The sequence below is a fragment of the Rhodoblastus acidophilus genome, from assembly GCF_025961575.1.
Lineage (GTDB): Bacteria > Pseudomonadota > Alphaproteobacteria > Rhizobiales > Beijerinckiaceae > Rhodoblastus > Rhodoblastus acidophilus_C.
Map to the genome: position 1 here is coordinate 1 of NZ_JAOQNX010000025.1, position 56,745 is coordinate 56,745.

The following is a 56,745-nucleotide window of genomic DNA, read 5'->3' on the forward strand; positions in this document are numbered from 1 at the left end:
TCACACCCAACACCCCGGCGCCCTCTGACGAAAGAACCCGGCAGAAAAGCACTTATCGGTCGCGGGAAACTGTTCAGACAACCGGGACCAGCTCTTTCCCGCAACTTAAGCTTAAAGGTAGCGGAGGTCATCCAAGCCGTAGATGTCCCCTCGTGGAGAACTCGCGCGGTCGCGCCATGGAGGGATCAAAGAAGCCGGCTCGGAGTTCTGTATGCTGCAATGCAACCAAGCCGTGGGGGCCGAAATCATGCGTCAAGAATTGATGCAATCGGTCGAAGCCATCTCGCTCCTTCAAAAGCACATCGCCCGGCAGCAAGAATTCATCGAAATCCTTGAGTCGACGGGCCACGTAAAGGCGGTCGAGGAGGCGCGTGCGCTGTTGGCGGCGATATGGGCTTCGCATGATTTTCATGTCGTCTGTCGAGATCGAATATGCGCCACCTTGGCTCGGCTCGACGGCGCCGGTGGATGCGCTGAAACTGGAACTCGGGAGATGGCTGGGGGTTAATCAGCCAAGGTCGGGGAGAAATTGCGCCCGGACGATCGGCTGAACGTCCGGGTTTTTCTTCGCACGCCTTCGGGCATTGTGATCAACGGACCGCGCGTGGTCCGTCATGCGATCCCGAAATCCACGCAAGAAAACGATCGGAGCCTCGGCATGCGGAACTCGGCCAGCGGCGCCGGCGAACGCGCGATTCAGGCGGTTGAAGGACGGTATCGCGATCGGCTTCACGCCGTCCCGGCACATATTGCGGTGATCGATAGAGAGGGCTGGATAAAACTCGGCAATTCAAAGTGGCAAGCCTTCGCGAAGGAAAACGGCGGCCAAGCTGACGCCTATGTGGGACGCAATTACCTTGACGTTTGTCGAGTTTCAGCCCCGAGCGACTCTTATGCCCGGACCGCTCTCGAAGGAATTTCCGCCGTTCTCGACGGCAGTTCCCCACTTTTCACATTGGAATACCCGTGCCACAGCCCATCCGTGCAGCGGTGGTTCCGGATGGAAGTCGACCCACTGGATTTCAAGCGTGCAGTCGGCGGGATCGTTGCGCATCTCGATATTACCGAAAGCAAAATGAATGAATTGGCCTTACGGGATGCGGTCGAGAGCATTCAATCCGACCTTACCGCCACGCGCGACGAGCAAAGGAAAGGTCTCGGTGTAGGCAGCGTTGCGCCAGATGTGAATCATCAACGCACTGATGAGAATATATTAGAGGATTTGATAATAGATGCTCATTTCCTTGCGACCAGAATGATATTGTTTGCGAGACGCAGTGGGTTTCCAGAAGGAATTGACACAGAATTCATCGCAAGCCTCCTAAATGAATGGGCATGGAATATTGGATCGGACCTGTTCAAGAGAAAGAACGGTTAAATCGGCCCGAGAAATCGGTCATCTAAGCACAAAACAAGCTGTGTGCCCGCTGCCCAACCAATCAGTTCGGAGCGGCAATGCTCCCCTCATTCAGCCGGGGGAATCCTCGCTATCGTAGCTTTGGAAACGCCCAATAGCCGACCGAGATGGCGGACGCCTTCGCCCTTGGCCCGCTCGGACGCGACATATGCGCGCTGATCGGGGGTCAGTTTCGGCTTTCTGCCAAGCCGACCGCCGCGCTCCACATATCTCTTTCGGCCTTGAGTGGTTCTCGAAACGATGAGGCTTCTCTCGAATTCCGCCAGCCCGCCCAACACGGTGATCATCAGGCGCCCGTGGGCGGTGGTCGTATCGCACCAAGCGTCGTGGATTGAGCGGAACTCGGCGCCGGACTTGCCGATCGCGTCCAATATGTTCAACAGGTCGCGCGTTGAACGGGCCAGCCTGTCGAGCCGGCAGCATGTCAGGCTCGACCCCGGATTAGCCGCGAGGGCCTTCAACGCTTTCGTCAGTTCCTTGCGGTCAGAACGGGCTCCGCTGACCTTCTCCTGAAAAATCTTCTCGCACCCGGCGGCGCGCAGTTCGTCGACTTGAGATTCAAGCGATTGGCCATCGGTTGAGACGCGCGCGTATCCGTATTTCATGCTGCAATTATGAGACTATATTATGAGACAGTCAAGCCGCTGATTTTCAAGGCCAGAAGAACTGTCCCAGAATTGTTGAATTTTGAGACGCTACCCGCGTGTGGTGGGGTCACTTGATGCGCTGGGATGCCGTCGCGCGATTTGAAACTCTTCGACGAGATGGCTTGCGCCGAACCGCGCCGATCGCGGCTACGGGTCGAGACCTGCCCGACGAGGCGGGCGCGAAAGGACATTTAGGCCCGCCTCAGTTCACTGCGAGTTGTGGCCAGTCGCCAGCATTGACGTTGCTCTGCGACAGGCGAAAGACCCCCGGCCACCCACGACAAGGGATGAAATCCACGCTGCGCGGGTTTGAAAAGACAATACCCATCGGTCCCTCAAACCAAGGCGAATAGGATTTCGCGACGACCGCCTCCACTTTCACCGTGCCAATGATGCCGCCCAGCAACAATTTGTCTAAGTCGGGCGGTCGTCGCGCTTTGATGCTGCGCATGAATGCGAGGGATGCATCGTAATCCGGCTTCGTCAGGTTTGACGATGCATGAATAGCAATGCGCTGGCCGATTAGCTTACGAAGCTGTCCTGCCACCGATGATGAGCGGTTCTCGACGTTCTTCTGGCCGAAGATCACGGCCCAAGCCCATGGCTGCCGTATAGAAATCGCGCAGACTTCCAACGGGTTGGCTCCTTCTTACAGTTCGGATCAGCACGCGGCGGCGCCATAGCCGTTGTCGCCAATGTCCCGCTATTTGCGCCCGGCAATGCCTTTCCCATAGCCGCCGACAGGCTTCGGTTTGCCAGAGCCGACGGCAGGTCGCGATGGTTTAAATCGGCTTTCCGGCTTTGCCACCAATGCGATGCGTTCTTGAATCATGGCCCAAGGCACGGCGCGGCGAAAGGCGCCGCATTGCGACGCAGACCTCGCGCCAGCGGTTTTCACATCTTCACAGGCGGAAACCAAAATTGCCCTTGGAACTCCCAAGGCTTCGGCGAGCCAAACCAGTCCCGGCGCACATTGGAAATGGTTATAGATAAACTCGGCGGACCGATTGGACCAGTTGGCGCGGCCATAAACGCCCGGCCCGTCGTATTCCTTCAACCAACCGTCCAAATGCTCTTTCTGCGAGGAATACCACGGCGCCTTGGCTCCGGGTTTCCGAAGGTCTGCTTCAAGTTTCAAATGGATAGGGCCGCTTTCATCAAGCCGCCGCACGACGTCGCGAAGTTCCGATGGTCGCATGGGGTCAAACCGTATGCTGAAATATTATCAGCGTAAGCTTCCCTCGGCTGCGTGAAAAGCGAATTTGCAGCTTCAGCCTCGACCCATGGCTTGCGACATGCGCCACTATGTGGCGCAGCCCGGACGTTGATCCACGGAACGCTGGCCCGGTCAGAAATGGCTCACCGATATTCGAATATCGCGTTTTCGAAGGGATCAGTCATTTCAATTTTGTGTCGAACTTTCCTGCGAAATCAGGTTGCGAAATCTCCGTCGAACTCGTGCGCGCCCATGTGCTCGCCGCATCGAGTTCTCATTTCCGTCACGGGCTCCAAAAGGTTTTTCGCTTCAAAGCGGCATTATTTTCATCTGGCGGCATACGAATCGGCGAATTGATCCGATTAATTTAGCCATCAACCGCGCATTTGGGTGAATTCATTTAGGGTTGCCTTGCTTCGGCACATGGCGCGTCGCGCGCCATGCGCTCGCGTCGGCAAACCCTAATTTCCTTCGCACGCTCAACGGTTTTCTCGCGTTGCTCGAAAACCATTTCGCTTGCTCGGAAATTTATTCCGTTCAATTCCGTCGTAATAATTATTTGCATTTTGATTTCTCATCTGATTTCGGAGCGATGTCTTTTCTCCCCCCTTCCAAAACCAAATATAATGGAAATGGAAAGGGGGAGAGTTCATAATGGACTTGGGTTCTGACCCCATCGCATAATGCCGACTTGGCCACTTAGGGATTTTAAACCCGGCTGGCGGTTTCCCGAATACCAGCATGTAGCGGCCCTCTCCGGTCCTCGCCTCACGTAGACTCAAGTTCGGAGTTTTTTCGGATTTTCAATGTGGCGTAACACCCTTTTTCATTGCCGACTCCTGCCTTGGCGTAGACTTCATCAGACCAAACGGTTATCAATTTCTTTGGAAATTGAAGCGCGATCCAACGGGCCAGTCTTGACGACCGGTTGGATCGGGACGAGCGTCAAATTCATCAAGACGGACTCGTCCTCTTTATCATATTGCCTTTCCGGGTCATTCTCCCGATGGGGCCGTTTAGAGAGACACCCGCGCTTGGAGTTTGTCTCAATTCCGCCATGTCGGCCCGTCTGCCTTATTGCTCCCGGTCGGGCGACGCGCCGCAGCTACGTCTAAATGTCCCGGTGCTCATTCGGGGTGGAATAAACCCCCGTAATTCCTGAACGGATATGTGATATAAACTATTTATAACACGCAATAAACCCGATAGTCAATATATTTAATCAAGCGCAATCGTTATTTTTTGGATACGGTCTTAGAAAGAAGCATCAAAGACTGAACGGTTCGTGCATCGAGCCGATCCTCGCCCTTAATTCATCGGACGTTCTTCAAGAAATTGGCGCGATTTGCTTTGGATATGTGATCTCGCCTCGTGCTTGCTGGGACGGAGCTTACCCGACCACTGGGGCCGAAGCTTGCGGCGAAGCCTTGGCTGTGTTTAGATTCGTATGAAATTCAATACGATTCTGGACACGCTCATTGCTTGGAAAAATGTTCCGCGCCCATCGGGAGGCCCATGGGCTGTCTCGCCAGAAGGTTAGTGAACTTTCCGGCCTATCTCCTGCTCAACTTTACCGCCTTGAAGCGCGCAACGAGGCGACCCTCAAGACTTTTGAACTCGGCGCCGCCGCGATCGGCCTTGATTTCAAGCATTTGGTCGCCGCCCCGACACTGGGCGGCCAGATTAAAGCGGAGCGCACCAAGCAAGGGCTCAGCTTGAGGACACTGTCGGCGATGACAGGCGTCAGCGTCGGCACCATCAGACGCATAGAGCGTGACGAGGCACACATCGCGAGTGCGGCCAAGATTATGTTTTCGCTTTCGCCTCAAGCCGCGCCGAAGACGGTTCGACGTGGACCAATAGTTCGAAACCGCGACGTCCAGTTGACGCCTCCTGACCTTCTCGATCAGCTACGCGAACTTTTCGGACCAGTGTGTCTAGACCCTTGCGGCAACAATAAAAGCTTTGTGGACGCGAAAACAACGTATTATGAATACCAAGACGGCCTGAGCCTTCCATGGAAGGGGCATTTTTGCTTCGCAAATCCTCCTTTTAGTGCCATGGCGCCGTGGTTGCTCCGCGCGCATCAGGCATGGAAGTCTGGTGACGTGAAGCGGGTCGTCTTGCTGCTGCCGATCCGGGCGATCGGCAGCCGCGCGTTTATGAGCGTGGCGCATGACGCGCTTGTCTTTGTGCTGCCGAAGCGTCTGCGGTTCTGGTCAGCCCAGACCCGTCAGCCGATGCGCGTGACCGCGCCCATGCCTTCGATCGTGGTTCTGTTCGGCGACGAACTTGCGCGGCAAGCGGCCCGCTCGTTGTGGGGGAATTTCCAATTCACCGCGACCGATCCCGCGAATGTGGACCATCCTGCCGAGACGGGGAGTCGCCCTGTTTCGGTTTCGCAGAATTCACTATTGTCATAATCCGTCTGTCGGCAAATCGACGCAAATCAGTCCGTCAAGAAAATTTTCGATCCGGGGCGCATGGACGTCTTATGGGGGAGATGCGCTGTGATGCGCAGGAAATAATGCTTGACGTTGCTTTTGCTCCCGCATTACAACATCTTTAACATTACATACAACATTGACATTGCCGTCGATAGATGTAATAATGGTTGCATAGTTTGCTGAGGCGATTTCTCCTATCATTCTCGAAGAGTGCATGACGGCTCGGGCGTGAGTTCGATGCATACCCGTTTTGCAGAAAAGATTCATGCAGTGGATAGATTGTCGCGAGGCTCGTGCAATGTCGTTTTCATACCATACAAAAAGACCTTCAGGCGAGTATGATCGTTTCGATGAAATTCCGAAATACATACCGACAAATATCGCAAGCATTGAATGGAATGGCGTGCATATAAAGCGTGCAATAGATGCTATATTTCCTGCTCGCATAGCAGTGGATTGTAATTTTGCGTGGCCAAAGCTAATTGAGACATTTGAGTGTCCGCTTGTGATGCAATGGCCCCCTTATTCAATCGGTGAGAGACGTTTGCTGATGGCCAACGTGAAAAAATCATACAGTCATTATGGCCCAATCGACAAACAGAAATCCGTGACGTGGGGCGTCATGGACGTTTCCGAGGCTTTTGAAAAGAAATCAGACGCGGATGCATACAGAAAGCAAGAATGGCCAGAAGCGAAGTTAAGCAGAACTAGCAAAAGCGGACTAATATATTTTAGGAATTTCACAGACGGCATTCCGAGCGACCACTGCGAGTCGCGTGGTGAAACCATATGGACAATTAAGGCGAGATATCTTTGTTTTCGGAGTGACGCTGATGCTGTGATTGCCAAAATGCTCTTATGAGCCGCCTCTAATACCGCGCTAAGTTCAAAGGCACTCGACCGGCAAGAACGGGTAGAATTAGTTGTTTCTTGCCCAAGTGGATAGGTGCCCGCCGGTCATCGGCGAGGAGCAGTTGCGGAAGCGGCTGCGTCGGCGGCAAGGAAGGGCGTGACGAACTCAGCCGAACGGTCTCCACCAGTAAGCCACTCCGCCAAAAAGTTCGCGTAACGATCCGGGCTTCACGGGCTTCTCAATCTCGACCAGCACCATCGCCGCGATTCCGCGCTGCAAGCATGTCGCCGCCATCCTCTTCCGCGCAGCCGAAGCCGGCGGTGATCGCCTTTATCATCGCCTTTTCGGCCTTGATGATCACGACACGCTCTTTCACGGCGAGTGTATAGCCTCTGTGGAGGTTGAGCTTACCTTTCAGCGACATGGCTTCACAGCGAACGCTCATGCATGAGTCCTGCGCCCCAAGCCGGGCTGGCGCGCCGAATGGGCCGATCGCTTCCGCAAACGTTGACTCTTTCTTCGATCAGTGCGCGCGCGACATAGAAATCGCGGCTGGATCGGCCCGGCGGTCCGTCGTCAGCTTCGCAACAACGTCGCCAATTTGCGCGCCAACTCGTGGGGATTGACGGGCTTGTGCAACATCTCAAATCCACTGGTATAAACTTGGCTAATCCGCTCGGGTGCGGTGTCGCCAGTAACGATCAACGTCGGGATCGTGCGTCCAGCGCGCGCGGCGATCTCGATGGCGGTTTCGGTGCCGGACAACCCGGCGCCCAAGCGGTGATCGGCAATCACGAGGTCAAATCGCCAACCTTCCCGTTCTCCGACCTCGATTGCCTCCTCCCCGGACTCGACACCGATAACTTCGCAATTCCAGCTTCCAAGGAGCAATTCGAGCCCGGCACGGACCTTGGGATCATCCTCAATCACCATTATGCGCCGCCCGGTGACGGTCTCTGCGGCGGCTGATGGAGCGGAAACTACAAAGAGCGGATCAGCGATGGGCACTGTAAGCGTGAACCATGTTCCCCGCCCTTCACGAGACCGCACCTGCAAATCGGCCCCAATCAGGCGAACGAGCCGGCTGACGATGGCAAGGCCCAGTCCAAGCCCTTGCCTCTGATCTCGCCCCGGATTGGCGACCTGATAGAACTCCTCAAAGATGTGCGTAAGCTTGTCCGCCGGGACGCCGACGCCGCTGTCCACGATGTCGATTCGAATTCGGTCTCCGCGCTGACGGGCGCCGATGAGCAGGCCGCCGCGATCCGTGTAGCGGATGGCGTTTTCGATTAAATTTCGCAGGATGCGCTCAAGTAGCGCGGCGTCCGTTCGGGCATGCAGGTCAGGTTGGAAACGACAACGAAGCCTCAGATTCTTCTGCTCACATTCGAGCGTATAGCCGTCGCACAGGCGACGGAGCATCCCGTCCACCGCAACGCTCTCCAACTGTGGCGCCACGACGCCCGCATCAACGCGTGAGATGTCGAGGATGCTGGTGAGCAGCGATTGCAGCCCGACCAGCGCGGACTCCATCATACCGACGGCCTTTTCAACCGTCTCCGCTCCGGCTTTCGGGTTTTTTATGACTGCAAGCAAAAGGACGAGTGCTTGCACAGGTTGGCGCAGGTCATGGCTGGCGGTGGCCAAGAACTTGGAGCGGGCGAGCAAGGCTCGGTCCCCCTCGGCCTTAGCGATCTTTAGGGCATTCTCCGCTCTTTTCTGTTCGGTGATCTCACTGACCGTAGCGTTAACTCCGGTGATATTCCCCGCATGATCTTCGAATGGGTAAAGGCTCAATAGCCAATGGCGCGAGAAAAAATCATCCTCTTGGCTCTCAGTGCTAAACTCTCGCTCAAAGATGGGTTCTCCGGTATCAAGGACCTGTTTGTATAAAGCTTCAAGTCGTCGCCCAAAATCACCCAGAACCTCACTTAATGTGCGCCCAATATGAGCCTCAACAGATATTCCATTAACTGACGCAAGATATTTGTTAATCATTACGAATCGCAAATCGCGATCAATGAAGCAAAGGCCGACGGGAGCCGTATCATATACCCTTGCAAGCTTTTGGTTGGCTGCTTTAATGCTTGTGATATCGGCTGATACGCACACAATGCCGATAACCGACCCATTACCGACGCAAAGCGGCGCCTTGGTTGACCGAAACGTCCGCGTGCCCTGATCGGGTGTATCCCATATTTCCTCGATCACCTCGGGAATGCGGGTCTGCATGATGCGCCGGTCGTTCGCCATGACGGTAGCGGCCTGCTCCGGATCGGAGTGTAAATCGGCGTCGGTATGGCCGAGCACATCATCCGCGCTCTTTCCGATCACCCTGAGAACCGTCGGATTCGCGTAAATAAAGCGACCATTCAAGTCTTTAGCGTAGATCGCGTCTGACGAAAGATCACCAATAGCCTTGAGGAGCGCGGTTGTCGGATGATCCTCAGTCCCGAGAACGGTAATCTTCCCGACCAATGACTCAGCCTCCAGAAAAATTTCGCCATGCCCTCGCCCACACGGCAACGCTCATGTTAGCGCATGGAATTCAACAACGGGAGACGCATTTCTCGGCTGTGGCGATGTGCGCTCGATCAAGTTCGATGTGACCGGCTGCCGCGACACTCCCGCCCGCGCGCCCGGCGAGTTCGTTGCTTCTGAATCCGTGTTTGCACCGGCCCCGACGGGCGCACGGCGAGAAGCGATCCCGCCCACGCCCTCGCGGGCAAACCGTTTTGTCGCGGGTCCATCAGGTCAGTGTCCAGCTTTCATAAATACGATCATGAAAAACCAAACCAAAAACGGGGCACACGCGCAGAGAATGCGCTGCATCGAATTGTTAAAAAGGATCGCTGCGGCCAGAATCGCGGCGCAAGCCGCTCAAAAAGTCGTCATAAATAACCCTCAACAAATCCTCTGCGACGGCGCGCTGGCGCAAGACATCAAGCAAGAACTCGTCTGGCGGGGTAAGCCGTTCAAGATCGTCGGACAAATTGGGCCGGATGATCCTCACGGCTTCCCACTCGGCGACTATGTGCTCGAAATCGAGCTTGCGGACGCTGCGTTTTTCAAAATGCACGGCGATCGGGTGAGGCTGATCCAGTGAGATACCGGGAAGTGTTCGAGCACATCACGCAGGGCGTGCGATATTACGATCCCGACCCGGATCGGGTTAATGGCAGCCAACCCGCTGGACCCAGCGACCGCGAGTTTGTCCTCTGGTTTCCCGGATCATTGGACCGCGCTTTACACATTCTCGCCCAATGCGGCGACACGACCAGTCGAGCATGTCAGTTTTGGCTGGCCCGCTTCGATGACAGGCTGACCAGAGCCGGCTTTCTTCAAATCTGGTCCGACGCTCGCCGCGTGGATGGGGCGTGGCTCGTGCCCGACGTTCTTGCTCTCGAATGGCTGCGCGATTCTGCCGGCGTTCGATTGTCCCAATGCGTCGAGATCAGATTTTCGTCGCAAAAGCAGCGGGATGCGTTCATCGCCAAAGCGGGAAATGCTTCAGCCGCGCCTTCGCCTATGCCGTTGATTTTCTGAACCCAATTTCGTGGGAGATTGTTTTGTGCCGTATAGCCCAAACGATATAACAATCATGAATTACTCGCTGTCGATCGCGTTCGCCGAGATGGTCCTTGCGCAGATTGATGATAGCGATAGTCGCGCCGGTTCCTTCCAGACGGTCAGGTTTCTAAATGACGGCGACGCTTGCCTCTACCGGCTCAAATTTCCGCGAATCCTCAGATTGAACGAGCGAGAATGGACGATGTCCGCTGACGACGACGCGCGCGAGTGGATTGCCGAAAATGCCCGTGGAGCCGAAATACGAGACTGGGTCTGGGTCCTATTTCTATCAGCGGAACATCAAGAGCGGTTCGAGAAAGCTATAAAGCTCTCCGCGCCGCACGCAGAGGTCTGGACAGGGACCGGCGACGCCGCGTCGCTAATGCCAAGCAGACTTTGTGCTCCGCCGCGTTCAAGCGATGATCCCCTCACCGCTCTTGCAGTTCAGTGAACGAGATGCGCCCCCGGCTCCAAGATGTCCAGCGCAGGCAGATTCCGCACGATCCGCATGGTTTCGAGGCTGACCGTGATCACCCGGCAGAACAGCATGAGCGGATAGGCCGGGTCGCCGACCGTCTCGATGGCATAGCGGTTGGCGTCGTTGACGATGCCGCTGGCTGGGTCGGTTTTGACGCACTGCCGCTCCATGACCCATTCCAGCGCGGGCTTGCCGTTCACGACGTAATCATAGGCTTCCAGCGGGATGTCCGTCATGGTGATCCGGGGATTGTAAACGACCGTCGTCTTGTCGATCGCGCCGCGCTTGCCGGCGAACTTCATTTTCTCGACGCGGTAATACGCCACCGGGTCGGGGATGTGGGCAAGGCGTAGGTCGCCTTCCTTGATCGTCACTGGGTAAGGCTCGACGCTCTCGAAATCGACGTGGAGATCGCCGAGCCGGCGGCCCGCCTCAACAAAGGCGCGAAAATCCTCTACGCGCTTCATCAACGGGATGCGAGGCAATTGTTTCGACAGGTTGTCGGCGTAGCGTTCGCGATATTCCTCCGAATGCAGCAGGCCGTAAACGTAGTAGAAGACATCGTCCTTCGTGATCGCCGCGTCGGGATAGGCGTCGGTGAAAACTTTGAGGCCAACGTCGGTGATTGCGTCGCGTCGAACTGCTGCGCGACTATTCAGGTGTTCGAGCAAGTGTCCTTGATTTGAGCGGTCGCTCGGCGGGCCGTCGTAAATATATCTGGGAAAACATTGATATCCGCCCATTCCGGGGGCGAGATTAAGGTCAGGTATTGCATTCACCAAAAGGGCAGAAAAGCCCTTATCTCCACCTGTGCCCGGCACGCAAATAAGAAGATTGTCCGTTGTTATCTCGTCGATAGCGAACAAGCGCGGCATCTGATAGACCATATCATTAAATGCACGGTTGTAGTAAAGCCACTGACGCATGAATGGGCGATAAAGGCTTGGCACCAAACATTTCTCAGAGAAATCGAAACGCCTTTCTTTTGCGAAATCCGCCTTTAAGCTTCTGTTCCAACTAATTTTGCTCGTGTCGGTATCAACAAAATCGTCGACGACGGCAGTCCGGTTTTTTCCGGTCGCATCAGTGAACGTGGCTTTGAACCGGTGAAGCTCTGAGTTGTAAAAAGCAATCATTGACCTCATGTTCTCGGTCAACGCTTTGCGGCTGTAGTTGTAAGCCCACGCATCTCGCGCCGTCGCAACGCCTCTTGAGAAGTTTTCAAAGATACATTGAGAATTGTCGTTTTCTTTGTTCCCAAGGACCAGAAACGCATTGAAGTTTTCATCACGTTTGCTGAGCCAGTCCCCGTGCTCGTCGGGAATGACAATGCTCCAACCGTTGGCTCTCGTTATTCCGCCGATGCTGGCGAGCTTAGCCGTAGCTGCAAGCTTCTGCTCACGCGACAGATAGTCTCCCACGTCGTGCCAGCAGACTTTGCCTCGTTCGTCCGAGGCCGGATTGATGACCATCACCATCACAACCACAGGCTGGCGACTTCCTTGGCCAAAGATTTTGCCACCTTCTTTACGGGATCGTTCGCCGGAGGTGCGCTGGTTGCCGCGCAGATGGAACACGTGAAGGCTTGTTGCTTCTTTTCTCAAACACTTGCGCAATCCGTCCATTGTGCTGCCGTCGAACCATCCTCCATCAGTCACGAACGCCATAACGCCACCGGTTTCGCTCAAGCGGTCGCTGGCCCAGCGGATTGCTCTGATGTAGCTATTGTAAAGAGCGTTTTTGTTGGTCGCGTTTGATTGTGCGGCATAAGATTCACGGATTCGCTGATCCAAATGATCGTATCGGACGTTGGCCGCGTTATCGTTCGCGCTCTTCTGGCCGGCAGAATACGGGGGATTGCCAATGATAACCTTGATGGGAAGCTTTTTCTGTCGCGTTCGCCGAGTCGAGTTGTCCGCCATTATTCCAGTGATCAGGTCATCTTTCTCCCAAAGCTGGAATGTATCCGTCAGACAGATGCCGGGGAATGGCTCGTAAGCTCCTCCCATCTGCTCGTGATAGGCCGCCTCAATGTTGATGGCCGCAATGTAATAGGCCAGCAGCACGATCTCGTTGGCGTGGATTTCGTGGCGGTATTTGCGCGCCATCTGCTCCGGCGTGATAAGGCCCGATTGCAACAGCCGCGTGATGAATGTGCCCGTGCCAACAAACGGATCGATGATGTGGACGCCCTCGCTGCCGAGGGTTTGGCCAAACTCCGATTGTAGGACCTCATCCACGGACTTGATGATGAAGTCCACCACCTCGACCGGTGTGTAAACGATGCCCAGTCGCGCGGTCAGTTTGGGGAACGCCGCCTTGAAGAACTTGTCGTAAAGCTCGACCACGATCTTCTGTTTCGCGGTGGCGTCCTCGATCCCCTGCGCGCGCATTTTCACCGACGCATAGAACTTGTCGAGCTTCGTCGCCTCCTTGTCGAGGTTTTGCCGGTCCAGCACGTCCAGAACGCTTTGCAGGGCCTTCGAGACGGGATTGTGCTGGGCGAAGCTGTAGCCCTCGAACAGAGCGTCGAACACCGGGCGCGTGATGAGATGTTGAGCCAACATCTCAATGGCTTCATCCTCGGTGATGCTGTCGTTTAGATCGTCGCGAATTTCGGCGAGGAAGGTCTCGAACGCGCGTTTCTCCTCCGAACCCGCCGCCCTTACCGCCGCCCGAATTCTGGTCACGTGAATCTCGGCAATCCGCGCCACGTCGGTCGCCCAGTCCTCCCAATATGTGCGCGTCCCGCATTTCTTGACGATCCGCGCCATGATGGCTTTGGAGAACTCGTCAAAGCCGAAGGTCAATTGGGTTTGGGGGATGATCCCGCTCGAAATGGAATCTCCCGGCTCGACATCGACCGCGCTGCCACGTCCGAGGTCCAAGCCAGCGTCACAAGCTGCGGCGCGCTTCGGCAACGTGTTGGTGACGGCGACAATCTCGATGCGCTCGCCGGGGTCGACGCCGAGATCGATCTTGTTGATGGTGGCGTCGAACCGGTCGTCATGGGCGCGCAACGCGTTCAGTATTTGCCAGACCACCTTGTATTTCTCATTATCGTCGAGAGCCTTTTCGGGCTCGACGCCAGCGGGAACGCCAACGGGCAAAATGACGTAGCCCATCTTCTTACCTTCGGCGCGACGCATGACGCGCCCGACGGATTGGACCACGTCGATCTGCGACTTACGCGGATGCAGGAACATGATGGCGTCGAGCGCGGGCACATCCACGCCTTCAGACAAACAGCGCGCGTTGGTCAGAATCCGGCAAGGGCCGCTTTCCCCGGTGTCCTCCTTCAGCCATGACAGCAGGTGATTGCGGGCGTGCGCGCTGAAACTGCCGTCCACGTGTTCGACTTCACAATCCAGCAGCGGTATGACCTCGGCAATCTTCGGATCGAGCGCGTCGCGCCATTCTTCGGCGACCCGTTCGAACTCTTGCTGCACCAGCTTCGACCGCTTGATGTCGCGCGTGAACGCCAGCGCGCGGCGCATGGGACCGGTATCGCCCGCGACATCGGGTTTGAGGTCGGCCTTGGTGAGAGCCTTGTAACAGCCGACGATCTTGGTCGCGTCGTCGAGGATCAGTTCACTGTTTTCGTCAGCGAGACGCTTTTGCAGGGTTGCGCTGATCGCCTCTTCGTCGACCGCCAGCACGATGACCTTGTAATCGGTCAGCAGGCCATTCTGGACCGCCCACGAGAAATTGCGCGTGAACAGCGTCTCACCGAAATAGGCGGGGTTGTCCATCGAGCACAGGACGGCGTTGGCGTCGCTCGCGGTTCGCTTCACCGCGTCACCAAAGATGCGCGGCGTGGCCGTCATATAGAGACGCTTGGCGCCCTTGATGTAGTCGGCGTTGTGGACGCGCACGAAATTGCTCTCATCCTCGCCCTCAAGGGTCACGCCGGTCGTGCGGTGGGCCTCGTCGCAGACGATGAGGTCGAACTCTGGCAAACCGAAGTTGGCCTGCGCTTCGTGAATCGCTTGAATCGACTGGTAGGTGGAAAAGACCACCGTCATGCGATCGGGATCGGCGGCGTTGGCTTTGGCCGCCAGTTTCGCGCCGTGCGTGGTGGCGGGGATTTCGAGGTCGTGGACATCAATGTCGGCGAGATCGCCATCCTTGGCCTTGCGGACGCCGACCTGAACATCAGAGCAAACGGCGAAGGATCGGAGCGGCACGACGCAATCAATCGACCACTCGCGGATGGTCTGGGACATCAGGGACAGCGAGGGCACCAGAAACAGAACTCGGGCGCCTTTGCCCGCCATGGCCTCCGCGATCTTCAATGCCGTATAGGTCTTGCCGGTGCCGCAAGCCATGATCAGCTTGCCGCGATCCGCCGTCTTCAAGCCTTCCTGAACTGCCGCCAGAGCTTCGGTCTGGTGAGGACGGGGCTGTTTCTTTTCAACGAGCCGCACGACCTTTTCACGCGCGAAGGTCGCCCAATCGATGCCGCTGTCTTCCAGATCGCTTAGGCCGACGCGCGTGGTGTCGATGGTTTGGTTGTCCAAAGCGGCGTTGGCGTGTTCACTCCATTGGGCGTCGGTTGTGTCGACGATCATTCGGCGGACTAACGGACGGCGTCCGGACGCGGTGAAAAAGCTATCGATGTCCGACTTCTGGATTCGATAGCCTTCCCGGTAGAATTTGCATTGGACGGCGCACCAGTCGTCAGGGCTGTCGGAAAGCTGGGCGACGAGATCGATGCCGGTGTCGCGCTGATCAAGCCGATTTTCCCTTGCCCATTCCGCGTAGGTCAGCACGCGCGAGAACTGCGCCTTTTGAGTCGGAGCGTTCTCCAGCCAGACCTTCGTCAGTTGCTCGAAATAGGCGCCCTTTTCTCGCTCGGACGCTGCGTTTTTTCTATATATTTCAAGTAACTGGCGGAGATTTGTCGGCATTCCGGCACCGTCGGCAAATTGTCTGAGTCGAAAATTTGGTCGACAGGCTATAACGTTGGGGCAAACACGGCCATGGCTATTTGGCGATTTGCACGGGGATATTGTGCTGTAGTCCGCGTCTACGCAGATTGAGGCGTTCACCGGCCTCGATGACGTCAGAGTATGGCTCACTGATCACGGCAGTGGCCGGTGAAATCTCCATTTAGATAAATAGATTCATGAAGTTGGACGAATTCCAGCGACCGCCCTGTGGGTCATTGCTATCGGGCAAAGTCCGCCATTTTTGCAGACAAGCTTCGTGCATGAACTGCACGCGTTACGCGGTGAGGCGCCGTTCGACGTTGTTTGCAGGGCGGTGCGCGCCATGGGCACCCGAGCTTTGGGTATCATTCGTCACGCCGCTGAACGGAATCCCATTCTGGTTGCTCCGACGGCGGCTTCATGACGCTGTCGATCACCGCCGCGAGAAACATTCGATCTGGAAAAGCTTCGGCCTGATCGCTCGCTGGGACGGGCGGGACAAAGTTCGCGGCGTCGCGTGTCTCGCGCGGCTTGGCTCCAATGACATCATCGAACTGATCGGATGCGATGATGTGCGCGCCTTGGAGCAGAATGACGCCAAAACCGTCGCCCAGACGCTTTTGGCTGGGCCAATCGCGCCAATATGCGGATCGTTGAAAGGCGTTTTTCTCACGGTGAACCCCAGAACCGGGGCTCGGAATGTGCCCAGCGCGCCCCAGCCCCGCTACTACGAACCCATGCCATTTCTCTTTTAGAATCAATACATTGAAGGATAACTCATATGAACAAATCCACCATTCTTGTCACCTGCGGAGGAATCGCGGGTGATATCCGTCAGGAACTTGGCCCTGCGCGCTCGCAAGTGAAAAAAGTTCACCATGGTGATCCGGTCGGTTCCTACGGCGACTTCATTTTTCGGGTTTCTGAAAACGATGCTGTGCGGATGATGCTGAAATACCCGCACGCGGTCGAAATCATTCCGTGATGCAATGACCGATTCAACCCGACCATTTGGCGTGTATCCGCTTGAAATCTCTGCTGTTGAAGCCCTCTTTGTCGAGACAGGAGATCGGAAGTTCGCAGAAGCGTTCCAGACCGCTCGGTTCGTGCGATGTCGACGCCTGCCTTCATCGTCTCGCCTCTAAAACATGCCGGCTGACCGCGAAAGAATGGACGATTCAGAACGGCGAAGACGCCGTCAGTTGGATCGGAGAACACGCAAGCGATAGCCCCACCGTGAACGACTGGTGCTACATCATATTTTGCTCGGCTGAAGCCAAAGCCTTGCTTGACGATGCTATTCGACGACAGCATCCAGAATGTGGGGACGTCTGGACCGGGCAATCGATCCGGGCCAAGTTGCCTCGATCACGGGAGTAGGCGGCGACGAATCGCCCGCACTGGCGTCGAGATGTGGCCAGTCGTCAGCGTCGAACTCGCTCTGCGGCAGATTTCGCGGCGATCGCCTCGACCTTCACAGTGCAAATGACGCCGCCTAGCATGTCCAAATCCATGCCGCCGGTCGTCGAACCTTTATGCTGCGCATGAACACGATGGTTGCACCTCACTCGGATTTCGTCAGGTTCGCAGAGATGGTCAATTGCTGGTCGATCAGTTCCGAAACTTCACCCGTTGTTTTTCGATTTGACATATATATGCGTGTAGTCCATATTATGCGTTAGCGCAATTAAAATCAGTCCAGCATATATGGTCAGGAGAAATCGTGATGCCACCCGACGGCACTATGGGCTTCATGCAGTCGCCGGCTCAGCTTGCGCACGGCAAGAAATCGCCGCGAATCAAGTATCAAAACCAGTTGGCGTTATCCGCTGCGGCGGTGCTGTCGGTCCTAACACAGGAGAGCAAGAAGCTGCCATTGAGCCATTATTTCGCGTTCCTTCGCATCGCGGAGCAGAAGGGAACGACGGTCGGCGATCTGGTGCGGTTGATGCAGATCGATCAGTCAACCGTGAGTCGGATGACCGACAGTCTGTCGGAGTGGGGTCGGGACGGAGGTCCGGGGCTTGGTCTGATTGAAAGCATTGATGATCCCCGCGAGCGACGTAGGAAGGTCTTTTTCCTGACCCGCAAGGGACGCGAACGGATCAATCAGCTTCTGTCCCTGCTGAACGCCGATCATGTGACGGATTTTGAGCCGATGATGAAGGAGCAGTTCATAGAGGAGTGGAAGACCAAGAAACTTAAATGAATTTTTGGTGGGACCTACCCGATGATCGCGGCCTAGCATGAGGCGCGAGTATGGGATATGAAAACGGTTTAGAGGCCCCTTGGCGAAATTGGTAGACGCAGCGGACTTGACCCGCGCTTAGGCGCGACCACGAGTGCCCCGGTGGAAACGCCGGGAGTAGAACGACCCAAATTCGGGGAAGCCTCACGGCGGTGCCGTTGGTAATCCCGAGCGAAGCCCTCAGTTTGGGGGAACGTGTAGAGACTAGACGGGTCGCAGCTACGGGTGTCGGCAGACGCCTATGCTGAAGGGATAGTCCAGACCACAAACGGGGCAACATGTCCCGGCGGCGGAAGCCGTAGCTGGTAAGAAAATCCGCATCCTTCGGGAGTGCCGGTTCGACCCCGGCAGGGGCCACCAACCTCTTCAAGAAACACGTGACGATGAAGTGTTTTTCATACGTGCAGGCTGTTGTGGCTAAAACCGTGCCCAAATCCCCAAACTCACGAGAGAAAGACAGAGAAAAAATTTTGGAGAAAAGAATTGACAAACAGAAAACAGTTCAAGGTGAACACGAAAGTTGCACCGCGCGGCAAATCATTTGAAGCCACAATCTCGTGGACACCTGAAAAAGGCGCCAGCCGCCGGGAGCGAATTTCATTCGCCACCGAAAATGAAGCAGAGATGTGGGCGGCAGAGGCAAAGGTTGCCATCATGCGCGGAGGCGAACCGGATATGCTCGGGCGCGCCCGGAAAGACGATAAGCCCCGAACGCTTGCCGATATGATCGAGTATGTGTTCGCGAACTATTGGAAGGAACAGGCCGGAGGCGAGAAGCAACGCCAAAACGCCTACGCTGTTGCCGACCTCCTTGGCCGCAGCAAGATGCTGTCGAAGATCGGCGCCTTCGAAATCAATAAGGTGACGGCGGAACTCAAAGCCGGTGGCAACTCTGGTGCGACCATCAACCGCAAGCTAGCTGCCCTGCGTCGATGTCTGACCGAAGCGGTCAAGCTCGAAGTCATTTCCAGCCGCCCGACGTGGAAAAAGCAAAAGGAAACCGAGGGGCGGATTGCCCGCATTTCGCGCGATCTCGAACGTCGGATGCTGGCGTGGTGCAAGCGGATGAGCTTGGACGACATTCACGATTTCATCCTGTGGTCGATCAAGGTCGGCAGTCGGAACGGCGAATCGTTGAAGATCACGTTCGCCGACGTCAACCTGCGCGGGAAGACGGCCAACTTTCCCGCCGAGATCACGAAGAACAAGAAGTTCCGCGCAGTCCCTATCGAGCATCCCGCCGTCATCGAGCTTGTCGAGCGGCGCCGCAAGGCGGCCACGTCCGACGAGCAGCGCATCTTTGCTGGGCTGACAAAGCGTAAGTTCGATGTGCAGTGGGAAAAGATGCGCGAGGCGTTCGATCTCGTGGATGATCCTGACTTCGTTCCGCATGTAATTCGCCATGAATTCTGCTCGCGTCTCGCCGAAGCCAACGCAAGCGCGAGCTACATTCAAATGCTGGCTGGCCACCTGACCCTCGCCGTCAGTCAGCGGTATGTGCATATGTTCGGCAAGGAGGCTCTGGAAGGAGCACGCCGGTTTGTGGACGTGGACGCGGAACCCGTGTCCAACGTTGTGGCTATGGAAAAGGCTAGGAATCGCAGCTAGTTGCGCACGGGGAAGGGGATTGATCCCCTTCCCGCGTTTTGTGGCGGATCGTGCGAAAACTGTTGCCACAACGGAAGTGATTTATGCGTTAGTGCATATGAAAATTGCGATATTTCAATTAATTGCGCTTGGTCTTTTCCGCTGTGCAAGAGACTTAAAATCTCTCGGCCGCAAGGCCGTGCCGGTTCGAACCCGGCCGCCCGCACCAAACGCCAAAGGGTGACTACGCTTGCCCCGATTTTCTTGGCGTATATCCGGGCTCCCAAGGTGCGGGACGCCGCGCGACCTCCAGCATGTCCGGCGCCGGAGTCGACTCGCCAAGCGCCGCCAGGAAATCAGCAAACCCTTCCTGGCTCATTTCGATCACAGCAAATTCCGACGCCGGATCGACATCGGGCTCCGAGCGCGGCTCGCTCACTTCGCTAACTCCACCCTCGGATCATAGGGCTGCTTCGCCTGCATCTTCTTCGCCACCTCCTGCAGTTCGGCCCAGTCGCCGTCCGGCAGGGTGATGCGCAGCGTGATCAGCAGGTCGCCCGCGGCATGTCCGCCCGACGCCGGCAGGCCCTTGCCGCGCAACCGCAGCGTCTTGCCGGAATTGCTCTTCGGCGGCAGGGTCAGCTCGACCTTGCCGCCCAGCGTCGGCGCCTCGACTTTGCCGCCCAGCACCGCCTCGTAAAGAGTCACGGGCAGGTCCAGCCGGAGGTCGCGGCCGTCGACGCGGAAATGCGGATGCTTCTGAATATGCACCGTCACCAGCGCATCGCCGGGCGGGCCGCCGCCCGGGCCGGCCTGGCCCTGGCCGCGCAGACGGATCTGCTTGCCCTCTTCGACGCCGGCGGGAACGTTGACCTCGAGCGTCTTGCCGGCGGGGGTGAGCACGCGGGCCTTGCCGCCGTGCAAAGCGGTTTCCAGCGACACATAGGTTTCGAGCGTGACATCCGCGCCGGGTTGCGGACGCGCCTGACCCGCGCCGGGGCCGCTAGCGCCACGCCCGCGGCCGCGTCCCCCCATGCCGAACAGGTCGGAGAAAATATCCGCCGCGTCGAAGGGCGCGCCGCCGCCGAAATTGAAATCGAAATGCGACCCGCCGGGACCGCCGCCAGCACCGCCGCGTCGAAACCCGCCGCCGGGAAAACCTTCAAACCCGCGCGGCTTGCCGTCCGCGTCGATCTCGCCTCGGTCGAAGGCGGCGCGCTTTTTCTCGTCGCCGAGAATTTCGTAAGCCGAATTGACTTCGGCGAATTTCGCCTGCGCCTTGGGGTCGTTCGGATTCTGGTCGGGATGGTGCTGTTTGGCGAGTTTCCGGAACGCCTTCTTCACATCCGCCTGCGGGGCGTCCTTGGCCACGCCGAGTATCTGGTAGGGATCGCGCATTGTCCTAAAGCCCATCTGGCAGCCGGTCCGCGAGCGGCCCCGGCGTCCTGTCTTCTGTCATCATGTGGTCTTGAACGCGGCCGAGCGCAAGGGGCGTGCGCCGGGCGCCGCAGGCAGGCCTCATCAGCCCTTGCGGAACTCGGTCAGCGTCCACATCGCGTCCTTGTCGCGGCAGGCGGCGCCGGAATCCGATTCCGGCCCGGCCGCTGTGTCGAAACGCGCGGAAAATTTTCGGCAGATCAGCCCGTTTTCCGGATAGGCGAAGCCGACCGGCGTCACCGTTCCATGGGCCTTGCTCACCGGATTGCTCCAGGCGACGCTCGCGCCATTGCCCTGGGGGTCGAGCGCGATGCCGAGCGCGCCCATGGCGCGGCGCCTGTCCTCCTCGTCGAGCGCGGCGGGCAAAGCGGGGCGCGCCGGCGCCGCGGCCGGCGGAATGGCGCCGGTCGCCGTCATGTCCACGTCGGGACTGAGCGGCGTGGCGACCGAGCATCCGCACAGGGCGAAGGGAATCATCACCGTCGCGCGCAAGACCGCAAAAAAATGCAGCCCGCGCGTCGGTGTTTTGCTAGGAAGAAGGCGCGAACGTGCAAGCAAGCGGGCGTAATCCGTACACAGACTTGAGCATCATCCAATGAACGCGTTAATGGCGGGTAACCTTAAGCCGGAGCATGAGCCCTTTGGTCTGTTCGCGCGCTGGATGGAGGAGGCGCGGGCCAAGGAAATCAACGATCCCGAGGCCATGTGCCTGGCGAGCGTGGACAAAAACGGCCTGCCCAACGCCCGCATGGTCCTGCTGCGCGGATATGACGAGCGCGGCTTCGTCTTCTACACCAATCGCGAAAGCGCCAAGGGCGGCGAGCTCGAATCACATCCCATGGCCGCCGGCGTTCTGCACTGGAAAAGCCTGCGCAAACAGTTCCGCTTTCGCGGGCCGGTCGAACATGTGACGGAGGCCGAATCGGACCTTTATTTCGCCGGCCGGCCGCGCGACAGCCGCATCGGCGCCTGGGCCAGCGCGCAATCGCGGCCGCTGGAGAGCCGATTCGCCCTGGAAAAGGCGGTGGCGGCGCAGGCCGCGCGCTTCGGCCTCGGCGAAGTCCCGCGCCCGCCGCATTGGGGCGGCTATCGCATCCGCCCCGTCGAAATCGAGTTCTGGACGGACAAGCCGTTCCGCCTGCACGAACGCCTGTGCTACCGCCGCGCCGCGCCGCAGGGCGACTGGAGTTGCGAGGCGCTCTATCCATGAGCGGATCGCGCCGTCACTACCCCGACCACCCCGCGGTGGCGGTGAGCATCGCCGTGTTTCGCGAGGGCGAGGTGTTGCTGGCGACCCGCACCGCCGCGCCCTATCGCAATGTGTTCACCCTGCCGGGCGGGCTGGTCGAAACCGGCGAATCGCTGGAGCAGGCGGCCTTGCGCGAATTGCGTGAGGAGACCGGGGTCATCGCCGAAATCGCCGGTTTCAACCAGCCGGTCGAGCATATCGAGCGCGATTCGGCGGGGCGGGTGGAGCGCCATTACGTCATTCTGTCCTTCGCGGCGCGCTGGCTGGCGGGCGAAGGCAAGCCGAGCGCCGAGGCCGGCGAAATCCTGTGGCGGCGTCCCGACGATCTCGCCGATCTCGCGCTGACGCCGCGCGTCGCGCATGTGATCGCAGACGCGCACAAACTGGTGGAGCGCGGTCGATGAGGGCGCGTATCGCCTTGCCCGTGCTGCTGGCCGCGCTGCTGACCTCGGAGCCCGCGCCGGCGCAATTCTTCCAGTTCTTCAACCCGCAGCCGGCGCGGCCCCCGGTCGCCGCGCCGCCGCCGCGCGAGGCCAAGCCGAAACCGAAGAAGCCGCGCGCCAAACAGGAGCAGCGCCGGCCCGTCGCCAAGGCCGAACCGAAAAAGCCGGATGCGCCCAAGGTCGAGGGGCCGCCGCCGCCGTTCGAGCCGCAGCTCCTGCGTCTCTCCGAGATCATGGGCGCGCTGGCGGTGCTCGACCCGCTCTGCGGCGACAGCGGCAAGGCCGGCTGGCGCGACAATATGCAGAAACTGATGGACGCCCAGGAGTCCGGCCCCATGCAGCGCGAGCGTCTCGCCGGCGCCTATAATCGCGGCCTGCGCGGCTACACCTATTTCCATCGGCGCTGCACCGATGGCGCGGAGCTGGCGCGGGTCCGGCTGATGGACGAAGGTGGGCGGCTCGCCCACGAGATCGCCACGACCTACCGCGAAAGATAGTCCGATCAAGGCGTTGGCGCGATTTCGGCCGATGCGCGCCGCACGAGCCGGGCGGAAAAAATGTTAACCGTTTATTAAGACCCTGCTCGCCACCGCCGGCTTTGACGGCTAAGCTTTGTCCATGATGACCCCGAACGATTCTGAAGACGATGTCGAGCTGACCGGCGCCGAGGACGAGCGCCGCGCGGCTCTGGCCTTTGTCACCGAGGCCTTTGCCGAAGCCATTCTGTCGGGCGTCGAAAGCGAAAGCTTCGCTCATGCCGCCCTGTTCGCCGCCTTGCAGGAGCTGGTCGAGACCTATGGCGAGGACGCGGTCGCGGCCTTCGCCTCGCGCCTGCCGCAGCGGATCACCTCCGGCGAGTTCACGGTCGCGCTGAAACACTGAGGCGAGACCTCTGAGGCCAATCGCGCCTCAGCGGGCGGCGGCCGACCGGGGCGCGCCCGCGAGCCAGGCGAACACGCTTTTCAACGATCTTTTTCCGCGCAGGTCGCGCCGAACCGGCGTGAGCCGCGAAAAATCCAGCGTCGCCGGCAGTTTTTCGGCCTCGAGCGTGGCGAAGGCGCCGCGCAGACGCTCCGCCCCCCGGCGCCAATCTTCCACCCGTCGCGCCGCCTCTTCATCTTGCTCCAGAAGGCCGGCGATTTCCGCGCGCCGCGCGGGATCGAGCCGATCGTCGGCAAAAAGGTGCAAATCCACCTCGGCGACGCCGCAAGCGGTGCGCAGGTGCGAAAGCCGCCGCCCCGAAATTTCGCTCGACAGTTCGGCGCGGGCGCGGGCGAGGCCCGCGAGCGCCTGGGCGGCGCTGATGTCGAGCACGGCGGCGATGTCCTCGTGACCGAGCCGCTCCAGCGCGGCGAGAGCGAGCAGCGCCCGCGACTCGAAGGACAAGCGCGGCAGCGCCCGCGCTTCGGGCGACCAGGGGAAATGCCGGCCGCCGCCGCAGGCCGCCGCGCCTGCGCCTTGGGCGGCCACGTCGCGCGCCAGCCGGGTGAGGCGGCGCAGCATGGCGAGCCGCAGCGCGCCCGAATGTTGCGCAGAATGTTGGGTTGAGCCTTGCAGCAGTCCGGCGCGCCAGAAACTCAGCAGGGTCGCCTGGGCGAGATCGTCGGCGTCCTGGTCGGCGCGGCTGCGCGAACAGGCGCGCGCCCCCGCCACCGGCCAGCGGCCGAGCACGGCATGGGCGTAACGCCGCAGGGAAAGAGCCAGACCGGCCACACTCTCGCGCATGGCGCAAACCGCCCCTTGCTTAAGTCCACGCCCGAAGGATCGAAACGCGGTTCACAAATCGTTAAGAATTAATAAACTGATTCACGCGTCCCCGCCAGACGGCGACAGCGCCAGCGCGCGTTTTCGCCTGTGACAGGGCGTGACGGCGGGGCGCTGGCGTCCCCGCTCTTGCTTCCGGCGCCCGGCGCGGGTAAATGCCGCGAACGCGCAATTGTGGACCCGACGCGGCGAATCGGCCGACGCCCCAAAGGCGCCGCTCGCGCCACGCGGAACCGACGATCAGGATTGTTCATGACGATGATTACAGCGGACCCCGCCCCCCTCGCGGTTACATCGGGCGTCTTGCGCGGCAAGCGCGGGCTGGTGATGGGCCTCGCCAACAACCGCTCGATCGCCTGGGGCATCGCCAAGGCGGCGCGGCTCGCCGGCGCGGAGATCGCGCTGACCTATCAGGGCGAGGCGCTGGAGCGGCGCGTGCGCCCGCTCGCCGCCGAACTCGAGGCCCATGTGGTCGGCGAATGCGACGTCACCAACGGCGAGTCGATCGACAAGGTTTTCGCCGAAGTCGAAAAGCTCTGGGGCAAGCTGGACTTCCTGGTCCATTGCATCGCCTATTCCGACAAGGACGAGCTCACCGGCCGCTACATCGACACCACCGAGCAGAATTTCACCACTTCGCTGTCGATCTCCTGCTATTCCTTCACCGCCGTCGCGCAGCGCGCGGAAAAGCTGATGAAGGACGGCGGGTCCATGCTGACCCTGACCTATTACGGTGCGGAAAAGTGGATGCCGCATTACAATGTGATGGGCGTCGCCAAGGCCGCGCTGGAGGCCAGCGTGCGCTATCTCGCCGCCGACCTCGGCGAGAAGAACATTACGGTCAACGCCATTTCCGCCGGTCCGATCAAGACGCTCGCCGCCTCCGGCATCGGCGATTTCCGCTACATCCTGAAGTGGAACGAATATAACGCGCCGCTGCGCCGCACCGTGACCATCGAGGAAGTCGGCGAAAGCGCCGTGTTCCTGCTCTCTCCCATGTCGCGCGGGATCACCGGCGAAATCCTGCATGTCGACGCCGGCTACCATGTCGTCGGCATGAAGAATCCCAAGGCGCCCGACATCGGCGAAATCGTCAAGAAGGATTGACGGCGCTGCAGCTGTTCTTCCTGCGCCACGGCGAAACCGACTGGAACGCCGAAGGGCGCCTGCAGGGCCAGCAGGACATTCCGCTCAACGCTTTGGGTCGCCGCCAGGCGGCCCAGGCCGGCCGCAAGCTCAAGAAAATTTTTGGCGCAGGCGGCGTTCCGGCGGTCTGGCAGGCCTCGCCGCTCACGCGCACCCGCGACACAATGACGCTGGCGCGCGCCGAACTGGGCCTGCCCGCCGCGGGCGTGCGCCTCGACGACCGCTTGAAAGAGTTCACCTTCGGCCGCTGGGAAGGTAAGACCTGGCCGGACGTCATGGCCCTGGACCCCGAGGGCGCGGCGGCGCGGGACCGCGACAAGTGGAATTTTTGCCCCCCCGGCGGCGAATCCTACGCCCATCTGGCGGAGCGGCTGCGGCCCTGGCTCGCCGAACAGCAGCCGCCGACGGTGGTCGTCTCCCATGGCGGCGTCGCCCGCGCGCTGATGCATCTCATCGGCGGCCTCCCCATCGAGCGCGCCCCCACCGCCGACATCTGGCAGGGCAGGGTGCTGGTGTTTTCAACGGGGAAGTTCGAGTGGGTGTGAGGCGGGCGCGAATTTTTGTGCGCACAGGTCGGGCGAATGGTTGGGCGGCCAGGCTCCGCGCAGGATATTGCCGCCGATTTGCGTGACCAGCGTCCGATAGGTCGCGCCATCGCCGGCGACGCAGGCCATGCCGGCGAATTCGTTGAGGCTCCAGACGCTGTGGGGATAACGCGCGCGCGCCTCTTCAAAACCCCGCTTCATTTTCGGCCAGGAGGCTTCGGTCTCGCCGAAAAAGTCGACATTGCCGCTGTTGGTGGCCAAAATCCTGAGATAGATCCAGGTGTAGAGCATCGCGCCATATGTGTTCCTGGGGTTCTCCGTGGCCTCCGTGGCGAAAGCCTCCACCAATTTCCAGGAGCCTCCCCATTTCGGGCTGAGATGGTCGGCGACCTGCGTATAGTCCTGGGAACAGTCCTGCTTGGTCTCGACCGCTTGCTTGAGGGCGTCCATCGCCTGTTGCATCGGCGCGCCGGATTCGGTGAGCACGCCAATATATTCGCGGTGCCAAACCGGATTGTTCGCGGCGTAGGCCTTGCTTTCGCGCAGGACGGCCTCGGCCTTGGCCATGCGGTCCCGGAACAGCCGCCATCCCTCGGGCGAGACGGTGTTGGCGTAGCCGCCTCCGCGCGCGTTCCAGGCGTAAACGCGCCAATAGATGGCCTCCGTGACCGCGGCGGCCGCTGATTTCGGCTTGGCGTCCCGCCAATGCCGGAGGATTCGGCCGTCCTTCTCCCAATAGGCGGCGCTGAATCGCCGCGAAAGCGAGGTGTGGTACGTCAGCAGCTTGAGCCCGCCATTGGCGCTCCGCTGGTTCGGCTGATTCCAATCGTCGAACAGCCGGTCGAGATCGTCGAATTGCTCCCGCTCGAACAGCTGGTCGGGGAGCGCCGCGAGCTGCAGCCAGCTGTTGCCGCCGTCGAACCATTTGGGCCGGCCCTCGGCGTCCAGATCGCCGACGCCCGTATCCGCCGGAATCGTCGGCGCGAGGTCGCCGGTGAAGGAGCCGTCGGGCGGCGACAGATGGTAGCGCATGTTCAGATTGGCGAGGTAGCGCGCATAGGCGTAACCGTCATTCTGTGCGGCGACCTGCGCCGGCGTCAGTGGGGACCTGGTCGCGTCCTCGGCGGCGCCGGCGGAGGCGGAAAGAGACAAAAGAAAAGCGAGGGAAAATAGAGGGGATCGCATGCCGCAACGATAGCCGGCGGCGCGTTGCGCAAGGCCTAACGCGCCGCTTAAAATTCAGGGCAATCACCTAGGCGGCGGCCCTAGGTTGCCGAAGCGTCATGCGTGACTAACTTGCCCGAACTGAAGCGCCGCTTGGGGCGCGATTCGCGAGACCGATCCTTGACCGACCGCCGGGCCATCGCAGAAAAAGTCAGAGCGCGCGCCACCGAGGCCGGGCGCGCCTTCGCCTTCCATTTCTTTCTGCGCTACGGCGACCACACCGATCCCGCGACCGCGCGCGACTGCGCCCTCGCCCGGCGCTTTTTCGCCCTGGCCGCCGGGGAGGCCCTGGCGGAGCAAAAAATGCTCGATGAGGCCGACCGGCCGCTGATGAGCGAATATGCGCTTGCCGCCGTCGAGGTCGCGTTCAACGAGCGTTTGCGCGCCCTGGCGGCGGAGAAATTCGAACCCGTCCGGTTGGGCTGGACCCCGGATCAGTCCCGGGACGCCCCGTCGCCGCCGCCGGCCTGAGCGTCGCGCTCGCCGTTCTGTTCCAGCTGTTCCGCCAGCTCCGCCGCCAGCCCGAAAAATTTCCGCCGCACGTCGGGGGCGTAGGGGTTCATCCGCTCGATGGCGTAAAAAACCTCGGGCGCGTCATAGCGCACCATCTCGACCACCCGCATCAGCAGATCGAAGCTGACGGTGGTCATGGCGCGGGGCAGGGGCTCCATCTCCACCAAAACCTTGGCGATCAGATGCACAAGGCCCTGCACCATGGCGGCCTCGCGGTCGTGCTGTTCCGGCGTGGCGATGATCGCGTCGAGCGCCAGGGTCTGGCGCAGCCAGCCCGCCAGCGGCCGGGTCCAATGGCCGCGAATCGGGCAGAGCACGATCTTCATCCCCTTGACGCCGCCGCGCGCGGATTGCGGTCCGAACATCGGATGGGTGCCGATAATGTCGACCTGCTCCGGCAATTCCTCGCGCATGATCTGCGCCGGCAAGACTTTGACGGAACAGACGTCGATGACCAGAGCGCCCTGGCGCAGGTGCGGCCGAATGTCGCGGCAGGTCTGGCGCAGCGCCGGGACCGGCACGGCGAGGATCACCACGTCGCAGCCGGCGGCTTCCGCCAGGCTGGCGAAGCGCACGCCCTTGATCGGCTCCTTCGGGGTGGGATCGTAGCCGAGCAGCGGCAGCCGGGCGCCGACATGGGCGGCGATCAGCCGGCCGAAGGCGCCGAGACCGATCAGTCCGATCCGCGGCGGCCCGCCTTTTCTCCTGACCGGATGTTTCGAACCCTGATTCATATCTCCCCGCGCGCCTGACTTGCTTTGGCCCGGTCAAGCCGTTCACCCCGCGAAAGTCAAGTTCCGCACAGCGCCCGGGGCTGAACGCCAACCGTGGTCTTAACCATTTGGAAGCCATTCCGAACAAATATGCGTTCAAGGCGCCGTTGGGTCGTGAAGCCGCGGCGGGGCGGCGCCAGTAAGAGTTCCTCATTGCGATGATGTCTTGACGACTAGGGCGCGCGTTCTCTGGCGCCCGACGCTGATTGCAGCGGTCGCGCCGATGATTTTTTGCGTCGCGTTCGGATTTGAGTCGGTTTGCCGCGTCAGGGCGCGGCAAACGCGAAGGCATATTGCCCAGGGATTGTCGCATGAGTCATTTTCGTACCCGTTTGCTGGCCTCCGTCGCCGGCGCCGCCATGATCGCGCATGCGCACGCCGGTCAATTCGTCAATGGCGGCTTTGAAGCGGGGACGCTCACGGGCTGGACCCAGGGCGGCGGCGTCTGGTCGAGCGGCGATTATCCCGTCCCCGCCGATTACCTGCCCGGCGGACGGAATTACGTCGCCAATTCGGCCGCAATCACGATCATGAACCCGGGCTACGACCCCAACACCGACGACAGGCTCGCCACGGTCTATAGCGGCGGCCATTCCGTGATGATCAACAATCCGACGCCGGACAATTCCGTCTCGGTGCTCAGCCAGCGCGTCAGCGCTTACACGGATTCGCACATTTCCTTCGCCTTCGCCGCGGTGCTGGAATCCTCTCACGGCCTGACCGATTCCGATTCCTTCATCGTCACCGCCACCGACGCTACGCTGAACAAGGTGATCTATAGCTACAACATCAATTCGGCCAACGCGCCCGGCCTGTTCAATCCGTCCCAGCTCCAGAAGGGATGGTATTATTCGAACTGGATGACCCAGTACATCAATGTCGGCCGTCTCGCCGGCCATGACTTCGTCCTGTCGATCCTGGCCAATGACTGCCCCTATGGCGCGCATGCCGGCTACGCCTATCTCGACAATGTCGGCTCCGCCGTGCCGCCGGTGTCCGGCGACGGCATCCAGTACTGGAATGGCGCGGCGAAGGGCCCGACCGGCGCGCTTGGCGGCGGCGACGGAACCTGGACCGCGCTGAGCCAGAACTGGACCGACAACACCGGCGTCTGGGGCGGCGCGCTCAACCCGTTGGTCGGCGGCCCGGTGTTCGCGGGGCCGAAGGGAACGGTCAAGGTCAGCAACAGCAATGGCCAGGTCAGCATTGGCGCGGCGCAATTCCTCACCGACGGCTATGTGATCAAGGGCGATCCGATCCGGCTTAGGGACGGCACCGTCTGGGTCGCGGTCGGCGACGGCAGCAACCAGGGCTATTCCGACATCACCGCCACAATCGACGCGCCGCTGTTTGGCGGCGGCGGCCTGACCAAGGTGGACAATGGCGTGCTCGTCCTCAACGGCGTCAACACCTATACCGGCGTCACCACCGCCGACACCGGCACGCTGATCGGCTCGGCCACGAGTTTCGGCAAGGGCCAGGTGATGATCTACGACAAATTCGTCATCGACCAGCCGACCGCCGCCAATTTCGACAATCTGATCAGCGGCTGGGGCTCGTTCGAGAAGCGCGGCGCCGGCATGCTGACCCTGACGGCGGCCAGCGATTTCTGGGGCGACACTTTGGTGTCGGCGGGCGAATTGCGCGTTCAGGGCGCGCTGTCGGGCTCAACCGTCACCGTCGGCGCCGGGGGCAAGCTCAGCGGCGCCGGAACGGTGGGCGGCGTGGTGGCGCAGGCGGGCGCGGTGGTCGCGCCGGGAACGGGCGCCCTCGACCGATTGACCGTCGCGGGCGACTACATCCAGCAGAAGGGCGCCGACCTGCAGATCCAGGTCAAGACGGTGACGGGCAACAGCGGGCTGACGGTCGCCGGCGCCGCCAAATTCGATCCCGCCGGCGGCGCGAAGCTCGACATCACCAATCTCGACCTCGCCAACGCCCAGAAGATCGACCGAAGCAACTACTGGATTCTGGAAAACCGCTACCCGATCCTCACCGCCGCCAAGGGCGTGAGCGGCGCGCCCTCGCTCGCCGGGCCGACTTTCGTCTCGGCCTTCTACGACCTCAAGGTCAACACCGACCAGACCCATGTCTATCTCGACGTGGCGCAGACCACGGCCTTCGACGCCTTCGCCCGGACCCGCAACCAGCGCGCCGCCGCGCAGGGCCTCGATTCCGTCAACAAGGGCGAGCTCTACAACGCCATCGGCTATCTCGGCACGGCGGCCGGCGATCCCCGGGCCGAGGCGCGGCGCGCCTATGACGCCATTTCCGGCGAGGTCTACGCCTCCGCCCGCACCGTGATGATCGAGGACAGCCGCATCGTGCGCGACACGTTCGTCCTGCGCCTGAGCGACGCCGAGGACGCCGATGTCTCCGCCTCGCTGCCGCTCGGCTATGCGCCGACGCAAACCGCCTTTCCCGCGCTCAAGGACGCGCCTGCGACGGCGAGCGCCAATGGGGCTTGGATCCAGGGCTTTGATACTTGGGGCTCGAACGCGAGCGACGGCAACGCCATGGCGCTCACCCATCGGACCGGCGGCGTGCTGTTCGGCTATGACAATCTGCTCGGCGATCTCGTCCGCGTCGGCGTCGCCGGCGGCCTCAGCCAGACCGCCTTCGACGTCGCCGATCGCGCCGCCAAGGGGACCAGCGACAATTGGCACGCCGGCGTCTATGCGGGAACCCGGCTGAACGGCTGGGGTTTGAAGGCGGGCGCGGCCTGGACGGCGAGCAATTTCAGCGTCGCGCGCACGGCGGCCTTCGACGCCGCCTCCAACGCCTTCTACCCCGGCTATTCCAACCGCCTGTCGGGCCGGGGCCGCGATTCCACGGCGCAAGCCTTCGGCGACCTCAGCTATCGCATGCGCGCCGGCGCGGCCTGGTACGAGCCCTACGACAATCTCGCCTATGTGAGCGTCAACAGCGACCCGTTCACCGAGACGGGCGGCGCGGCGGCGCTGCACGCCGTCTCCAACGATACGCGGGTCGCCTTCAACACGCTCGGCGTCCGCGCGGCCTATGCTTATAATGTGGGCGCGGCGGTCTCGACCCTGCGCGGCGAACTGGGCTGGCAGCACGCCTTCGGCGATCTCGCCCCGCAGCAGATGCTGAAATTCGTCGGCGGCTCCGCCTTCACCATCTATGGCGCGCCCGTGGCGGAAAACGCCATGGTGGTGAAGGGCGCGGTCGATGTGGCGCTGACGGACTCGCTGTTCGTGACGGCGCGCTATGGCGCGCAGCTCGCCAAATCCGCCAATGACCAGAGCGTCAAGGGCGCGATGGCCTACAAGTTCTGAGCGGCTCGGAGTTCAAAAAGCCGGAAGCAAGCCGCATCGACGCGTCATGCCCGTTCCCGGGCATGACGTGTGTCAGATGGTTCGCGTTCCGATTCTCTTACTTCACCGGGTCCGGCGCGTGGCAAACGCCCGGAAACGTGTTGAATTTCGACCAGTCCCCGCAGGTCGTGCAGCCGGAGACCAGCAGACAGACGGCGGCGATACTCAAAAACTTGCCCATATGGCGCCTGATCCCGAAAGAGCCTTCAAACGCGAGCTTGAGGGGAGAGGGGGGCAGGTGTCAAGCGGGCCAAATCTGGACCGAATTTACGCCGGAAAATCACAGGCGGCCGCGACCTCGGCGCCGGCCTCCAGCTCGCGCACAAATCCTTGCGTGCGCTCGCTGATCGCCTTCTGCGCCACGGAGCCGAGCACCAGCCGCAGCGGCGGGTTTTCGCTCTGCGCCGCCGCGATGATCGCGCGCGCCCCGCGAACGGGGTCACCGAGCTGGCTCCCGCTGCTGCTCTGCACGGCGTTGCGCCGGGCGAGGGCGGTTTCGGCATAGGCGGGGATCGGGTTTTTCGGCGTTTTCAGCGAGCGCCCCGCCCAATCCGTGCGGAACGGTCCGGGCTCGACGATCACAACCTTGACGCCGAGCGGGGCCAGCTCCTTGGACATGGCCTCGGACAGGCCTTCGACGGCGAATTTTGTGGCGTTGTAATAGCCGATGCCGGGAAAGCCGCAGACCCCGGCCATGGAGGAAATGTTGACGATCACGCCCGCCCCTTGCGCCCGCATGATCGGCAGCACGGCGCGGCACAGCGCGGCGAGCCCGAACACATTGGTCTCGAACATGGCGCGGATGTCGTCGTCCTCGCCCTCCTCGATCGCGGCGAGATAGCCATAGCCGGCATTGTTGACGAGCGCGTCGATGCGCCCGAACCTGTCCTGCGCCGCCTTTACTGCGGCGGCGATCGCGTCGGTCTTGTCGACGTCGAGCGCAAGGCCGAGGGCGTTTTCCGGCGAAAGCGCGACGAGGTCGGCGACTTTTTGCGCGTCGCGGGCGGTGACGACCACCTTTTTGCCGGCTTCCAGCAATTGCCGGGCGAGTTCGCGGCCAAATCCGGTGGAACATCCGGTGATGAACCAGACGGAGCGATCCGTTTGCGTCATATTTCCGCCTCCGATTGCATGGATTTCAAAACCTAACACCGATCCGCCGACCGGAAAACCGGTCGCGGAAAGGCCCCACTTTGCGGGTAGGACGCCGCCGTAAACCATGTTAGACCGGACCGCCCGCTTTGCGCGCGCCTGGCAGGGGTTGCGGACTCGCGACCCGCCCAAAAATCTAGCGGATTGAAAGATGAGCGAATTGGACGCCGAAACGATTGCCGTGTCCGAGGCGGGCGCCTCGGAGTCGCGCTCGCAGCCATCGGTCTTGCGCGGCGCGCGGCGTCCCGAATTGTTGCGTGACGAGATTCTGGCGGAAATCTTCGCCGCCACCGTCGAGGCGGCGCCCCAGGCCATCGCCATGACGACGATGGAGCGCAAGATTTCCTACGCCCGCGTCGACCACGAGGCGACCGCCATCGCGCGCGGCCTGATTCGCCGCGGCGTCGGCCCCGGGGATGTCGTCGGCCTCTGGGGCGCGCGCGGCCCCGAACTGCTGATCGGCCAGATCGCCATCGCCAAGACCGGCGCCGCCTGGCTGCCGTTCGACGCCGACGCGCCGGTCGAGCGCATCGACACCTGCCTGCAAGACGCGGGCGCCAAGGGCCTTCTCACCTCCGAAACTTTCGCCGCCAAGGCGAAAGGCGGGATCAGCGTCGCGCTCTTCACCGAGGCCGATCTGGTCGATCCCGCCGACCAGTCGCCGGTCGACGCGCGGAAGAACGGGGCGACGCCCGACCATCCCGCCTACATGATCTATACCTCGGGTTCGACGGGCACGCCGAAAGGCATTGTCATCACCGGGCGCAACATCTGCCATTACCTGCGCTCCGCCAACGAAAGCTATAAAATCAACGTCGACGACGTCGTGTTCCAGGGCGCCTCCATCGCCTTCGACCTGTCGATGGAGGAAATCTGGATTCCCTATCTGGTCGGCGCCGAGCTTTTTGTGGCCACGCCGGAAGTCCTGGGCGAGGCGGAAAAGCTGCCCGAACTGATGGAGGAAATCGGCGTCACCGTGCTCGACACGGTGCCGACGCTGCTGTCGCTGCTGCCGCGCGACATTCCCAGCCTGCGCGTCATCATTCTTGGCGGCGAGGCCTGCCCGCCCGCGGTCGCCGCGCGCTGGTGCAAGCCCGGCCGCACCATTTTCAATTCCTATGGCCCCACGGAAGCCACCGTGGTCGCCACCATGGCCGAGGTTTTGCCCGACAGGCCCGTGACCATCGGCGGTCCCATCGCCAATTACACCTGTTATGTCGCCGACGAGGCCAACACGCTGCTGCCGCGCGGCGTCGAAGGCGAGCTTTTGATCGGCGGTCCCGGCGTGGCGCGCGGCTATCTCAAGCGCGACCAGCTGACGGCGGAAAAATTCATCCCGAACCCGTTCCCCTCCACCGGGGACGATCCGATCCTCTATCGCTCCGGCGACGCCGTGGTGATGGAGGCGGACGGCAGCATTTCCTTCCACGGCCGCATCGACGACCAGGTGAAGATCCGCGGCTTTCGCGTCGAACTCGGCGAGATCGAATCCAAACTGTCGGTCCAGCCGGGGGTCAAGCAGGCGGCGGTGGTGCTGCGCAACGACGACGGCCTGGACCAGCTGGTCGCCTTCCTGGTCCCCGAACCGGGCGTGACCCTCGACCACAAGATTTTGCGCACCAATCTGCGCGCCACCCTGCCGCCCTATATGACGCCAGCGCGTTACGAGACGCGCGAGGCGCTGCCGCGCCTGTCCTCTGGAAAAGTCGACCGCAAGGCGCTGAAGAAGGAGCCGCTCACCGCGCCTTCCGCCGCGGACGAGACGCAGGAGGAGCCGCAGACCGAGACCGAGGCGATTCTGCTCGATGCGGCCAAAAAAGTGCTGCCGCCGCAAAGCATCCCGTTCGAGGCCGACTTCTTCACCGATCTCGGCGGCCATTCGCTGCTCGCCGCGCGCTTCGTCTCCATCGTCCGCCAGACGCCGCGGCTTGCCGGCGTCACCTTGCAGGACATGTATGCCGGCCGGACGCTCCGCGCCATATCCGCGCTGCTCGATGAAAAATCCGCGGTCGCGGGCGCGCCGAAAGATTTGTCGTTCGAGCCGCCGCCCTTGCTCCGGCGTTTTTTCTGCGGTCTCGCTCAGGCCATCGCCTTGCCGTTCATCGTGGCGCTGGCCACGGCGCAATGGCTCGGCATTTTCGTCTCCTACATGCTGCTCACCGACACCGACGCCTCCTTCCTGCAAGAGGTGGCCTCGCTGCTCGGCGTGTATCTGATCGTCCAGATTCTCACCGTCTTCATCGCCATAGCGGTCAAATGGATCGTCATCGGGCGGTTCAAGCCGGGCCGCTATCCGCTATGGGGTTTTTATTACTTCCGCTGGTGGCTGGTGGTGCGCGTGCTCATGCTCACGCACATCAAATGGTTCCAGGGCTCGCCCTTGATGCGGGTCTATCTCCAGGCTTTGGGAGTCAAGGTGGGCGCGGACGCCAATATTTCCGAGCTGGAAATGGGCGCGCTCGACCTCATTTCCATCGGCGCGGGCACGACCATCGGCCAGCGCGCCAACCTGTCCAACGTGTCCTTCGTCGGCAATGAGATGATTGTCGGCACGATCGACATCGGCCCGGATTGCTACGTCGGCACCAGCTGCGTGATCGAGGAGAATTGCGTGCTGGAGGAGGGCGCGGAGCTGCGCGACCTCACCGCCCTCGCGCCGCACACCCGCGTCCGCGCCTGGGAAATCTGGGACGGGTCGCCGGGCAAATGCGTCGGCTCCGTCGACAAGGAATCCTTGCGCCCCTTCGCCACCGTGTCCAAGGCCAAGCGCAGCCTGCAGACCTTCCTCTATACGCTGCTGCTGCTGTCGATTCCCCCGGTCGGTCTGCTGCCTTTGTTCCCGGCGTTCTGGGTGTTCGACCGCATCGACGAATTTTTGGGGCTCGCCGCGACCAGCCGCCAGCTCTATATGGCGGCCATTCCGATCATGGCCTGGCCCACCTCGTTCGTCATGGTGCTGGTGACCGTCGGGTTCATCGCCGGCGTGCGCTGGATCGTGCTGCCGCGGGTGCGCGAAGGCTATTATTCCGTCTTCTCCTGGTTCTACATGCGCAAATGGGCGGTGGCGCTGGCGACGGAAGTGACGCTCGAAACCCTGTCGTCGCTCTACGCCACCATCTACATGCGCGCCTGGTACCGCCTGATGGGCGCGAAAATCGGCAAGGATTCCGAGATTTCGACCAATCTTGCCGGCCGCTACGACCTCGTCGAGATCGGCGACAAATGTTTCATCGCCGACGAGGTGGTGCTGGGCGACGAGGATGTCCGGCGCGGCTGGATGCGCCTGGAAAAGCTCAAGACGGGCTCGCGGGTGTTCGTCGGCAATGACGGCGTGGTGCCGCCCGGCGCGGTCATCCCCGATGATTGCCTGATCGGCATCAAGTCAAAACCGCCGGCCAATGACCTGATGTCCCACCACGACACCTGGTTCGGGTCGCCGCCGATCAAATTGCCGGTGCGCCAGCGGTTTGACGGCGGCGGCGCCAACTGGACCTATGAAGCGCCGAAATGGCGCAAGGTTGCGCGCGGCGTTTTTGAAGCCGTCCATATTTCGCTTCCGACCATGCTGTTCATCACCTTCGGCACCTGGGCGATCGAATGGTTCGGGCCGGCCCTGCTCGACGGCCATTTCGGCCAGGTCTTGTGGATGTTCGTCGTCGCCTCGGCGATCATCGCCATGGCCATGACCGCCGTCGTCATCATGGTCAAATGGGTGACCATGGGTCGTTACGAGCCGGTGACAAAACCGATGTGGTCGTGGTGGGCGATGCGAACGGAAGCCGTGGCGGTGCTCTACTGGGGCCTCGCCGGCAAAGCTTTGTTGGAGCCTTTGCGCGGCACGCCGTTCCTGCCCTGGGTGATGCGGCTGTTCGGCGCCAAGATCGGCAAGGGGTGTTTGTTCGAAATGACCGACATCACCGAATTCGACTGCGTCGAGGTCGGCGATTTCTGCACCTTGAACTCGCTGTGCGCCCTGCAAACCCATTTGTACGAAGACCGGGTGATGAAAGTCGGCCGCGTCAAATTGGGCTCGGGCGTGACGGTCGGCGCGGGCTCCACGGTGCTCTACGATTCCCATGTCGGCGATTTCGCCCGGCTGGGGCCGCTGACCATTGTGATGAAGGGCGAATCGATCCCCGCCCATACGGAATGGGAGGGCTCGCCCGCCGTGCCCGCCAAGCCGAAGGCGGCGTGAAACCCTTGAAATTGCAGCCCTCGCCCCGAGGAGGCGCCGCAGGCGCCGTCTCGCAGGGCGAGGGCGGTCCCCGCGTCCCACGGCCTGCGCAATCCGCGAAGCGATCTTGCGCAAACCGTATGAAAGGTTACGGTCGTTCCCGGGAGGCTAGCGCCTGAGAATGAACCATCACAACGAGGCCTTGCGGGTCTGGTTTCGCCTGATCCGTCTGCACACGCGGAGCCGCATGGCGATCGCCAATCGCCTGCGCGCTTACGACCTGTCCGTGCCGCAATGCGACGTGCTGACCACGCTCACCGAGCGCGAGGGCATTTCGCAGCAGGAGCTGGCGGCGCGGCTTTATGTCACCAAGGGCAATATTTCCGGTCTGGTCGACCGTCTCGTCGCCAGCGGACTGGTGGAGCGCCGCTCCTTGCAGAGCGACCGCCGCTCGCACGCCATCCACCTGACCCCGGCCGGCCGCGAACTGGCGCGCAAGGGGATCGAGGCGCAGCAGGCCTTTGTCTCCGACACTTTTGGGCGGATCGCCCCGGAGCGGCTCGCCCAGCTCGACGATCTGCTGCTGGAGCTGCGCGAGCACGTCCGCGTCTCCGGCGACGCCGTGGAGCAGGACGCCTGATGACTCGAGGGAACGGGATCGCCTTGCGCCCACGCAATCGGCTGATGCGCGCGGCCCGTCGCCGGCGCACTGCATTCCGTCCCCCGTGGACACGAGCCTGACTTGACCGACTTCACCGATTTCGACGAGGCGTTTTTCGCCGCGCCGGCGCTCGCCTGGCGCGACGCGCTGAAAAAACGCGACTTTTCCGCCTGCGAATTGTTTGACGCCCTCTGGGGCCGCGTCATGGAGCGCAATCCGCCGCTCAACGCGCTGATCGCCTGGGACGAATCTTTCGCGCGACGCGCGGCCGAGGACTCGGATCGCCGGCTCGCCCGCCGCGACGGCCTGCCGCTCGACGGTCTGCCGCTGTCGATCAAGGACAGTTTCGCCGTCACCGGCATGCCGACCACCTCCGGCGCCGAGGAGCTCGCCGATTTTTTTGCCGAAGAGGACGCGCTCGCCGTGGCGCGGCTGCGCGCCGCCGGCGCGATCATCTTCGCCAAGAGCAACGTCCCCCGGCTGACCGGCGATTTCCAGACGCATAACGCGCTGTTCGACGCCACCAGCAACCCCTGGGATTTGTCCCGGTCGCCCGGAGGGTCCTCCGGCGGCGCGGCGGCGGCGGTCGCGGCGGGTTTCACCGCCTTCGAGCTGGGCTCGGACCTGGGCGGCTCCATCCGCTGGCCGGCGCATGCCTGCGGCGTCTACGGGCTGAAGACCAGCTGGAGCCAGGTCCCGATGCTCGGCCACATTCCGCCGCTGCCGTCGATCAAACTGAAAAGCCCGCCCGACATGGGCGTGGCCGGGCCGATGGCGCGCTCGGCCCGCGATCTGGAGCTGGCGCTGTCGATCGTCGCCGGGCCGGTCAACGCCGCCGGCCCCGCTTTTTTGCAAAAGCCCAGGCGCCGGGCGCCGAAAGACTGGCGGATCGCGCTTTGGCTGGAGCCGGGTTTCGCCCCCGTCGACCCGGAAGTGGAGCAGGGCGTGTTGCTGGCGGCCGATCTTTTCCGCGAGGCCGGGGCGCGCATCGAGCCGGAAAAGCCCGGTTTCGCCCTGGCGGAGGCGCTGGAGATCTACGCCCTGCTCAACTTCGCCATCGGTTTCGCCGGCGCGCCGCCCAAGGCGCGCGACGAGGCGCTGGCGCAGGCCGGCGACTCCGAATGGGCGGCGCTGCGGGCGCGGGCCGCGCGCATGGATGCGGCGGCCTATGCCGCGCTGATGACCCGTCGCGCCGCGATCAAGCGCGCCTTCGCCGCTTTTTTCGAAAATTGGGACGCCATTTTATGCCCGCCGGCGCCTTGTCTCGCCATCACGCACGATCTTTCGCCCGATCCGTTTTCACGACGCCTGCCTCTGCGCGGCGGCGAATTGCCGTACCACGACCTGCTCAAATGGGCCTGCCTGGCGGCGCTCGCGCATCTGCCGGCGGCGGTCGCCCCGGTGACCCCGGGACCCTCCGGCCTGCCGCGCGGCGCGCAAATTATTTGTCCCTATGACGAGGATCGCTCCGCCATCGCTTTGGCGCAGATTCTGGAGGAGCAACACAAATTTTCGCCGCCGCCATTTCCTTTTGGCACAGGGGAATGAGGGCCTATTTAACCCCGGCTTTACGCTGATCGTTCAGATTGCGAGTGTGGTTTTCGCTCTTCGCTAACGTTAACGGAGCGGCGGAACCGCCGTGCGTAACGCGTAAGCCGCGAGTTGTCCCATGAGCGAGTTGTTCCAAAACCCCGTCCCCGCCCAGCCGCCTCGCGAGGACGCGCGCGATCTGCAATCGCGGCTCTATCGTGAAATCGGCGTCGCCGCGGTCGAAGCGGCCCTGTTCGCGCCGGACCTGCTGCTGGCCGAGATCAACCAGCGCAACGCCCGCGGCGCGGAAACCAAGGTTCTGCCGTTCCCCGCCAAGGCGGCGTAAGTTCAAAATGTCGCCCCGCGGAAGCGGGGCGACGTTTTTCAACCTAGCCGATCTCGACCACGACGCGGCCGCGCACCTTGCCGGCCAGAATTTTTTCCGCCGTCTCGATCACCTGATCGAAGCCGATGGTCGTGGTCAGCGCCTCCAGCTTGGCCGGGTCGAGATCGCGGGCGAGCCGCGCCCAGGCGGCAAGGCGCTTGGCCTTGGGCTGCATCACCGAATCGATGCCGAGCAGGGACACGCCGCGCAGGATGAACGGCGCGACGGTGGCGGGCAAATCCATGCCCTGCGCCAGGCCGCAGGCGGCGACCGCCCCCTCATATTTGGTCTGCGCCAGCACATTGGCCAGCGTGTGCGAGCCGACGCTGTCCACCGCCGCCGCCCAGCGCTCCTTCCACAGCGGACGCCCCGGCCCGGAGAGTTCTGCGCGGTCGATGATTTCCGCCGCCCCGAGTTTTTTCAAAAACTCGGCTTCCTCGGGACGCCCGGTCGAGGCGATCACATGCCAGCCCAGCGTCGCCAGCAAGGACACGGCGACGGAGCCGACGCCGCCCGCCGCGCCGGTGACCAGAACCGGCCCGCGCTCGGGGGTGAGGCCGTGTTTTTCCAGCGCCAGCACGGCGAGTTGCGCGGTATAGCCGGCGGTGCCGATGGCCATGGCCTGCGCGGGCGAAAACTCTTTTGGAAGCGGCACCAGCCATTCCGCCTTCACCCGCGCTTTTTGCGCATAGGCGCCGAGATGCGTCTCGCCGAGCCCCCAGCCGTTGAGCACAACGGCGTCGCCGGGCTTGAACTCAGGATTTGAAGAACTTTCCACCACGCCGGCGAAATCGACGCCGGGAATCATGGGAAAGCGGCGAACGACGGGGCTCTTGCCGGTGATGGCGAGGCCATCCTTGTAATTGACGGTGGAATGGCTGATCCGGACGGTGACATCGCCGTCCATCAATTCGGACTCGTCGAATTCGGAATAGGAGGCGGCATAAGCCGGCTCCTTGACGATGCGAATGGCTTTGAATTTTGACATGACGCCCTCCCGTTTGAGGGATCAGAGCTTGCGGCGGACGCGGCGTCAAGCTGGGATGGCTTGAAACTCGCCCCCAGAAGTGCAACTATTGCATCCTCGAAAAAGTTGTTTCATGCCCGTCTTGCAGCGCTTTGGCGCGGTCAGCCTTCGCATCTATGCGGACGACCATCGACCGCCGCATTTCCATATTGTCTCGCCGGAATTTCAGGTTCTGGTGCGCATGTCGGATTGGGCGGTGATCGCCGGGGACGCGCGCGCCGCCGACCTTGCCGAGGCCCTGGCCTGGGCGCGCGAGCACAAGGCGTTCTTGGCGTTGAAATGGGCTGAATTGAACGAGAGGACCTGACATGCCTCGGAAAATCTTGCCGCGAATCCTTGCCGTCGCGGCGGCCGATCCCGCAACAAAACTTCGGATCGACTGGGACAATGGCGCGCAAACCGTTGTCGATGTGTCCGGCCTGATCGAGACCTTTCGCGTTTACGCGCCCCTGCGCGACCCCGCTTTGTTCCGGCAGGTTGCCGTCGGCGAGCACGGGACCGACCTTGTCTGGTCGGATGAACTCGACATGGCCGCCGACACGCTCTGGCGCCTCGCGCAGGAACAGACGGGCGCCACGCTGTCACCCGAGGCCTTTCGGCAATGGCGCGTGCGCAAGGCCTATACCCTTGACAATGCGGCGGCCGCGCTCGGCCTGAGCCGCCGCATGGTGGCCTATTACGAACAGGGCAAGAAGCCGATCCCGCGTGTGGTGGCGCTGGCGACGCGGGCCCTGGAGATGGAGCCCGACGCGATCGCGTCGTAAGGCGCCAAAGCGACGTCCCGCACAACCCCCGATCGCAAAGACCGCGGGGCTGCAACAAAATCGTCACGCCAAGGCCTTGATCTTACGCGACTTAGCGGCCGCCGGGCAGCCCCGGCGCCGAGCCGCTCCGGACTCATGCCTGGAGCAAAACCCCTCACCTCAACCCATGACCAACGAGGTATGAGCCACGCGCAAGTGGCGAGCACAGGAGTAGAAGTTTGAAGGTTTTGACGATCCTCGTCGCGCTCGTCGCGACGCCGACCGCCACGATGGCTTCTGAAAACCAGGCCGTCCGTTCCATGATCTCCGCCAAGGTCTCCTCAGAGATCGGCGCGCAATGGGTCCCAACGGCGTTAAAAATCGCCCAGATCGAATCCCATATGCAATGCAATCCCCGCGGCAACAGCCGGCATCACGGCGTGTTCCAGGTCGGCGATCCCCACCGCTTCGGCATCTCTCCGTCGGCCGCCCGCACCTGCGCCGGCGGCATCGCCGCGGGCGTCGCCCATATGGCCGCCTGCATCAGAATGGGCGCCGCGAACGCCCGCCAGATGATGGTCTGCCACAACGCCGGCAACCCCTTCGCCCGGCATGTCGAACGCGCCTATCGCGTCGCGCTGCGCTAAAAATTCGCGGCCGGGCGACAGCCCGGTCGCTTCCCCGGAGTTTCCTTAGTCTTAACAATTAGATGCGCCAAATGACGGCGTCTGTTAAGACTACGTCTGCTTTCCCGATTCTTCCCGCGCCCAGGACCGATCGCATGACCCTGCAAGAAATGCTCGCGGCTGACACGATCAGCGAATTGCAAGGCGACATCGTCGCGGCCGTTCAAAGCGCGCTCAAGCGCCACGGCGACGACCCGGCCTTCGGCGTGATTGCGGCCTCGGCCTTCACCCTGGCGGTGCGCGAGCTTGCGAACACCTGCGGTCCCAAATTCGAACCGACTGTGATCAAAGGCCTTCAGGCGCTCTGATTGGCGCCTAAAGCACCTTCCCCGGATTCAGCGTCCCCTTCGGGTCCAGCGCGGTCTTGAAGCGGCGCATGACCTCCAGCGCCACCGGGTCCTTCACCCCTGGCAACAAATCGCGCTTCAGCACGCCAACGCCGTGCTCGGCGGAAATCGAACCGTGCATGCGCGTCACCACCGCATGGACCGCCTCGTTCAGCTCCTCCCAGCGCGCCAGAAACGCCGCCTTGTCGGCCCCGACCGGCTGGGTGATGTTGTAATGCACGTTGCCGTCGCCCATGTGCCCGAACGGCACGGGACGCGCGCCCGGAATGGTTTTTTCGACAATCGGCCCGGCCTCCGCCAAAAAGGCCGGAACCAGCGCCACGGGCAAGCACACGTCGTGCTTGATCGACCCGCCCTCGTGCTTCTGTTTTTCCGACAGATTTTCGCGCAGCGTCCAAAACGCTTTGCGCTGGTCGAGCGAGGCGGCGACCACCGCATCCTCAATGATGTCCTTTTCGAAGGCGGCTTCAAGCAGCGCCATCAACTTGTCTGCGAGCCCGGACGCCGATGGCGACGCCAGTTCCAGCAGCACATACCATTTGTGCTGGCCTTCGAGCGGTTCGCGCGCGCCTTCCGTGTGCGTTATGACGATCTCGATGCCAAACCGCGACATGAATTCAAAGGTCTTGAGGTCCGGCCCGGCAATGCTTTGGGCCAGCATCAGCAGCTCAAGGCATTTTTCCGGGCTGTCCAACCCGATCAGCGCCGTCTCCACCGCGCGCGGGCGCGGATAAAGTTTGACCACCGCCGCCGTGATCACGCCGAGCGTCCCCTCCGAGCCCATGAACACGTGCTTCAAATCGTAGCCGGTGTTGTCTTTGCGCAGTTTCGAAAGGTTGTTCAGCAGCTTGCCGTCGGCGAGGGCCACTTCCAGGCCGGTGACGAGGTCGCGGGCGTTGCCATAGGCGAGCACGGCGGTGCCGCCGGCGTTGGAGGCCAGATTGCCGCCGATGGTGCAGGACCCCTCGGCCGCCAGCGACAGCGGAAACAGCCGGTCGACGCTTTCGGCGGCTTCCTGCACTTTTTGCAGGGTGACGCCGGCTTCGACGATCATGGTGTTGGACGCCGGGTCGATCTCGCGAATCTTGTCGAGCCGGTTCAGCGACAGCAGGATTTGCGTGCCGGATTGATCGGTGATCTGGCCGCCGACGAGCCCGGTATTGCCGCCCTGCGGTACAATTTTCAGGCCATGGGCGTCGGCATAGCCGAGCACCGCCGCCACTTCTTGCGCCGAGCCGGGGCGAACCACGCAAGCCGCCTTGCCATGCCAGAGGTCGCGCGGCTCGCTCATATAGCCGGCCATATCGGCGCCGGTCAGCACATATTTGTCGCCGACAATGTCCGCGAGCGCCTTGGCGATTTGCTCAGCCATTTCATCCTCAAACGTCAGCCAAGCAGGCGGCGCTTCTTCTTCGCGCGCAAAGCTTTGGCGAAAATCCCGATGACCTCCACATGCGGCGAATAGAGGAATTGGTCAACAGGAATGACGCGGTCCAGCGCATAGCCGCCGGCGACCAAAATCTTGGCGTCGCGGGCAAAAGTCTGGGCGTTGCAGGACACCGCCGCGATTTTCGGGATGCTGCTGCGCGCGAGTTCGCGGGCTTGCGCCTCGGCGCCGGCCCGGGGCGGGTCGAACACCAGGGCGTCGAATTTTTCCAGCTCCGCCGGGAGCAGCGGGCGGACGAACAGGTCGCGGACCTCGCCCTTCACCCCGCGCAGGTTTTGGGTATTGTGCGCGGCGCGCAAACAGGCGTTGAGCGCCGCCGCGTCGCTCTCGACGCAGAAAACCTCCGCCTGTTCCGCCAGCCGCAGGGCGAAAGCGCCGGAGCCGGAGAACAGGTCGGCGCATTTTTTCGCCCCCGAAAGCGCGTCGACGACCACGGAGGTCAAAACCTCCTCGCCGGCCGCCGTCGCCTGCAAAAACCCGCCCGGCGGCGGCGTCACCACCGCGCGCCCCGAAACAATTTCCGGCGCGCGGCGCTCGATCAGCACAATGCCGTGGTTGGAGATGCGCGCGAGGTCAAGTTTTTGCGCCGCCGCGATCAGAGCCTGTTCGGTGTCGAAATCGAGCTTGCCGCAGCCGCGCACGTCGACGTCGAGCCCGGTTCGCGAGCCGGTGACGACGATGTCGAGCGGCTTTTCCGTCCCGGCGAGTTTTTCGGCGATCTCGCGCGCCGCGGCGACGGCGCCGGCCATGTCTGGCGCGAGAATGGGGCAGGCGTCGAGTTCAAAAATCTTGTGGCTGCGGGCCTCCATAAAGCCGACGCGGGCGCGGCCACGGAAATCGAAGCGGGCGTGAAAGGTGGCGCGGCGCCGGCCCGCGCCCCAGGCGGCGCGCAGCGGCGCCACTTCGGCGGCGAGTCCGGCATGGCGCAGGGCGTCCACCACAAGGCTGCGCTTCCATTCGGCATAGGCGTCGGGCGCCAGCGTCTGCACGGCGCAGCCGCCGCAGGCGGAAAAGTGCGGGCAGGGCGCGGCGACCCGGTCCGCCGATGGTTTTAAGACCTCGACCAGCCGGCCGCGTTCGCCGTCGACTTCGGCCAAGACCTCCTCGCCGGGCAGGGCGAAGGGGACGAAGACAGGGCCTTTGGCCATGCCGTCGCCGCGCGAGGTCAATTTGTCGATGAAAAGTCGGGCGTTGAGGTCGATCACGCGCGGCGCGCTCCTAACAAGAATTCCACATTGCCGTCGCCGCCGTGGATCGGCGAAGGGACGACGCCCAGCACGCGCCAGCCCAGGCCGGCGACCAAGGTTTTGATCTTTTCGCAGATTTTTTCGCGCACGAGCGCGTCGCGGACAAACCCTTTTCGGACTTGCTCCGGCCCCGCCTCGAACTGCGGTTTTATGAGAATCGCGGCCTCGGCGCCGGGACCGGCCAGGGCGAGGACCGGCGGCAGGACCAGGGCGAGCGAGATAAAGCTGACATCGCAAACGATCAGTTCCGGCGCCCCCGGCAGGTCGGCCAAGGTCAGCTTGCGCGCGTCGAATTTTTCGAAGGCGGTCACGCGTGGATCGCGCGCGATCTTTTCGTGCAATTGGCCGGAGCCCACGTCCACGCAGGTTACATGCGCCGCGCCGCGAGACAGCAGCACGTCGGCGAACCCGCCGGTCGAGGCGCCGATGTCCAGCGCGCGCTTGCCCTCCGGCAAAATGCCAAAGGCCTCAAGCGCCGCCGCCAGTTTGACGCCGCCCCGCGACACCCAGGGATAGGGGGCCTCCGCCTCGATCTTCGCCGCCTCGTCCACGGGTTCGGACGGTTTCGTCACCAAAATCCCGTCGCGGCGCACCAGCCCGGCCTCGATCGCCTCGCGCGCCTTGGCGCGGCTTGGGAAAAGCCCGCGGGCGACCAGGGCCATATCTGCGCGCTGGGTCATGAACTGTCCTTGGGGATCGGGCGAAAGCGGGGCTTGTCGAGCGCGAAGCTTCCTGCGCCTATCACATCGGGACGCGCGAGAGAAGCGGCGGGGCGCATGGACGACACATCCGAAAAAATCGCGGTTCGGACTTTTCGCCAGATCCTGTTCTGGCCGTTGCAGCTGATGCCGCTGTCGGCGCCGCGCGCCCAGCATTGGGACGCGCTGGAGGAGCATTCCGACTGGATGCGCCTCGAAGACGATTTTCCCTCCGATGTCGGGCGCTACCGCGAGCGCCACTATCGCGAATTCGTCGCCTTCCTGCCCCACGTCCAGCGTTTTCTCTACGGGGAGCGCGGCGGCGCCGCGAGCTATGGCGAGTCGCCGCTGCGGATTTACCGGCGCAAGAACATTTCCGCCGTGCGGGTGCGCGCGCCGGATGAAACGGAAAGCCGCACGTTTCGGGTCAAACACGCCGACGTCTATTTCTTCTTCGACGCCGACGTGATCATCCCCGTGATCGAAATCTGGGCCGACGACATCGACCTCGACATCGCCCTGGACACGATGAACCGGTTCGGACGCGCCTATCCCTCAGGCTGGGACGAGCGCGGCGAGCCCGCCAATTGCTTTGACAGCGTTGAATGGCTCGACGCCGATGGCGCCCCTCTCGCCCAGTCCGATCTCGGCGACATCGAGCGGTTTTATTCGGCTGTGGTCAGCGAACAGGTGGTGGAGATCGGCGCCCATTGGGATTTTCTCTTGCGCCCGATGCGTCTCCACCGCGCCGGGGTCAACGCTCCGGTGCGCTACCGTCCGCTGGAATTCCATCGCATGCCGCTGATGGCGTTTTTGGCGGTGGACGATCCCTTGCGCCTCACCCGCGCCGAATTCGTGCGGCTTGCCTATTCCGCCGCGCCGGGCCCGCGCAAAGCGCTGCCGATGTCCACCGCCTTTCTCGAGAATTTCGAGAAAAACCACTGTTACGACCGTTACTTCGATCCCGAGCGCAGCGATCCCGACTGGCTCAATATGCGGATCATGTGCACGGCCCAGGCCTTTGTCATGGTCGGGCGATCAGGCGACCCCGCCTATGCCGATCCCGAGCGCGGCTATCTCGGCCAGTTCCGCCACCAGTTCTTCATGCTCGGCATGATCGCGCATTTCCATCGCGCGGCGGTGCTGATGATGTCGAACCGCCTTGTCGAGGTGATCCGCCGGCTCGACCCCGGCGACGGCCGCACCGTCGGGCGGTTCCGCCGCGACATTCGCAACCTCTCCGCCGCCTTCCTGCGCTTCACCCACCGCTATTATTTTTCCGAAGTCTCGGACCAGGCGGTGCTGCGCGACATTTTTAAGATGTGGTCGACGCAGCTCGGCACGGCGGCGCTGTTTCAGGAGCTGCGCGACGAGGTCAATGACGGCGAAAGTTTTATGGAGGCCGATCTGTTGCGCCGTCAGGCCGTGACCATCCTGCAACTCACCGTGGTCACCATGCTCAGCCTGATCGGCACGGTCACCACCGGTTTTCTCGGAATGAACATTTTCGCGCATGCCGACCTGCCGCCCTGGGACCGGTTCCAGATCTTCCTGGCGGTGTTCATCCCGACCACGCTGCTCACCTTCTACACGGTGATGAAGTCGCGGCGGCTCGCCAACTTTTTGGACGCGCTGGGCAATGAGCGGGCGAGCTGGGCGCTGCGCTTCAAGGCGCTGGCCCATGTCTGGCGGCGCGGCGAGGGGGATTTTGGCGAGTGACGGCGCCCCTTCTCCCCTTGCGGGAGAAGGGAGAGCCTCAGGCCCGAGCCGCCACAGCCGGGGCCTTGCCCAGCACGCTCAAAACCTTGGCGACGATGCCCGCCGTATCCAGGCCGGCCTTGGCGTAAAGCTTCTCCGGGCTGTCGTGGTCGAGATAGACGTCGGGCAGCACCATGGCGCGCGCCTTCAGGCCGCGATCGAGAAAACCGTCCTCGGCGAGCTGCTGCAGCACATAGGAGCCGAAGCCGCCGATTGACCCCTCTTCCACGGTGATCAGCGCCTCATGCGAGGAAGCGAGCTGGCGCACCAGTTCGACGTCCAGCGGCTTGGCGAAGCGGGCGTCGGCGACCGTCACCGAAATCCCCTGCGCCGCCAGCTGGTCGGCGGCGTTCAGCGCCTCGTAGAGACGCGGGCCGAGCGTCAGGATGGCGACCTTGTCGCCCTTCCGCACAATGCGGCCCTTGCCGATTTCGAGCGGAACGCCCTCTTGCGGCATCTCCACGCCAAAACCGTCGCCGCGCGGATAGCGCAGCGCGATCGGGCCATCGTCATGGGCGACGGCGGTCGCGACCATATGCACCAGCTCCGCCTCATCGGCGGCGGCCATGATCACCATATTCGGCAGGCAGCCCAGGAAGGCCACGTCGAACGCGCCCGCATGGGTGGCGCCGTCGGCGCCGACCAGACCGGCGCGGTCGATGGCGAAGCGCACCGGCAGCTTTTGCAGCGACACGTCGTGCATCACCTGATCATAGGCGCGCTGCAGGAAGGTCGAATAAATCGCGCAGAACGGCTTCAAGCCTTCGGCGGCGAGGCCCGCCGCAAAGGTCACCGCATGCTGCTCGGCGATGCCCACGTCGAAGGTGCGGTCCGGGAACACATGTTCGAACAGGTCGACGCCGGTGCCGCTCGGCATGGCCGCGGTGACCGCGACGATCTTGGGGTCCTTCTCGCCCTCCTTGGCCAGCGACTGGCCAAAAACCTTGGTGAAGGACGGCGCATTGGCCTTGGGCTTGAACTGCGCGCCGGTGACCACGTCGAACTTGTTGACGCCGTGGTACTTGTCCTTGGCGGCTTCGGCCGGCGGATAGCCCTTGCCCTTCTGCGTGACGACATGCAGCAGCACGGGGCCGCCGGGATCGGTGTCGCGCACGTTTTTCAGCACGGGCAGCAGATGGTCGAGATTATGGCCGTCGATCGGGCCGATATAGTAAAAGCCCAGTTCCTCGAACAGCGTGCCGCCGGTGACATAGGTGCGGGCGTGCTCGACGGCGCGGGTCAGCGCCCGGTCGACGCTCTTCGGCAAATGGGCGGAAATCTGCTTGCCGACGTCGCGCAGTTTCAGGAAATTCTTGTCCGAGGACAGGCGGGCCAAATAGGACGACATGGCGCCGGTCGGCGGCGCGATCGACATGTCATTGTCGTTGAGGATCACGGTCAGCCGCGATTGCATGGCGCCGGCATTGTTCATCGCCTCAAAGGCCATGCCGGCCGACATCGAGCCGTCGCCGATCACGGCGACCACATGATTGTCGCGCTTCAGCAGATCGCGGGCCACGGCCATGCCGACGCCGACGGAAATCGAGGTCGACGAATGTCCGGCGCCAAACGGGTCGTATTCGCTCTCGGCGCGCTTGGTGAAGCCGGAGAGGCCGCCGCCCTGGCGCAGCGTCTTGATGCGGTCGCGCCGTCCGGTGAGAATCTTGTGCGGATAGGCCTGGTGTCCCACGTCCCAGATCAGCCGGTCGTCGGGCGTGTTGAATACGTAGTGCAGCGCAACGGTGAGTTCGACCACGCCGAGGCTCGAGCCCAGGTGCCCGCCGGTGACCGCCACCGTATCGATCGTCGCGCGACGGACTTCATCGGCCAGGGCCCTGAGGTCGCTTTCCGGAAGACGGCGCAGATCGGCGGGGATTTTCACCTTGTCGAGCAGGGATTGTTTCGTCAAATCAGTCACAGCGCACTCAATATCTCACGGGCTCCGGGAGCCAAGGCGAATGGCTGCTTTACACGCAACCGCTCGCTGGGGCAATGAATCCCGCGCAAGTTTGTGACGCAGGGGCCCCGACAGGCTATAGCCTTTTGTTTAGGGAACACCTTGACGCGCTTGCGCCGGGCGGTATTCATCCTGTTGGTTCCCGTCGGGGAGGCGGAGCCTGCCCGCGGGCCATTCAGCTTCGCGTGGCGTCACTCTGTGTCGGACGCTAAAGGAAAACAACAATGGCGAAATGGGTTTACTCGTTTGGCGACGGCAAGGCCGAGGGCGCCAGCGCAATGAAGAATTTGCTCGGCGGAAAGGGCGCCAATCTGGCCGAAATGGCCAATCTCGGCCTGCCCGTGCCGCCCGGCTTCACCATTTCCACGGAAGTCTGCACCTATTATTACGCCAACAGCCACAGCTATCCGGAAGACCTGAAGGCGCAGGTCGAGGCGGCGCTCGCCCAGATCGGCGCGCTCACCGGCCGCGTGTTCGCCGACGCCGCCAATCCGCTGCTGGTGTCCGTGCGCTCCGGCGCCCGCGCCTCCATGCCGGGCATGATGGACACGGTGCTCAACCTCGGCCTCAACGACGTCTCGGTCGAGGCCATGTCGGCCTCCTCGGGCGATCCGCGCTTCGCCTGGGACAGCTACCGCCGCTTCATCCAGATGTATTCCAACGTGGTCCTGGATATCGACCACCACAATTTCGAAGAGATCCTGGAGCTCTACAAGGACCGCAAGGGCTATTCCCAGGACACCGACCTCAACGCCAATGACTGGACCCAGGTCGTCGACGGCTACAAGGAAGTGGTCAAGCGCGAGACCGGCAAGGATTTCCCCCAGGACGCCCGCGAACAGCTCTGGGGCGCGATCGGCGCCGTCTTCTCCTCCTGGATGAACCAGCGCGCCATCACCTACCGCCGCTTGCACGACATTCCCGAAAGCTGGGGCACGGCGGTCAACGTCCAGGCCATGGTGTTCGGCAATATGGGCGAGACCTCGGCCACCGGCGTCGCCTTCACCCGCAATCCCTCCACCGGCGAAAACGCCCTTTATGGCGAATTCCTGATCAACGCCCAGGGCGAGGACGTGGTGGCGGGCATCCGCACCCCGCAGAACATCACCGAAGCCGCGCGCATCGCCGCCGGTTCCGACAAGCCGTCGCTGGAACAGGCGATGCCGGCGGTGTTCGACGAATTCGTCCGCGCCACGCAACTGCTGGAAAAGCATTATCGCGACATGCAGGACATGGAATTCACCGTCGAGCGCGGCAAATTCTGGATGCTGCAGACCCGCAACGGCAAGCGCACCGCCAAGGCGGCGCTGCGCGTCGCGGTGGAAATGGCCAATGAAGGCCTGATCAGCCGCGAGGAGGCCATCGGCCGCATCGAGCCGAATTCGCTCGACCAGCTGCTGCATCCGACGCTCGACCCGAAAGCCCCGCGCAAAATCGTGGCCACGGGCCTGCCGGCCTCGCCCGGCGCCGCCTGCGGCGAAGTGGTGTTCGATTCCGACGAGGCCGAGGCGCTCAAGGCCGGCGGCCATCGCGTCATCCTGGTGCGCGTCGAAACCTCGCCGGAAGACATTCACGGCATGCACGCCGCCGAAGGCATTTTGACCACGCGTGGCGGCATGACCTCGCACGCCGCCGTGGTGGCGCGCGGCATGGGCAAGCCCTGCGTCTCCGGCGCCGGCGCGATCCGCGTCGATTACGCCGCCGGCACGTTCACCGCCTCCGGCCAGACGTTCGCCAAGGGCGACATCATCACCATCGACGGCGCCAATGGCCAGGTGATGGCCGGCGAAGTGCCGATGCTGCAGCCGGAACTGTCCGGCGAATTCGCGGTGCTGATGGCCTGGGCGGATGAAGCGCGCCGCCTGAAAGTGCGCACCAACGCCGACACCCCCGCCGACGCCCGCATCGCCCGCCAGTTCGGCGCCGAGGGCATCGGCCTGTGCCGCACCGAGCACATGTTCTTCGAGGAATCGCGCATCATCGCGGTCCGCGAAATGATTCTGGCCGAGGAGGAGACCGGCCGCCGCGCCGCGCTCGCCAAGCTGGAGCCGATGCAGCGCGGCGATTTCGCCGCTCTGTTCGAGATCATGCAGGGCCTGCCGGTGACGATCCGCCTGCTCGACCCGCCGCTGCACGAATTCCTGCCGCACAAGCCGGAGGAAGTGGCGGAGGTCGCGGAAGCCACGGGCCATAGCGCCGACAAGTTGAAGCGCCGCGCCGACGAGCTGCACGAGTTCAACCCGATGCTCGGCTTCCGTGGCGTGCGTCTCGCCGTCGCCTATCCCGAAATCGCGGAAATGCAGGCCAAGGCGATCTTTGAAGGCGCGATCGAGGCGCAGCAGAAGACCGGCGTCGCCGTAAAACCTGAGATCATGGTGCCGCTGGTGCTGTCGAAGCGCGAGCTGGACATGGTCAAGGCGCGCATTGTCGCTGTGGCCGAATCCGTGTTCAAGGCCAAGGGGGTGACGCTGCCCTATTCGGTCGGCACGATGATCGAACTGCCGCGCGCGGCGCTGCGCGCCGGCGAGATCGCGGAGACGGCGGAGTTCTTCTCCTTCGGCACCAACGACCTCACCCAGACGACGCTCGGCATTTCGCGCGACGACGCCGGCTCCTTCCTCGCCCCCTATGTGCAAAAGGGCATTCTGGAGCACGACCCCTTCGTCACCCTCGACCAGGAGGGCGTGGGCGAACTGGTGGCTTTGGCGGCGGAGCGCGGGCGGAAGACGCGGGCCGACATCAAGCTCGGCATTTGCGGCGAGCACGGCGGCGACCCCGCCTCGATCGCCTTCTGCGAGCGCACGGGCCTTGATTACGTGTCCTGTTCGCCGTTCCGCGTGCCGATCGCCCGCCTCGCGGCGGCGCAAGCGGCCCTGCACAACGGCGGCGCCACCACGGCCTGACGAGACCCGCGACGTCTCCTTCTCCCCTTGCGGGAGAAGGTGGCTCGCGCCAATGGGCGTCGAAAGACGCCCGTCTTTCGACGGGCTTTGGCGCGAGACGGATGAGGGGGCGCCCGTCCCAGCACGACCGTCATGCCCGGGCTTGTCCCGGGCATCCACGCCAGCCCGCAAGTCCAAAGCGGCGGCGGCAACGCGAAGCCTCCCTGCCGTCATTGCGAGCCAATGGGTCCGGCCCTCGGCCGGCACACAGGCTCCGCGCCAGCGAGGGTCGGCCTTGGCCATTCCATTCATGAATGCGGAGGGTCCGGCGCGCTGAATTTTTGGTTCTTTATGGCGCCCTTGGCGCCCCCGGCAAACGGGCGATTTCGCGAAATTTCTACGCAGGGTTGAATGCGATTCGCGAAAAGTGATCGCAAATCGCGTGTTTTTCTGCATTTTCGTGAAAAAACCGCGCAAAATGCGTCGGTTTTTGCGCGTACAACTCTGAGGTTGTTGCGGCGGCGATGCGGCGGTCGGGCTGCGCGATGGTCAGAAAAGGTCTCATATTTCAGCAGTTTGCGCTGAAAAGTTTCACGTGGAACATAGCGGGAACAGATTTTTGGCGTTTGTCAAGTTGGCAAATCCATTTTCCACTTTTCACTCAATGGCGGTTTTGGCTTTGATTCGCTGACGCAGGCCATTCGTCGCTCGCGCGATCCCTGGATTGCTTCGCTTCGCTCGCAATGACGGCGCGGCGGGGTCGTTTTGCGTTCCCACCGACCCTTTGGACTTGCGGGCTGGCGTGGATGCCCGGGACAAGCCCGGGCATGACGTGGGAGCGTAGCGTCAGGCCGTGGTGGCGCCGCCATTCTTCAGCGCAGCTTGCGCCGGCGTGAGGCGGGCGTGGACCGCCCTCGTGGTTCGAGACGGCCGCCTGCGGCGGCCTCCTCACCATGAGGGCTAACGGGTTGGGGCCGCGACTTTTGCGCTCACGCGAATCATGCGTCGCTTGCAGGAGCACCGCGCCAGCCCCCCCTAATCGTAAACGAAACGCCCAAGCCAGACCCTTGCTGGCGCAGCACGGCATGAACTGTTACCTCTGTTCAGCGTGACTGCGTTCACCGAGGCGAGCGAAGCTGCGGGGAATTTTTATGCGCCAAACCCAAAAAGTCCTGACGCTCAAAACCAAGGGGCAGGGCCTCTACGAATTCACGCCGGAAGCCCGCGCCTTTTTGCGCGGCGCGCATCTGCGCCTGGGGCAACTCACCATTTTCTGCCGCCACACCTCAGCGTCGCTGCTGATCCAGGAAAACGCCGACCCCGCGGTGGTCGACGATCTCAAAACCTTTTTCGCCCATATCGCGCCCGAGGGCAGGGGCCTTTACGTCCATGACACCGAGGGCCCCGACGACATGCCGGCCCACATCCGCTCCGCTTTGACCCAAACCAGCCTGACCATCCCCTTCGCCGACGGCGAACTGGCTCTGGGGACCTGGCAGGGTATTTATCTGTTCGAGCACCGTCGCCCCGCCCACCATCGCGAAATCGTCTTGCACGCGCTCGGCGAATAGTCGGCTTTTCATCCCGCGCTTTTGCCATTACCGAATGCGGGATCAAAGTCTGCCAAAGGTCCAGCCGTGCCGCCCTTTCCCGATCTCAAAACCATCGCCGAAGGCGGCAAGCGCGGCCTGTCCCGCGCCCTGGCCCTGGTCGAGACCCACGAGGGCACGGCTGAACTCGCCACCCTCCTCGACGCGGCGCTGGCGCAAACCCGCGCCCATACCGCCGGCCTCACCGGCCCGCCCGGCGTCGGCAAATCCACGCTGACCAATGCGCTGCTGCGCGACTGGCGCGCGAAAAAAGAGACGGTGGGCGTGATCGCCGTCGACCCCTCGTCGCGGCGCACGGGAGGCGCGCTGCTCGGCGACCGCGCCCGCATGGCCACCGACCCCGAGGACCAGGGCGTGTTCGTCCGCTCCATGGCCGCCCGCGACCGGCTCGGCGGCCTCTCCGACCAGACGGTCGCCGCCAGCGCGATCATGCGCGCGCTCTACGACCGCGTGCTGATCGAAAGCGTCGGCATCGGCCAGTCCGAGGCCGATATTTCCTTCGCCGTCGATACGGTGATCCTCTGCGTCCAGCCCGGCTCCGGCGACAGCCTGCAATTCATGAAAGCCGGCGTGATGGAGCTGCCCGACATTGTCGTGGTGACAAAAGCCGACATGGGCGACGTCGCGCAGCGGGCGAGAAACGAGGTCGAGGGCGCGCTCACCCTGTTCGAGCGCGACGACGACTGGCGCGTGCCGGTGATTTTGGCATCGGCGACCCATGGCGCCGGCGGCATCGCCGAACTGCACAAGGCGCTCGCCGATCACCGCGCCTGGGCCGAGGGCGCCGGCGCCCTCGACGCGCGGCGAAAAATGCAGCAACAGGCTTGGATCGACGAATCGATTCGCGCCCGCTTCGGGACCGAAGGCCTGTTTCACGCCAAGGGGGTGGCGGCGGAAGGCGGTCCCTTTACCCGAGAGCTGCAAATTGCGCGGGAACTGATCCGGCGGCTTGCAGGCTGACGGCGTCCGCCATCAATTCGTCCGCATGCGCGAACGGCTGATGCGCCGCGGCCATGGCGTCGATTTCGCGCAGCCGCTCCTCCAGCGCCAGCAGGCGGCAATAGAGGTCGAAAATCTCGCTGCGGGTCAAACCGCGCGGCGCCTCAGGCTCGGATCCGTTTTCCATGTCGCTGCGCCCTAGATCTGATTCGTCTCGGGACGAGGCTAGGCTAAGCTGCCGGTAGGTCAACCCGAGTAAATCGCCGACGGGCATGACAAGACGTTCGCCGCGCGCTATGATGGCGGGATGGCGAATTGGCTGCGTCTCATTCTCTCTGTCGTCGCGCTCGTCGGCCTGCTGGCCGCGGGAACGGGCGGCGTTGCGGCCAAGAGCGCGCATCATTGCTGCCCCGAAATGACGTCCATGACCCTGGACGATCACGCGACCGACTGCGGCGATTCCAAAACCTTGCCGGATTGCTGTGTGTTCGGCGCCTGCGCGGTGCTGCCGCCGGTGGCGCCGCCGGTCGCCTCGACCGCCGCGCCGGTCGTGTTCGCCAAGACCGCCGCCGCCCTGCGCGACGACGCGGGTCCGCCGAGCCGCTCGCTTTCCCCGGATTTGCGACCTCCCATCGCGTGAAGCCGTCCCACGTTCCCCCCGAAAAAAGGGCGGGAGCGGCGCGTCTTCATGTTTGAGGCCGGTGCGCCGGCCGGGAGTCCAAAATGCTTTTTTCTCGCCTGACGGGCGCGCTCGCGCTCGCGGCTTGCCTCGCCTGCGGCGTCCTCGCCGCGCAAGCCGAGGAGGCCGCGCCAAAGCGCATCCTCTATTACCGCAATCCCATGGGCCTCGCCGACACCTCCATGGTTCCGAAAAAGGACGGGATGGGGATGGACTACATCCCCGTCTACGAGGGCGAGGAGGACGAGACCGCCATCAAAATCGCGCCGGGAAAGGTTCAGCGCACCGGCGTGCGCTCGGAACCGGCGACCCGCCGCATCCTGGCGACACGAATCCGCGTCCCCGGAACCATCCAGCTCGACGAGCGCCGCATCACCCTGGTCTCCACCCGCGCCACCGCCTTCATTGAAGGGGTCGCCGAGGTCACGACCGGCGAAAGGGTGAAAAAGGGCCAGGTCCTGTTCCGGTTCTATTCGCCCGAAATCGCTTCCGCCGCCGCCCAATATTTCGCCAACCCCGGCTTTGAAGGCGCGCGACGCCGGCTTGACGTGCTCGACGTCCCCCCCGAATTCATTGCGGAGATCGACCGGGCGCGAAAAATTCCGTTGAGCCTGGAATGGCGGGCGCCGCGCGACGGCATTGTCTTCGAGCGCAACGCGTTTGAGGGCATGAAGGCCGAGCCCGGGCAACAACTGTTCAAGATCGTCGACCTGCAAAAAGTCTGGGCGCTGGTCGATGTCGCCGAGCGCGATTATGCGCGCATCAAACCGGGGCAAAAAGTCTTGGTCCAGGCGCGTGGCATGCCGGGCCAAAATTTCTCCGGCGTGGTCAGCCTCGTCTATCCGCAGATCAGCAAGGAAACCCGCACCGCCCGCGTGCGCGTCGAACTGCAAAACCCCGACCTGGCTCTGCGCCCCGACATGTATGTCGACGCCGAAATTTTTGCCGGCGACGACGACAAAATCATCGCCGCGCCCGACGGCGCAATCATCGATTC

General features: G+C 62.6%; 53 protein-coding genes (1 of these 53 only partly in view). 33 read left to right on the forward strand and 20 right to left on the reverse strand.

The features are described from left to right. Nucleotides 1-211: 211 nt before the first annotated feature. Both M2320_RS16820 and M2320_RS16825 read left to right on the forward strand, forming a co-directional pair. Nucleotides 212-508 carry a hypothetical protein gene (locus M2320_RS16820; RefSeq protein WP_264598264.1) on the forward strand — a complete coding sequence of 99 codons (297 nt, stop codon included), beginning with the start codon at nt 212-214 and terminating at the stop codon, nt 506-508. Nucleotides 509-529: 21 nt separating this feature from the next. Then, nucleotides 530-1,378: a hypothetical protein gene (locus tag M2320_RS16825; protein WP_264598265.1), complete on the forward strand. Its 849-nt coding sequence runs from the start codon at nt 530-532 to the stop codon at nt 1,376-1,378. 86 nt (nt 1,379-1,464) lie between these two features. Here the strand turns inward: M2320_RS16825 and M2320_RS16830 are convergent, their stop codons facing one another. From M2320_RS16830 to M2320_RS16840, 3 genes are all read right to left on the reverse strand, one after another. Continuing rightward, a complete protein-coding gene (locus M2320_RS16830) occupies nt 1,465-2,022 on the reverse strand; it encodes a recombinase family protein (protein ID WP_264598266.1) in 558 nt (185 codons plus the stop codon). Between the two features lie 244 nt (nt 2,023-2,266). Continuing rightward, nucleotides 2,267-2,698 carry a hypothetical protein gene (locus M2320_RS16835; protein ID WP_264598267.1) on the reverse strand — a complete coding sequence of 144 codons (432 nt, stop codon included), beginning with the start codon at nt 2,696-2,698 and terminating at the stop codon, nt 2,267-2,269. Between the two features lie 69 nt (nt 2,699-2,767). Further along, the gene (locus tag M2320_RS16840; RefSeq protein WP_264598268.1) at nt 2,768-3,262 is read right to left on the reverse strand and encodes a hypothetical protein; all 495 of its coding nucleotides are present in this window, start codon (nt 3,260-3,262) and stop codon (nt 2,768-2,770) included. Nucleotides 3,263-4,770: 1,508 nt separating this feature from the next. Here M2320_RS16840 and M2320_RS16845 point away from each other — a divergent pair. Both M2320_RS16845 and M2320_RS16850 read left to right on the forward strand, forming a co-directional pair. Continuing rightward, nucleotides 4,771-5,703, forward strand: coding sequence for a DNA N-6-adenine-methyltransferase (locus tag M2320_RS16845; protein WP_264598269.1), 933 nt, complete (start codon nt 4,771-4,773; stop codon nt 5,701-5,703). Nucleotides 5,704-5,992: 289 nt separating this feature from the next. After that, complete coding sequence (locus tag M2320_RS16850) at nt 5,993-6,589, forward strand: hypothetical protein (RefSeq protein WP_264598270.1); 597 nt, start codon at nt 5,993-5,995, stop codon at nt 6,587-6,589. 229 nt (nt 6,590-6,818) lie between these two features. On the opposite strand, the gene M2320_RS16855 is transcribed toward M2320_RS16850, so the two are convergent. After that, a complete protein-coding gene (locus M2320_RS16855) occupies nt 6,819-7,025 on the reverse strand; it encodes a hypothetical protein (RefSeq protein ID WP_264598271.1) in 207 nt (68 codons plus the stop codon). 131 nt (nt 7,026-7,156) lie between these two features. Next, nucleotides 7,157-9,058 (reverse strand): PAS domain-containing hybrid sensor histidine kinase/response regulator, encoded by a 1,902-nt coding sequence (locus M2320_RS16860; protein ID WP_264598272.1) that lies wholly within the window; start codon nt 9,056-9,058, stop codon nt 7,157-7,159. A 106-nt stretch (nt 9,059-9,164) separates the two neighbouring features. Here M2320_RS16860 and M2320_RS16865 point away from each other — a divergent pair, with 106 nt between their 5' ends. From M2320_RS16865 to M2320_RS16875, 3 genes are read left to right on the forward strand one after another with little or no spacing between them, the layout of a single operon-like run. Continuing rightward, nucleotides 9,165-9,686, forward strand: coding sequence for a hypothetical protein (locus M2320_RS16865; RefSeq protein ID WP_264598273.1), 522 nt, complete (start codon nt 9,165-9,167; stop codon nt 9,684-9,686). 11 nt (nt 9,687-9,697) lie between these two features. After that, nucleotides 9,698-10,126, forward strand: coding sequence for a hypothetical protein (locus M2320_RS16870; protein ID WP_264598274.1), 429 nt, complete (start codon nt 9,698-9,700; stop codon nt 10,124-10,126). A 55-nt stretch (nt 10,127-10,181) separates the two neighbouring features. After that, nucleotides 10,182-10,601, forward strand: coding sequence for a hypothetical protein (locus M2320_RS16875; RefSeq protein ID WP_264598275.1), 420 nt, complete (start codon nt 10,182-10,184; stop codon nt 10,599-10,601). Here the strand turns inward: M2320_RS16875 and M2320_RS16880 are convergent. Next, the gene (locus M2320_RS16880; protein WP_264598276.1) at nt 10,595-15,538 is read right to left on the reverse strand and encodes a DEAD/DEAH box helicase; all 4,944 of its coding nucleotides are present in this window, start codon (nt 15,536-15,538) and stop codon (nt 10,595-10,597) included. The genes M2320_RS16875 and M2320_RS16880 overlap by 7 nt on opposite strands. A 302-nt stretch (nt 15,539-15,840) precedes the next feature. On the opposite strand from M2320_RS16880, the gene M2320_RS16885 reads away from it, so the two are divergent. The 4 genes from M2320_RS16885 to M2320_RS16900 all read left to right on the forward strand — a co-directional run bounded on the left by M2320_RS16885 (nt 15,841) and on the right by M2320_RS16900 (nt 19,415). Then, nucleotides 15,841-16,314 carry a hypothetical protein gene (locus tag M2320_RS16885; RefSeq protein WP_264598277.1) on the forward strand — a complete coding sequence of 158 codons (474 nt, stop codon included), beginning with the start codon at nt 15,841-15,843 and terminating at the stop codon, nt 16,312-16,314. A gap of 26 nt (nt 16,315-16,340) precedes the next feature. Next, nucleotides 16,341-16,544, forward strand: coding sequence for a hypothetical protein (locus M2320_RS16890; protein ID WP_264598278.1), 204 nt, complete (start codon nt 16,341-16,343; stop codon nt 16,542-16,544). 738 nt (nt 16,545-17,282) lie between these two features. Further along, complete coding sequence (locus tag M2320_RS16895; protein ID WP_264598279.1) at nt 17,283-17,768, forward strand: hypothetical protein; 486 nt, start codon at nt 17,283-17,285, stop codon at nt 17,766-17,768. A 522-nt stretch (nt 17,769-18,290) separates the two neighbouring features. Then, nucleotides 18,291-19,415 carry a tyrosine-type recombinase/integrase gene (locus M2320_RS16900; protein ID WP_264598280.1) on the forward strand — a complete coding sequence of 375 codons (1,125 nt, stop codon included), beginning with the start codon at nt 18,291-18,293 and terminating at the stop codon, nt 19,413-19,415. Nucleotides 19,416-19,638: 223 nt separating this feature from the next. Here the strand turns inward: M2320_RS16900 and M2320_RS16905 are convergent, their stop codons facing one another. From M2320_RS16905 to M2320_RS16915, 3 genes are all read right to left on the reverse strand, one after another. Continuing rightward, complete coding sequence (locus M2320_RS16905) at nt 19,639-19,833, reverse strand: hypothetical protein (protein WP_264598281.1); 195 nt, start codon at nt 19,831-19,833, stop codon at nt 19,639-19,641. After that, on the reverse strand, nt 19,830-20,792 hold the full coding sequence (locus tag M2320_RS16910; RefSeq protein WP_264598282.1) for a J domain-containing protein: 963 nt from the start codon (nt 20,790-20,792) through the stop codon (nt 19,830-19,832). The genes M2320_RS16905 and M2320_RS16910 overlap by 4 nt, the downstream gene beginning before the upstream one ends. 123 nt (nt 20,793-20,915) lie before the next feature. After that, nucleotides 20,916-21,308 carry an RT0821/Lpp0805 family surface protein gene (locus M2320_RS16915; RefSeq protein WP_264598283.1) on the reverse strand — a complete coding sequence of 131 codons (393 nt, stop codon included), beginning with the start codon at nt 21,306-21,308 and terminating at the stop codon, nt 20,916-20,918. Nucleotides 21,309-21,426: 118 nt separating this feature from the next. On the opposite strand from M2320_RS16915, the gene pdxH reads away from it, so the two are divergent. From pdxH to M2320_RS16935, 4 genes are all read left to right on the forward strand, one after another. Then, on the forward strand, nt 21,427-22,041 hold the full coding sequence (gene pdxH, locus M2320_RS16920; protein WP_264598284.1) for a pyridoxamine 5'-phosphate oxidase: 615 nt from the start codon (nt 21,427-21,429) through the stop codon (nt 22,039-22,041). Continuing rightward, a complete protein-coding gene (locus tag M2320_RS16925; protein WP_264598285.1) occupies nt 22,038-22,484 on the forward strand; it encodes an NUDIX hydrolase in 447 nt (148 codons plus the stop codon). Before pdxH ends, M2320_RS16925 begins: the two co-directional genes overlap by 4 nt. After that, on the forward strand, nt 22,481-23,020 hold the full coding sequence (locus M2320_RS16930; RefSeq protein WP_184428656.1) for a TIGR02301 family protein: 540 nt from the start codon (nt 22,481-22,483) through the stop codon (nt 23,018-23,020). Before M2320_RS16925 ends, M2320_RS16930 begins: the two co-directional genes overlap by 4 nt. A 121-nt stretch (nt 23,021-23,141) precedes the next feature. Next, nucleotides 23,142-23,405, forward strand: a complete 264-nt coding sequence (locus tag M2320_RS16935) for a hypothetical protein (RefSeq protein ID WP_425540691.1) — start codon at nt 23,142-23,144, stop codon at nt 23,403-23,405. Between the two features lie 27 nt (nt 23,406-23,432). Here M2320_RS16935 and M2320_RS16940 read toward each other — a convergent pair whose 3' ends face one another. Next, the gene (locus M2320_RS16940; protein ID WP_264598286.1) at nt 23,433-24,248 is read right to left on the reverse strand and encodes an anti-sigma factor family protein; all 816 of its coding nucleotides are present in this window, start codon (nt 24,246-24,248) and stop codon (nt 23,433-23,435) included. 297 nt (nt 24,249-24,545) lie between these two features. On the opposite strand from M2320_RS16940, the gene fabI reads away from it, so the two are divergent. Together fabI and M2320_RS16950 are read left to right on the forward strand one after the other, a co-directional pair. Further along, on the forward strand, nt 24,546-25,394 hold the full coding sequence (fabI, locus tag M2320_RS16945) for an enoyl-ACP reductase FabI (RefSeq protein WP_264598329.1): 849 nt from the start codon (nt 24,546-24,548) through the stop codon (nt 25,392-25,394). Then, entirely contained in the window at nt 25,391-25,978 is a 588-nt protein-coding gene (locus M2320_RS16950; protein WP_264598287.1) for a histidine phosphatase family protein, read from the forward strand. Before fabI ends, M2320_RS16950 begins: the two co-directional genes overlap by 4 nt. On the opposite strand, the gene M2320_RS16955 is transcribed toward M2320_RS16950, so the two are convergent. After that, nucleotides 25,952-27,130, reverse strand: coding sequence for a DUF4034 domain-containing protein (locus M2320_RS16955; protein WP_264598288.1), 1,179 nt, complete (start codon nt 27,128-27,130; stop codon nt 25,952-25,954). The two genes, M2320_RS16950 and M2320_RS16955, sit on opposite strands and share 27 nt — an antisense overlap. A 192-nt stretch (nt 27,131-27,322) precedes the next feature. Here M2320_RS16955 and M2320_RS16960 point away from each other — a divergent pair, with 192 nt between their 5' ends. Beyond that, entirely contained in the window at nt 27,323-27,673 is a 351-nt protein-coding gene (locus M2320_RS16960) for a hypothetical protein (RefSeq protein ID WP_264598289.1), read from the forward strand. Here M2320_RS16960 and M2320_RS16965 read toward each other — a convergent pair. Beyond that, a complete protein-coding gene (locus tag M2320_RS16965) occupies nt 27,637-28,449 on the reverse strand; it encodes a prephenate dehydrogenase/arogenate dehydrogenase family protein (RefSeq protein WP_264598290.1) in 813 nt (270 codons plus the stop codon). The genes M2320_RS16960 and M2320_RS16965 overlap by 37 nt on opposite strands. A 350-nt stretch (nt 28,450-28,799) precedes the next feature. Here M2320_RS16965 and M2320_RS16970 point away from each other — a divergent pair, with 350 nt between their 5' ends. Continuing rightward, nucleotides 28,800-31,787, forward strand: a complete 2,988-nt coding sequence (locus M2320_RS16970; protein WP_264598291.1) for an autotransporter domain-containing protein — start codon at nt 28,800-28,802, stop codon at nt 31,785-31,787. 97 nt (nt 31,788-31,884) lie between these two features. On the opposite strand, the gene M2320_RS16975 is transcribed toward M2320_RS16970, so the two are convergent. Together M2320_RS16975 and M2320_RS16980 are read right to left on the reverse strand one after the other, a co-directional pair. Next, nucleotides 31,885-32,007 carry a hypothetical protein gene (locus tag M2320_RS16975; protein ID WP_264598292.1) on the reverse strand — a complete coding sequence of 41 codons (123 nt, stop codon included), beginning with the start codon at nt 32,005-32,007 and terminating at the stop codon, nt 31,885-31,887. Nucleotides 32,008-32,093: 86 nt separating this feature from the next. Further along, a complete protein-coding gene (locus M2320_RS16980) occupies nt 32,094-32,939 on the reverse strand; it encodes an oxidoreductase (protein ID WP_264598293.1) in 846 nt (281 codons plus the stop codon). 190 nt (nt 32,940-33,129) lie between these two features. Here M2320_RS16980 and M2320_RS16985 point away from each other — a divergent pair, with 190 nt between their 5' ends. From M2320_RS16985 to M2320_RS17000, 4 genes are all read left to right on the forward strand, one after another. Further along, a complete protein-coding gene (locus M2320_RS16985) occupies nt 33,130-37,173 on the forward strand; it encodes a Pls/PosA family non-ribosomal peptide synthetase (RefSeq protein WP_264598294.1) in 4,044 nt (1,347 codons plus the stop codon). Between the two features lie 160 nt (nt 37,174-37,333). After that, nucleotides 37,334-37,792 (forward strand): MarR family winged helix-turn-helix transcriptional regulator, encoded by a 459-nt coding sequence (locus tag M2320_RS16990; RefSeq protein ID WP_264598295.1) that lies wholly within the window; start codon nt 37,334-37,336, stop codon nt 37,790-37,792. A gap of 102 nt (nt 37,793-37,894) precedes the next feature. Further along, on the forward strand, nt 37,895-39,361 hold the full coding sequence (locus tag M2320_RS16995) for an amidase family protein (protein ID WP_264598296.1): 1,467 nt from the start codon (nt 37,895-37,897) through the stop codon (nt 39,359-39,361). 121 nt (nt 39,362-39,482) lie between these two features. Next, on the forward strand, nt 39,483-39,689 hold the full coding sequence (locus M2320_RS17000) for a hypothetical protein (RefSeq protein ID WP_184428645.1): 207 nt from the start codon (nt 39,483-39,485) through the stop codon (nt 39,687-39,689). A 43-nt stretch (nt 39,690-39,732) separates the two neighbouring features. Here M2320_RS17000 and M2320_RS17005 read toward each other — a convergent pair whose 3' ends face one another. Next, nucleotides 39,733-40,716: an MDR family oxidoreductase gene (locus M2320_RS17005; protein WP_264598297.1), complete on the reverse strand. Its 984-nt coding sequence runs from the start codon at nt 40,714-40,716 to the stop codon at nt 39,733-39,735. A gap of 112 nt (nt 40,717-40,828) precedes the next feature. On the opposite strand from M2320_RS17005, the gene M2320_RS17010 reads away from it, so the two are divergent. From M2320_RS17010 to M2320_RS17025, 4 genes are all read left to right on the forward strand, one after another. Then, nucleotides 40,829-41,062, forward strand: a complete 234-nt coding sequence (locus M2320_RS17010; RefSeq protein ID WP_264598298.1) for a DUF4160 domain-containing protein — start codon at nt 40,829-40,831, stop codon at nt 41,060-41,062. Nucleotide 41,063: 1 nt separating this feature from the next. Then, nucleotides 41,064-41,519 carry a DUF2442 domain-containing protein gene (locus M2320_RS17015; protein ID WP_264598299.1) on the forward strand — a complete coding sequence of 152 codons (456 nt, stop codon included), beginning with the start codon at nt 41,064-41,066 and terminating at the stop codon, nt 41,517-41,519. 218 nt (nt 41,520-41,737) lie between these two features. After that, nucleotides 41,738-42,145: a hypothetical protein gene (locus M2320_RS17020; RefSeq protein ID WP_264598300.1), complete on the forward strand. Its 408-nt coding sequence runs from the start codon at nt 41,738-41,740 to the stop codon at nt 42,143-42,145. A 134-nt stretch (nt 42,146-42,279) separates the two neighbouring features. Then, nucleotides 42,280-42,492, forward strand: coding sequence for a hypothetical protein (locus tag M2320_RS17025; RefSeq protein WP_264598301.1), 213 nt, complete (start codon nt 42,280-42,282; stop codon nt 42,490-42,492). Nucleotides 42,493-42,499: 7 nt separating this feature from the next. On the opposite strand, the gene M2320_RS17030 is transcribed toward M2320_RS17025, so the two are convergent. From M2320_RS17030 to M2320_RS17040, 3 genes are read right to left on the reverse strand one after another with little or no spacing between them, the layout of a single operon-like run. Then, on the reverse strand, nt 42,500-43,903 hold the full coding sequence (locus tag M2320_RS17030) for an FAD-binding oxidoreductase (RefSeq protein WP_264598302.1): 1,404 nt from the start codon (nt 43,901-43,903) through the stop codon (nt 42,500-42,502). 14 nt (nt 43,904-43,917) lie between these two features. Beyond that, a complete protein-coding gene (locus M2320_RS17035) occupies nt 43,918-45,183 on the reverse strand; it encodes a class I SAM-dependent RNA methyltransferase (protein ID WP_264598303.1) in 1,266 nt (421 codons plus the stop codon). Further along, a complete protein-coding gene (locus M2320_RS17040) occupies nt 45,180-45,905 on the reverse strand; it encodes a TlyA family RNA methyltransferase (RefSeq protein WP_264598304.1) in 726 nt (241 codons plus the stop codon). The genes M2320_RS17035 and M2320_RS17040 overlap by 4 nt, the downstream gene beginning before the upstream one ends. Before the next feature lie 96 nt (nt 45,906-46,001). Here M2320_RS17040 and M2320_RS17045 point away from each other — a divergent pair, with 96 nt between their 5' ends. Beyond that, nucleotides 46,002-47,642, forward strand: coding sequence for a CorA family divalent cation transporter (locus tag M2320_RS17045; protein WP_264598305.1), 1,641 nt, complete (start codon nt 46,002-46,004; stop codon nt 47,640-47,642). A gap of 37 nt (nt 47,643-47,679) precedes the next feature. Here M2320_RS17045 and dxs read toward each other — a convergent pair whose 3' ends face one another. Beyond that, nucleotides 47,680-49,599, reverse strand: a complete 1,920-nt coding sequence (gene dxs, locus M2320_RS17050) for a 1-deoxy-D-xylulose-5-phosphate synthase (protein WP_425540690.1) — start codon at nt 49,597-49,599, stop codon at nt 47,680-47,682. 263 nt (nt 49,600-49,862) lie between these two features. On the opposite strand from dxs, the gene ppdK reads away from it, so the two are divergent. From ppdK to meaB, 3 genes are all read left to right on the forward strand, one after another. Continuing rightward, complete coding sequence (ppdK, locus tag M2320_RS17055; protein ID WP_264598306.1) at nt 49,863-52,541, forward strand: pyruvate, phosphate dikinase; 2,679 nt, start codon at nt 49,863-49,865, stop codon at nt 52,539-52,541. Between the two features lie 1,130 nt (nt 52,542-53,671). Further along, nucleotides 53,672-54,091, forward strand: coding sequence for a secondary thiamine-phosphate synthase enzyme YjbQ (locus M2320_RS17060; RefSeq protein ID WP_184428635.1), 420 nt, complete (start codon nt 53,672-53,674; stop codon nt 54,089-54,091). A 66-nt stretch (nt 54,092-54,157) separates the two neighbouring features. Further along, nucleotides 54,158-55,090: a methylmalonyl Co-A mutase-associated GTPase MeaB gene (gene meaB / locus M2320_RS17065; protein WP_264598307.1), complete on the forward strand. Its 933-nt coding sequence runs from the start codon at nt 54,158-54,160 to the stop codon at nt 55,088-55,090. On the opposite strand, the gene M2320_RS17070 is transcribed toward meaB, so the two are convergent. Next, nucleotides 55,038-55,256 carry a hypothetical protein gene (locus M2320_RS17070; RefSeq protein ID WP_264598308.1) on the reverse strand — a complete coding sequence of 73 codons (219 nt, stop codon included), beginning with the start codon at nt 55,254-55,256 and terminating at the stop codon, nt 55,038-55,040. The two genes, meaB and M2320_RS17070, sit on opposite strands and share 53 nt — an antisense overlap. A 120-nt stretch (nt 55,257-55,376) precedes the next feature. On the opposite strand from M2320_RS17070, the gene M2320_RS17075 reads away from it, so the two are divergent. Both M2320_RS17075 and M2320_RS17080 read left to right on the forward strand, forming a co-directional pair. After that, nucleotides 55,377-55,709 (forward strand): hypothetical protein, encoded by a 333-nt coding sequence (locus tag M2320_RS17075; RefSeq protein ID WP_264598309.1) that lies wholly within the window; start codon nt 55,377-55,379, stop codon nt 55,707-55,709. 83 nt (nt 55,710-55,792) lie between these two features. Then, nucleotides 55,793-56,745: the 5' portion of an efflux RND transporter periplasmic adaptor subunit gene (locus M2320_RS17080; RefSeq protein ID WP_264598310.1), read on the forward strand. Its footprint extends 205 nt past the window's final position; the window shows 953 of its 1,158 coding nt (coding positions 1-953); the start codon lies at nt 55,793-55,795; its stop codon lies beyond the right edge, outside the window.

Bases quoted from the DNA above. Each gene is read 5' to 3' on its own strand.
- M2320_RS16975 (WP_264598292.1), bottom strand. From the start codon at position 32,007: ATGGGCAAGTTTTTGAGTATCGCCGCCGTCTGTCTGCTGGTCTCCGGC.
- M2320_RS17075 (WP_264598309.1), top strand. From the start codon at position 55,377: ATGGCGAATTGGCTGCGTCTCATTCTCTCTGTCGTCGCGCTCGTCGGC.
- M2320_RS16935 (WP_425540691.1), top strand. From the start codon at position 23,142: ATGATGACCCCGAACGATTCTGAAGACGATGTCGAGCTGACCGGCGCC.
- M2320_RS16845 (WP_264598269.1), top strand. From the start codon at position 4,771: ATGTTCCGCGCCCATCGGGAGGCCCATGGGCTGTCTCGCCAGAAGGTT.
- M2320_RS17000 (WP_184428645.1), top strand. From the start codon at position 39,483: ATGAGCGAGTTGTTCCAAAACCCCGTCCCCGCCCAGCCGCCTCGCGAG.
- M2320_RS16965 (WP_264598290.1), bottom strand. From the start codon at position 28,449: ATGAATCAGGGTTCGAAACATCCGGTCAGGAGAAAAGGCGGGCCGCCG.
- M2320_RS17030 (WP_264598302.1), bottom strand. From the start codon at position 43,903: ATGGCTGAGCAAATCGCCAAGGCGCTCGCGGACATTGTCGGCGACAAA.
- M2320_RS16925 (WP_264598285.1), top strand. From the start codon at position 22,038: ATGAGCGGATCGCGCCGTCACTACCCCGACCACCCCGCGGTGGCGGTG.
- M2320_RS16840 (WP_264598268.1), bottom strand. From the start codon at position 3,262: ATGCGACCATCGGAACTTCGCGACGTCGTGCGGCGGCTTGATGAAAGC.
- M2320_RS16880 (WP_264598276.1), bottom strand. From the start codon at position 15,538: ATGCCGACAAATCTCCGCCAGTTACTTGAAATATATAGAAAAAACGCA.
- M2320_RS17015 (WP_264598299.1), top strand. From the start codon at position 41,064: ATGCCTCGGAAAATCTTGCCGCGAATCCTTGCCGTCGCGGCGGCCGAT.
- M2320_RS16985 (WP_264598294.1), top strand. From the start codon at position 33,130: ATGAGCGAATTGGACGCCGAAACGATTGCCGTGTCCGAGGCGGGCGCC.
- M2320_RS17025 (WP_264598301.1), top strand. From the start codon at position 42,280: ATGACCCTGCAAGAAATGCTCGCGGCTGACACGATCAGCGAATTGCAA.
- M2320_RS16875 (WP_264598275.1), top strand. From the start codon at position 10,182: ATGAATTACTCGCTGTCGATCGCGTTCGCCGAGATGGTCCTTGCGCAG.
- M2320_RS17060 (WP_184428635.1), top strand. From the start codon at position 53,672: ATGCGCCAAACCCAAAAAGTCCTGACGCTCAAAACCAAGGGGCAGGGC.
- M2320_RS16850 (WP_264598270.1), top strand. From the start codon at position 5,993: ATGCAGTGGATAGATTGTCGCGAGGCTCGTGCAATGTCGTTTTCATAC.
- M2320_RS16830 (WP_264598266.1), bottom strand. From the start codon at position 2,022: ATGAAATACGGATACGCGCGCGTCTCAACCGATGGCCAATCGCTTGAA.
- M2320_RS16855 (WP_264598271.1), bottom strand. From the start codon at position 7,025: ATGAGCGTTCGCTGTGAAGCCATGTCGCTGAAAGGTAAGCTCAACCTC.
- M2320_RS17005 (WP_264598297.1), bottom strand. From the start codon at position 40,716: ATGTCAAAATTCAAAGCCATTCGCATCGTCAAGGAGCCGGCTTATGCC.
- M2320_RS16990 (WP_264598295.1), top strand. From the start codon at position 37,334: ATGAACCATCACAACGAGGCCTTGCGGGTCTGGTTTCGCCTGATCCGT.
- ppdK (WP_264598306.1), top strand. From the start codon at position 49,863: ATGGCGAAATGGGTTTACTCGTTTGGCGACGGCAAGGCCGAGGGCGCC.
- M2320_RS16970 (WP_264598291.1), top strand. From the start codon at position 28,800: ATGAGTCATTTTCGTACCCGTTTGCTGGCCTCCGTCGCCGGCGCCGCC.
- M2320_RS16940 (WP_264598286.1), bottom strand. From the start codon at position 24,248: ATGCGCGAGAGTGTGGCCGGTCTGGCTCTTTCCCTGCGGCGTTACGCC.
- M2320_RS16910 (WP_264598282.1), bottom strand. From the start codon at position 20,792: ATGCGCGATCCCTACCAGATACTCGGCGTGGCCAAGGACGCCCCGCAG.
- M2320_RS17010 (WP_264598298.1), top strand. From the start codon at position 40,829: ATGCCCGTCTTGCAGCGCTTTGGCGCGGTCAGCCTTCGCATCTATGCG.
- M2320_RS16885 (WP_264598277.1), top strand. From the start codon at position 15,841: ATGAACTGCACGCGTTACGCGGTGAGGCGCCGTTCGACGTTGTTTGCA.
- M2320_RS16890 (WP_264598278.1), top strand. From the start codon at position 16,341: ATGAACAAATCCACCATTCTTGTCACCTGCGGAGGAATCGCGGGTGAT.
- M2320_RS16980 (WP_264598293.1), bottom strand. From the start codon at position 32,939: ATGACGCAAACGGATCGCTCCGTCTGGTTCATCACCGGATGTTCCACC.
- M2320_RS16820 (WP_264598264.1), top strand. From the start codon at position 212: ATGCTGCAATGCAACCAAGCCGTGGGGGCCGAAATCATGCGTCAAGAA.
- M2320_RS16915 (WP_264598283.1), bottom strand. From the start codon at position 21,308: ATGATTCCCTTCGCCCTGTGCGGATGCTCGGTCGCCACGCCGCTCAGT.
- M2320_RS16930 (WP_184428656.1), top strand. From the start codon at position 22,481: ATGAGGGCGCGTATCGCCTTGCCCGTGCTGCTGGCCGCGCTGCTGACC.
- pdxH (WP_264598284.1), top strand. From the start codon at position 21,427: ATGAACGCGTTAATGGCGGGTAACCTTAAGCCGGAGCATGAGCCCTTT.
- M2320_RS17070 (WP_264598308.1), bottom strand. From the start codon at position 55,256: ATGGAAAACGGATCCGAGCCTGAGGCGCCGCGCGGTTTGACCCGCAGC.
- M2320_RS17040 (WP_264598304.1), bottom strand. From the start codon at position 45,905: ATGACCCAGCGCGCAGATATGGCCCTGGTCGCCCGCGGGCTTTTCCCA.
- fabI (WP_264598329.1), top strand. From the start codon at position 24,546: ATGATTACAGCGGACCCCGCCCCCCTCGCGGTTACATCGGGCGTCTTG.
- M2320_RS17045 (WP_264598305.1), top strand. From the start codon at position 46,002: ATGGACGACACATCCGAAAAAATCGCGGTTCGGACTTTTCGCCAGATC.